We start from the raw sequence: 57,671 nt of genomic DNA on the forward strand, positions 1-57,671 counted from the left end.
AAATCGTCCGAAATTATCGAAATGTTTTTGCAAACGCTCATCAAAGGTTTTAAAATATTGCTGTTCGGTAAATACCCCGATCGGAAAAGTAAATAATCACCATAATAGGTCGTTACGCCTTCACAAACATATCCCAATTTGGAATAATTTTCTTTTGTGTAGTCATAGGGCTGCATCTCAATCGGGCGAATGGTTTTAATGTTCCAGGCATGGAATAACTCATGAGAACAAACACCCAATACATCTTCATACAAATCGCCTTTCATCAAATTGTATCCCGGACCGAGTGCTAAAACGGTGGATGTGGTATGTTCCACTCCATGGTAAGTGCGATAAGGTGTTATCTGAAATAAAAAATGATAGGCATCAAAGGGAGCCTGCTTCATCATTTCCAACTGATGATTGCAAAATTTAATAAAATCGGTATTTAGCTTTGCCCAATCGGGTTTGCATTCTCCCTGAAACCAAAGATTAAATTCTTTCCCCGCACATACAAACTGATTGTGCTGTAAAGATGGAGAAGCGATAAACGGAGAATCGGCCAGTTCATGATAATCTTTTGCAACAAAGCATTTCACTCCTTTATCATTTGAAGGAGATGATGAAAGCCCGCATGCTACTTTGTAATCGGCAGGAAGATTTATTTCCAAATAACATTTTTCATTGGTTTTTTCAGGAATAAAAACACAGCAATTTACCGGATTCATGTATAGTTGTGTTGCATCCAAAAAGGTAGATCCGGCATTTAAATCCAATGCATAATAATTGTATTTCACATGCAATTCGGATATGCCTTTGGTATCTACTTTCCAACAATCTTTTGTAATTTTTCGGAAGTTTAATGAATTTCCTTTTTCATCAAAAGCAGCCCACTTTTGTACATTTTTTGCAAAATTCCCTAATTCATATCTTCCTGGACGCCATGCCGGTAGTTGAATAAGTGTTTCGGGTTGACTTACTTCACTGATGAACTCAATATCAATAAAGTGTTGATGTGGCTTGGTGTAGGATACGCTATATTTCATAATTACGGATAAAAATCGACTGAATTTAAAACGAAATTACTAATTACAAGCGATAAAATAGAAGGATTCGTAAATTCGTAAAGATTCGTTATCTGTACCAGTTTTTTTGTTACTTTCGTATCTTAAGTATCTTTAAAAATTCAATAATTCTAATTTATAATCTCAAAGCTTATGAGTTACGATTTAATAGTAGTAGGAAGCGGTCCCGGTGGTTATGTGGCTGCAATCAGAGCATCACAATTAGGCTTAAAAACAGCCATCATTGAACGCGAAAACCTAGGAGGTATTTGTTTAAATTGGGGATGTATCCCAACCAAAGCCTTATTAAAAAGTGCACAGGTATTTGAATATTTAAATCATGCTTCAGACTACGGAATTACTGTAAAAGGCGGAGAAGCCGATTTCCCTGCGGTTGTAAAACGCAGTAGAGATGTGGCTGACGGAATGAGCAAAGGTGTTCAATTTTTGATGAAAAAGAATAAAATTGATGTCATTACCGGAACTGGAAAAATCAAAGCAGGTAAAAAAGTAGATGTAACTGCCGATGGTAAAACGACTACTTATGAAGCAAAACATATTATTATAGCAACGGGTGCACGTTCACGCGTATTGCCAAACCTTCCGCAAGATGGTAAAAAAATTATTGGATACCGTGAGGCATTAACGTTACCGAAAATGCCAAAATCAATGGTTGTTGTTGGTTCAGGTGCAATTGGAAGTGAGTTTGCATACTTTTATGCGACCATGGGAACGAAAGTTACCTTGGTAGAATTCCTGCCAAGCATTGTTCCTGTTGAAGACGCAGAAGTGTCGAAACAATTGGAGCGTTCATTCAAAAAAATGGGGATTGATGTGATGACGGAAGCAAATGTGGAAAGTGTGGATACAAAAGGAGGAGATTGCAAAGTAAAAATCAAAACAAAAGCTGGCGAAAAAATTGTTGAAGCAGAAATCGTTTTATCTGCCGTAGGAATTCAAGCAAACATTGAAAACTTAGGTTTAGAAGAAACTGGAATTGCAACCGACAAAGGAAAAATTTTAACAAATCCGTTTTACCAAACAAACATCCCCGGATATTATGCCATTGGTGATTGTGTTGGCGGACAAGCCTTGGCACATGTTGCATCAGCAGAAGGAATTATTTGTGTAGAAAAAATTGCTGGACACCATCCAGAACCATTAGATTATAATAACATTCCGGGATGTACCTATTGCCAACCAGAAATTGCATCAGTAGGTATGACCGAAGCAAAAGCAAAAGAAGCAGGCAAAGAAATTAAGATTGGTAAATTCCCATTTTCTGCTAGCGGTAAAGCAAGTGCTGCCGGTGCAAAAGATGGATTTGTGAAGTTAATTTTTGATGCAAAATATGGTGAATTATTAGGAGCGCATATGATTGGTGCGAATGTTACCGAAATGATTGCTGAAATTGTAGCAATCCGTAAATTGGAAACAACCGGTCATGAATTAATCAAAACGGTTCACCCGCATCCAACCATGAGTGAAGCCATTATGGAAGCCGCTGCTGCTGCTTATGGTGAAGTGATTCACATGTAAGTTCACGATAAAAAATCAAATAAAAAGCTCGACAAAATGTCGGGCTTTTTTTATTTTAGATCTGCTATTCTTTTTTGCTCTCGCAACCATTCCAATGCGGCAGGGGCATCCGAAAACAAACGCGTTTTTGCAATCGGTTTATGAAATTTTATGATGAAGTTCCCTACCAGTTTGTTCGCGATCGAATTGACAAGCACCGCTTGTGCCAACATATTTTTTTGCGCCTCAGGAGTTGAGCCCCATTCGCGAGCTTCTTTTGAAACTTCAATATTTACACGTGCGTCAATCATTGCAACAAATGGCTTTCCTTGAGTAAGCGACCACGACATTTGCTGCATATTCTTTGATTCCACAAGATCAATTTCTGTATTTTCAAACAACGTAATATGAATGATTCCATCTTCGATCATTGTAAAAGATGCACATTTTGTTGTTTTTGTTGAAAATTCAGCCATTAGTAGAAATACCTATCATGCAAATATAGAAATATCAATGCAGGATAATCTACTTTCCTTTTTAGAAATTATTTAAATGAAACGGATGAGAGGGGTTATCGTTTAGAAGCAATCTGTGTTCTTAACCATTTTACAGCTTCCTTTTCATTAGAGAAAATACGAGTAGGATAAAGCGGCTTATGTGATTTTATAAAAAAATTACCCACTAATTTATTGGCCAAAGAGTCGGTTAATATTGCTGCAGCAATTCGTTTGGGAGAAACAGCAAAAGCATCACGCGCTTCTTTACTAATTGTACCTGTTTTTGACGCATCAAATACCGTCACATATTCTTTCCCCTTAGCTAATTCGGAAGCCGCAAGAATCATTTCCTGAGCATCCTTCAATTCAATATCAATTCCATCTGTCATGCAAACCTTAATAATTTGCGGCTCAAGCAATTCAAGATAAAATTTAGGGGATGTACTCATATTTTGCTGCAAATTTACAACTTCATCAATGTGCATCAAAGAAATAACGATTATTTTTCTTGGTATGCATCTTATGTTCAATTAACTGCAATGCTTCATCAACTAACAAAGCAGGTATTTCATGTGTCGTGCCATTTTCAACAACCTGTTGCATATAAATCAACGCATTGTTATCCTGGAGATACTCCTTCGCTCTGAATGAAATAAAATTACGGTTACCTGCTAAATAAACCACTACATAAAAAGAGTCTTCCAGATCAAATGCCAATACTGCATCAATATCAAAACGCTGGGGCAAAGCATCTGCTTTTTCTAAAAGCAGATAAATCAAATTATTATCATTTGAAATCTCAATCATTTTTTTTCAGCTTCGCCATATAAAACCCATCAAAACCTTCACTCGGTAGGATCTTTCGATCTTCAATCAACTCGAAATTTTTATTTTTCTCCAAAAAGGTTTCTACTTGTCGCTGATTCTCGCTTGGCAAAATACTACAGGTTGCATAAACCATAACACCACCCGGTTTCAAAAGTTGAGAATAATTTTGAAGAATCTGTTGCTGTGTTTTTGTAATTCCTTCGATAAACTCCAAACTCAACTTCCATTTTGCATCTGGGTTTCTGCGAATCACGCCCAGCCCGGTGCAAGGCACATCTAACAACAACCGATCGGCCGTATTTTTTAATTTTAAAAGCGCTGCATCATTAATTAATTGTGTTTTAATAATACGCACCCCTCCTCTATCTGCACGTTTTTTCAGTTCCAGTAATTTGCGTTCTTCCACATCCATTGAAATGATGTTTCCGGTATTGTTTATCATTGCCGCCATGTGTAAGGATTTCCCTCCCGCTCCTGCACAAGCATCAATCACTGTCATTCCTTCTTTCAAATCCAAAAAAGGAGCGATTAATTGAGAAGAGGCATCTTGAATTTCAAACAAACCTTGTTTGTATTCAGTTAGGTTTTGTAAATTTTGTCGTTTCACCAATACCAATGCATCCGGATAATCGCCAACAGGAAATGTTTCAATAGATTGTTCGGCTAATAAATGTTTTAATTGAACCGAATTTGTTTTTAAGGTGTTTACACGAAGTACAACTTGTGCTTCCTTATTTAATTCATGAATTTCTTTTTCCCAAACAGTTTCCCCTAACTCTCGTGTGGCTACTTCATCCAACCAATCCGGTATAGATTCCCGATATTTTCGCGTTTTTTTTACCTGTTCCGCATTTTTCAGAATATGAGTCTTCTCTATTCCTTTAAACTCTTCCCAATCTGGTAGTTCAACTTCCTTCAATAATTGCCAGGCAGCAAACAATTCATAATAATGTGGGGTATCTGTTCCATCTCCTTTATCAAGCGTGTGCACCAAAAACCGCCACCAACGTACCATTTCGTATACATTTTCGGCAATAAATCGTCTGTCGCGTGAGCCCCAGCGTGAATTTTGTTTGAGTACTTGTTCTACAGCCTTATCCGCATAAACACCCTGTACAAAAATTTGTTGAAGGGTTTCAATGACAGCACTTACAAGCGATTTGTGGAGTTTCATTTTATTAACAAAGTAATTGTGTAAAAATACACAATCGGGAGTAAATTATGCCTATTTATACTCGTCAAAAAATAGTATTTTTGGGACAATGAACTTCTCCTCAAAACTAATCGAAGAAGCTGTAAACGAATTTAGTAAGTTGCCCGGGGTGGGAAAACGTACTGCGTTGCGCTTTGTGTTGCATTTAATGAAACAAGATGCAGCTGAAGTGAACAAATTTGGCGGTGCCTTTATTAAGCTCCGTAACGAACTCCGTTATTGCGAAAAATGCCACAATGTTTCAGACAAACCTTTGTGCGAAGTTTGTGTGAACCCACACAGAGATAACAGCGTTATTTGTGTTGTAGAAGATATCCGCGATGTGATGGCCATTGAGAACACCCAACAATATCGTGGCGTTTATCACGTTTTAGGTGGAATTATTTCTCCAATGGATGGAATTGGTCCAAGTGACTTGAATATCGAAACGCTTGTTAAAAAGGCAACCTCCGGAGAAATCAAAGAAGTGATAATGGCTTTAAGCACAACTATGGAAGGCGATACAACCAATTTTTATATCTATAAACGGTTAAAAGAATTCAATGTAACAGTGTCCACCATTGCCCGTGGAATTTCAATTGGCGATGAATTGGAATATGCAGATGAAGTAACGCTTGGTCGTTCTATTGTCAATCGTACACTCTACGAAAACTCCTTATCATTCAAATGAAGTTAACAGTCGTAATTGTCAATTACAACGTTCAACATTTTTTAGAGCAATGCCTACATTCAGTTCGCAAAGCTTCAAAAAATGTATCGACTGAAATTTTCGTAGTCGACAACAACTCTGTTGACGGCTCCGTGAACATGGTGAAAGAAAAGTTTCCGGAAGTTCAACTAATAGAAAACAAAAAAAACACCGGATTTTCCTTTGCAAACAATCAAGCCATGCGCATTGCAAAAGGTGAATACGTTTTATTATTAAATCCGGATACCGTTGTTGAAGAAGATACATTTGAAAAAGTAGTCGGATTTATGGATACACATCTGGATGCGGGTGGATTAGGTGTAAAAATGCTGGATGGGAAAGGAAATTTCCTACCGGAATCAAAACGCGGACTGCCTACTCCATCGGTTGCCTTTTATAAAATCTTCGGATTTTCTCGTTTATTCCCAAAGTCAAAAACATTCGGAAAATATCACCTCGGCTTTTTAGATAAAGATAAAACGCATGCGGTAGAAATTCTTTCCGGAGCATTTATGCTCATGCGTAAAACCACACTCGATAAAGTTGGTTTATTGGATGAGACCTTTTTTATGTATGGAGAAGATATTGATTTATCCTATCGTATTATTTTAGGCGGATACAAAAACTACTACTTCCCTGAAACCCGCATTATTCACTACAAAGGAGAAAGCACAAAAAAGAGCAGCATCAACTACGTATTTGTATTTTACAAAGCGATGGTCATTTTTGCCAACAAGCATTTTTCACAAAACAATGCAAAACTCTTTTCATTCTTAATCAATATCGCCATCTATTTAAGAGCCGGAGCAGCCATCTTTATCCGTTTTCTTAAATCCATTGCATTACCGGCATTCGACTTTACATTGATAATGACCGGCTTATTATTAATCAAAGATTATTACGAAAAAATATAAAGTTCATCGAAGGAGGTTCCTATTCGGCTGCCCTCACCTCTATTGCTTTTCCGGCATATATCATCATTTGGATGTTCACCGTTTATTTAAGTGGTGGTTACGACAAACCCATTCGTTTGTTTAGAGTGATTCGAGGAATTTTGGTGGGAACAGGAATTATTTTAATTGGTTATTCACTTTTACCGGAAGCCTATCGTTTCTCCCGCGCATTAATTATTTTAGGAATGGGTTGGGTGGTATTGTCGTATTTGATTTCTCGCTTGGCTTTTCACTTTGCCGGATTGAAATCGTTCAGCTTAAATCCTGATAAAAGCAAACGTATTGCAATCATTGGCCAGCAAGAGGAATACGAGCGTGTAAGTCAATTGCTTAAACAAACAAACATCAACACCAGCTTCCTTGTTTTTATTAGTGCGAACGATAAAGGGAATACACATCCTGATTTTGTTGGCAACATTAACCAAATTGAAGAGGTCATTGAAATTTACAAAATCAATGAAGTGATTTTTTGTTCACGCGATATTTCTTCTCAAGGTATTATCGATTATATGCATACCCTCGTATCTGAAAATGTAGATTTTAAGATTGCACCTCCCGAAAGTTTATCCATCATTGGCAGCAATTCCATTGACACTGCAGGCGATTTGTATATCATTGATGTGAATTCCATCGGGAAACCAAAAAACAAACGCAACAAACGACTGTTTGATATCTTGTCTTCCATCCTCATCATTGCCTTTTCACCGCTACTCGTTTTGATTCAAGATAACAAAGCCGGTTTTGTTAAAAACATGTTTGCTGTGTTGTTTGGATTCAAATCCTGGGTAGGTTACGGCAACGACAAACACGATCATCTTCCTAAATTACGTCCATCAGCGCTCTCACCTGCTGATGCGATAAAAAACATCGCCATCAATGCCGACACCCGAAATCGTTTGCATTTAGCGTATTCCAAAGATTATAAAATCGAGAATGATTTGAATATTGTTTGGAAAGGGATTAAAAATTAGGGAACTAAGGCAACCAATCTGCGTTGAAAACGTCATCATTTAGGATGCAGATAATTTCTACTAAAATTTCAAAGCAATTTATTCTAATTTTATGCATGCTCATTGGCTTGCATACTCAAACAAATGCTCAAACTTCTTTCAACACACTCAACATACTTCCAGGGGTAAAAATTGGCTATAATTTTGGATCTGGATTAGACTTTGGAGCTCACCTAGGATTTACATTTTTTAATTACACTGTTTCTGGAACTGAATCAGGAGCTGGTATTGACATCGCTTATGATTATTTTTTTGGTCATACGTATCTCAGAGGAAAAAAAAGAACAACATTCAAAACAATTGGAATTAGTCTTTTGAACAACACAAACAACCAAGTTGTTTCAAAATTAGGCCTTTCGAAAACATCTGTTAAATGGGGATTTGACAATCGCAACAAATCCGAATCAAAAAGCTGGGGCTATAATGCAGATATTAGTTATTCACCACTAAAAAACGGTTTATTTATCGGATATCATGTATTTCAGGTAAATAATGCTTGTATGGGTTTAGGGGTGAATCATTCGAATATTTTTTACGCTGCTTATCGATATCCCGTAAGCTTTATTTTAAAAGACCCAATGGCAGTTAATTTTCCAAATCAAAATAAATAAAACAACTACCGAACAAACTTCCCACTCACCACTTCGCTTCCCACTACTCCTTTTAGAATGTAAACACCTGCTGGAAATCCGTTGAAATCGATCACCGAAATACCTTGTCCGATTTTTTTAGTAAGCAGCAATTTCCCTGTCACATCATAAATGTAAATATCAACTGAATGGAGCGAAGTTGCGCACGTAACTGTTCCATCGTGCATCCAATAGTGAAATTCATTTTTCAAATCGGATACTTCATTTATACCAATAGGAATTGAAAATTCATGTGCACCAATATCGATTGTACCACTTATTAATCTTAAAATTTCATTCGCTGGGTGTGAATATTCTTTGTCAGGTGTTAATGGGAAACCGGAATTCGCAAGTCCAGGATTTGTTCCAGAATTAACAGCTATCGAACTTGGGATAAGATGATAATCATACGAACTTGGACTCACAAAACCCATTGTTACAATGCTGGTTGCGCGAATATTATTCGAACTATCTATAACGGTTGCAGCTCCTGAAAGAGACGTTCCCGGTCCTGCAAAAATATTATTATACGATTTATACAAATCTAAACCCGAAGCAGGCAAAGAAATGAACGTTCCGGAGGAGCGATCATTCACAACTGTATTGTTCACAAAATAAAATTCTTGTGGTCCCGGATTTGTCAATCCTTCCAATCCATAACCTACGATTCCGGAGTTGGTCGAATTAGGTCCTTGCTCAATTACATTCCCAATCACATAACTGGTTCCACCATTCGGAAGATCAATTTCTCTACTGGCATTTCCGGTTGCTTCATTGCTGAGTCGGTTATACATCACATAGTTCACATGCGCTCTGCTTTTCAATTCATGCCCAATGTTACAATGATGTGTATAGTTGTAACGAAAAATCAATGTATCAATATTGTTGATGTACAGATTATGCGTGTAGCCATCACCAAAACCATTGTTACTAAATTCGGTATACTCTACAATAATCTTACTTGGATTTAATGTTCCTGCAAGAATGCCATTTTCATTATCATGAAAATAACAATGACTAACGGTTAGGTTCAGACCTTCTTGTCGGATACCGGCACCATTTTCGGAAGGACAGGCACACAAAGAAAATTCTATCCATTCTACTTTGGTGTTGTTTCCACCAATCACCCAAATTGCCTTTCCACCCCAACTTAATCCGTTTGCTTTTAGATGCGCCATTCCACCCACACCGCGCAGCAACAAATTATTGGCTGTCCAATGCGCTACATCGGAATTATATATTCCTGCATCAATAGAAACCGTATCTCCATTTGCAACTAATGTAGAAACCTGACTTGGTAAGGTATAAAAACGACTAGGCCCCACTAACCAATTGGTTGAATAAGAAGATTGGAGAATGAAAAGAAATAAAAGAATACTACCGATTTTTATCGTTTTCATGATTTCAATTATTAATGAATTAGCAATTTAAAACAATAAATGCTCTTGGGTAAGTTTATTTCACAAATAGTTTTGGATGACTTCCTGATGATTTAACCTGAAGTAGAATATCAAACAACTTCGCAGTAGCTACAGCATCGCCTTCCGCTCTGTGTCTTGCGTTATTCGGGATATTCAATGCATCACATATTTTCCCTAAGCTATATGATTTATGACCGGGAATTAGTTTTCTGCTTAATTGGACAGTACATAACTTCTTTCGTTCGAAATGAAAACCTAAGGAAGCGAATTCTGCTTTGATGAAATTATAATCGAAACTCACATTGTGAGCAACAAAGGTTTTATTGTCGGTGAGTTCGTGAATTTTTTTTGCGACTTGATGAAATTTTGGAGCTCCAACTACCATTTCGTTGGTAATACCGGTAATATCTGTATATAAAGGGGAGATATAACATTCCGGATCAATGAGAGTAGAAAATTTATCGACCACACTTAATCCATCATGAATTAAAATACAGATTTCGGTGATGCGTCCTGTAGGATAATTGAATTTACCTCCGCAGGTTTCTATATCGATGATGGCAAACATTGTTGCAAAGATATGATTTTGACACAGAGACTCGTGTTTTTAGCCACAGATTCACAGATTAAAATTTTCAAATTAGAAATCTCACCAATTATTTTCTAAAACAGAAAATCTGTGAATCTGTGGCTACCCACTATTTTCCCATTTCAACGCGGAATGACTGCAAGAAACGAATCATGCTTTCCAAGTTTAAGTCTTGTGGTTTAAACTCACCAATATTTAAGCTGCATACAAAGCTCCAAACTTCGATGATGTTTTCTGTTTTAACCGGATATGGACTATACACAGGATTATCTGAGTGAAACTGGAATACATCGTTCGATTTTTTATCTTCACGATACAGGCGTTTGTACACCACTCCATCTTCTTTGGTAAGGATGATATAGGTTTGTCCGTCTTTTATTTCTTTCATCGACTCCACATATTTACCCACTACGAATGTTCCATCTTTTAGTAATGGCATAGAATCCCCTTTTATGGAGAATGCACGGTGTTTGCCAACAATTTTAAATGGGAGGTTCATGATTGGCAGATCCTCGATAAATTCAGGATCGGCATACCCATTTAAATAACCGGCAACCGCTTTTGCAGGAACCACTTCTACCAGGTCTTGATTTTGACGATCAACAATCACAGGAAACAGGATTCTGTTTTTCCCGATTTCGAGCAATGACTCCGGATCCGTTTTTGCCAAATCACCTCTCACCAATGCATCAATGGCAATGTGAAAATGATCTGCAATTTTGATTAATAAATCATAAGGAGGCTCAGCTCTTCCTTCTTCATAAGATCCTAATCGAGAGCGGGAAATATCCAATTCATCCGCTAACTGAGTTTGAGATAATTTTTTTAGTGCTCTCAGAACACTAATGTTTTTGGCTATTTTTGACATTGCTAATATATTTAGCACAAATATACTAAATATATTTGCACATTTGCAAATGTAAATCAAAAAATGTTTTGTTTGTGTCCCGATAACTATCGGGATAAGATTTTAAGATTTCGAATCGGGGTGCTGTTTTCAAGAAAAAAATAAACAATGCCATGGTTATTTAAATAATGAAACCACCCCGATTTTTTTTCTCGACTTCGCTCGATAGCTATCGGGACGAAATGGCAAAAGTCAATCTCGAAATGACAATAATAAAATAATCATCGCGAGGCGCGAGGCAATTTCGGAAAAGTAATTGAAAGAGATTGTCTCGCTGCCTTCACAATGAGAGAAGCCACCAAAACTCAAAATACCATATCCTCCTCAATCTAATCCAAGTGGATATAACTTAATTTTTGGGTTTTGTTTTAAAAAACCTCTAACTAAATCATTCGCATCCGGGAAGTAGGTGCATCGTTTCACATAGTTTTTAAAGTCATTGGGCGAATTTATTTCTACTGTTATATCAAAATAACCAACTCCTCTCACAACATTCTCTTCAATAAGAATAACCGATTTCTCTCCAAGCACTTTCCCTTTATCGATAATCACAAAATCCGAATATGGAAGCAGATACTGCTGCATCAGTTCATTTGCGCGCTTATTATAAATGACTACCTCTTCTTCTCCGGCACAAATGCCATTGCATTTTTTTATCTGATGATTAAAACAAATTGAACCGGCTTCCGTTAATCCACAGTACAGCAAACACAAATCATTTTCATCCAATAAGGTTTCTAACTTTTCACGTGCAGCAAAATAGGAATTAAAAGACATCAAGGGCGATTGTGCATCGGCATATTCTACCAATTTAAAATTGATGATCCCTTTGTCATCTTTAAACCAATCAATACTATGTGTAAATGAATCGGATTTTCGCTGGCGATTATATTTGGGTTTATGCTTTTTTATTTCTTCGGCCTCCATAAGCAATGCGATCAATTCACTTCCGGTAGCAACAAAATCAACATTATACAATTCGTTCAACATTTTCCTGCCTTTCTGTTCTTTTGTATTAAAGTGGCTCATGGCTCTGTTGTATGCATTTACACTTTTGCCGATGTATATGATTTGTTGATCTTGATCCAAAAAATAATATACACCACACTCTTCCGGAAGTTTATTTAGAATATATTTTTTAATCTTATCAATTCGTCTTACCATCAATTCGTCAACCCCTTTGGTTTTGTATTGAGGATGATCGCTTTTGATTTGCATTAATCGGTCAAACAATTTTGCTGTTGCAACAGCATCTCCTTCCGCTCTGTGTCGGTCTTCAATTTCGATCCCCAACGATTCACAAAGATTTCCGAGACTATACGACTTCTTACCGGGAATTAATTTCCTGCTCAAACGAACAGTACACAGCGTGTCGCGTTTAAATTTCGCCCCAAATGAATTAAACTCTTCTTTTATAAATCCATAATCAAACCCCACATTGTGTGCTACAAAAATCTTGTTCTCTGTCATCTCCCATATTTTTTTGGCAACTTCAGGAAAGGTTGGCGCATCTTGTACCATTTCATTTGTAATTCCTGAAATACGAGTAAATGTTGGATGAATATAACATTGTGGATTTATCAATGTCGAGAATTTATCTACTACAGTCAACCCATCGTGGATTAAAATACAGATTTCAATTACATGTCCTCTTCTGTATTCAAATTTCCCTCCGCAGGTTTCTATGTCGATGATGGCAAACATTGTTAATATTTTCTTTGGCGCTACAAGCCCTTTAATTAGAAGGATACAAAGGTTACTAAAATACTTGGCACAAAATTACTAAATATATTGGTAATTTCAAATCGAAATTAATTCGCTACTCCAATTCTCAAAAAAATGAATAAGCGCACGATTGTCCATATGGATTTGGATTCTTTTTTTGTATCCGTTGAACGCTTAAACAATAGCAGCCTTAACGGAAAACCCGTAATTATAGGAGGTACATCCGACAGAGGGGTTGTGGCATCTTGCAGTTATGAAGCACGACAATTTGGTGTTCATTCCGCAATGCCGGCAAGAATGGCCAAACAACTCTGCCCACAGGCCATCTTTGTTCAGGGCGACTATGATGAATATTCCAAACACTCCAACATTGTTACAGAAATTATAAATGAACAAAGTCCGATTGTTGAAAAAGCAAGTATAGACGAACACTATCTTGATATTACCGGGATGGAACGCTATGTTAAACCAAGCATGCAATGGACGCATGAGTTAAGAGAACGGATCATCAAACAATCCGGATTACCCATTTCATTTGGTTTATCTGCCAACAAAACTGTTTCTAAAATTGCGACCGGTGAATCCAAACCGAATGGAGAATTAAGCGTTGACCATGGATTAGAAAAACTTTTTCTGAGCCCGCTTTCTATTAGAAAAATTCCGGGAATAGGTGATAAAACGTACATGCTGTTGCGCAACATGGGAATTGAAAGAGTGCAAACCATTCAACAAATGCCCATCGAAATGATGACAAGTGTTCTGGGAGAGAATGGTCAAACTATTTGGAAAAAATCAAACGGAATTGACAATTCTCCTGTTGAACCTTATTCTGAAAGAAAAAGCATTAGCAAGGAAACAACTTTTGATAAAGATACTACAGATATTAAAAAACTAAAGCAGCATATTGTTACAATGGTTTTTGATTTGGCATTTCAACTCCGCAAGGAAAAAAAAGTAACCGGTTGCATTGTACTAAAATTACGTTATACCGATTTCCAAACACATACATTTCAATGTAAAATCGCACATACCTCTTCCGATCATATTCTACTAACGAAAGCAATGGAAGTATTTGAAAAAAATTACTCCCGCAGAGTACTCATCCGTTTAATAGGAATCAAACTAACGAATCTAGCAGCTGGCTACAATCAAATTCATTTATTTGATGATACGGAAGAAATGGTAAAACTATATCAAGCAATGGATAAAATCCGTTTGCGGTATGGAGAAGATGCAATAAAAAGAAGTATCAGCTTAGGTAAAAAACGATAAATGATACTAAATGCGCATACATATTATAGCTTACGATATGGAACACTATCCATTGAGGAAGTAGTGCAAGCTGCGCTTGACAACAACTACGAAGCGATTGCAATTACCGATATTAATAATTCTTCAGGGGTTTTAGAATTTGTAAAGGTTTGTTTTGAAAAATGCATCAAGCCAATTGTTGGCATGGAGTTTCGAAATGGAGACGAACTTCAGTTTATTGCCATCGCTAAAAACAATGATGGATTTAAGGAAATTAATGAATTAATGACAGCATGCAACATTTCATGCACAACAATTCCAAAACGAGCTGAATTGCACAACTGTTATATCATTTATACTTATTCAAAAGCCACAACAGAGGAGTTAAAAGAAAACGAATTTATTGGAATTCGTTCCAATCAAATCAATAAAATACTTTTTGATTCTGAAAAACAAAAAAGTAAATATGTCATCTTGCAATCACTTACCTACGACAATCAAAAAGGGTATGATGTGCACCAAAAATTATGTGCAGTAGGCCACAACTTACTTTTATCACAACTAAAGCCGGAAAATACTGCAGGCAATGACGAACACCCCATACCAAGAAAGCTGTTATTGAAAAAATTTGAAGAGCTACCGCAATTGATTAAAAACACAAAAATAATTGTGGAGAATTGTTGTTTCAACTTCGATTTTAAATCCAATAAAAATAAAAAAACATTTACCGGAAATAAAAACGATGATACGTTACTTCTTCAAAAATTAGCATACGATGGCCTCACATTCAGATATGGAGCAAACAACAAGATAGCCAAACAACGAGTTGATAATGAATTGGCAATTATCAACAATCTTGATTTTTCCGCATATTTTTTAATCACGTGGGATATTGTCCGATATTCCATGTCGAGAGGATACTATCATGTAGGACGAGGAAGCGGTGCAAACAGCGTGGTTGCATATTGCTTAAGAATTACTGACGTTTGCCCGATTGAACTGGATCTCTATTTCGAACGTTTTTTAAATCCAAAAAGAAAGTCGCCTCCGGATTTTGATATTGATTATAGCTGGAAAGAACGAGATGATGTTATTGATTATATTTTTAAACGATACGGCAGAAAACATACCGCCCTGCTAGGCACAATGTCAACCTTTAAAGACCGGTCGATTATTCGCGAATTGGGAAAAATCTATGGATTACCAAAAGAAGACATTGACCGATTAATCAAAGATCCGAATTCGGCACTCAATGAAAATGAAATTTGCAAAACCATTCTCAGTTATTATAGTGAAATAGAAAACTATCCGAATACAAGAAGCATTCATGCAGGTGGAATTTTAATTTCAGAAGAGCCACTCACCGCCTATTGCGCCTTAGACATGCCTCCCAAAGGTTTTCCAACCACGCAATTCGACATGTATTTGGCCGAAGATATTGGTTTAGACAAACTCGATGTTTTAAGCCAGAGAGGCATCGGACATATAAAAGAAGCGGCAGAAATTGTAAAACAAAACAAAGGCATATCGATTGATGTTCACGACATCAATAAATTTAAAACCGATAAAAAAGTTCAAGCACAATTATTGTCGGGCAACACAATTGGTTGTTTTTATGTGGAAAGCCCTGCGATGCGCGGATTACTCAAAAAACTAAATTGTGACAATTACCTTACATTGGTAGCTGCAAGCTCAATCATCCGCCCTGGAGTAGCAAGGAGTGGCATGATGAAAGCATATATTCAACGATCACACAACCCTGAAAGCTTTGAATATCTACATCCGGTTATGAAAGAGCAGCTGAAGGATACATTTGGTGTAATGGTATACCAAGAAGATGTTTTAAAAGTTGGACATTACTTTGGAGGATTGGATTTGGCCGATGCGGATGTACTAAGAAGAATGATGAGTGGAAAATCAAGAAACAAAAAGCATTTAGAAGAAATAGAAGCTAAATTTTTCAACCATTGTAAAGAACAAAAATACCCCGAACACATTTCGAATGAAGTATGGCGGCAAATAGAATCTTTTGCAGGTTACAGCTTTAGCAAAGCGCATTCAGCAAGCTATGCTGTTGAAAGCTACCAAAGTTTATATCTAAAATCCTATTTCCCAATGGAATTTATGGTCGCTGTCATCAACAACTTCGGAGGTTTTTACAATACACGAATCTATGTAAACGAAGCCCAAATGTCAGGTGCTGAAGTACATTTACCTTGTGTTAATAAAAGTACATATACAACCAATATCCATGGGAAAGACATTCACCTTGGATTTATACATTTAAAAAGCTTAGAAGAAAAAATTGGACAAACAATTGAATCTGAACGAAACAAAAATGGGAACTATACATCCTTAGAGGATTTCCTAAAACGTATTCAAATTGGGATTGAACAACTTATTATTCTCATTCGTATTAATGCATTCCGATTTACAAAAAAAAACAAACGACAACTATTGTGGGAAGCACATTTGCTAATGGGACAAAATCAAACAAAACACAGTTCTATGTTATTCGAGCCTCCTAAAAGTGACTTTACGCTACCACCATTGGAATACAACAAAATCGAAGATGCGTATGATGAAATAGAATTACTCGGATTTACAACAACATTAAATCCTTTCGATTTACTTAAAACGGCAAGTCGTGAAAGCCTCAGAGCAAAAGAACTGATACATTTTACAGGAAAACAAATTCGAATCATGGGCAACTATGTAACGTACAAACCAGTAAGAACAATCAATGGGGACCAGATGGCTTTCGGAACATTTTTAGATATGGATGGTTGTTTTTTTGATACCGTTAACTTTCCACCTAGCTTAAAAAAATTCCCATTCACAGGATCCGGTGTATATCTGATTTCGGGAAAAGTAGTTGAGGAATTCGGATTTCCGAGTATTGAAGTAGAAAAAATGGCTCGATTACCAATACAACCTGACCCAAGAAATTAAAAATTAATCCTGTCGGAACAAGACAAACAACACAATAAAAAATAGTATTTATAACCGCAACAGATTTCTATCACAATGGATTAGCACTAAATTCCCTCTCATTTTCAAAAAATCTGCTATATTTACGATAGAATTTATGCATAACAACACTATGAAGAAGTTAATCTTTATTGCACTGACATTATTTTCATTTTCCGAAGGTTTATTTGCTCAGTTTCCTGAATCTAATTTCCAAAGTAGCAGTAATCAATACTATTGGAAAAACCGCAAACCATATGAAGGCTATTGGCAACAAGATGTGCATTATAAAATAAATGCCTCACTGGATGACAAAACCGATATTGTTGAAGCAACAGAAGAATTAACCTATTACAATAATTCTCCGGACGAACTCCCGTTCGTATATTTTCATTTATACAACAATGCTCAAACAAAAGGTTCCTATCTGGAAGACCTTTATAAAAACAACGACATCAAAGTAAAATTCGGTAAATACCAGGAGCAAGGATTAGGAACCGTGGTTTCAAAAATTACTGCAAATGGGGTGGATCTTAAAATGGAATTGGACAATACCGTTTTAAAAGTATACCTCCCTACTCCATTAAAATCAGGAGAAAACATCACTTTCAAATTAAATTTCAAAACGTATTTCGACAATGGCTCCATCCGTAACCGAATGAAAATGTTCAATGCATTCGGCTATAAACATTATGATGTGGTGCATTGGTATCCGCGTATTTCTGTTTATGACCGTAAAGCCGGTTGGGATACCGACCAACACATGGATCATGAATTTTATGGCGATTATGGAACATTTGATGTCGCATTTACTTTTCCCAACAACTATGTTTTGGATGCAACAGGAATGTTGTTAAATAAAAAAGACGTATTGCCGGACGATTTACGCGCTAAATTAGACATCAAGAATTTCGTTAAAAAACCATGGAATGAAAAACCATCGGTAGTGATTGAGCCCAACGGAACAACAAAAACATGGATGTTTCATGCGGAAAATGTGCACGATTTTGCTTTAACGGCTGACCCAACTTATCGTATCAGCGAAACAGAATGGAATGGAATCAAATGTATTGCACTTGTGCAGGAACCCCATGTTGCAGGATGGCTGAATGCCGCTGAATACACGTCAAAAATTATCAAAGTAAATTCCGAAGATTTTGGAATGTATGGCTATAAAAAAATGGTGGTAGCCGATGCACAAGACGGAATGGAATACCCTATGGTAACACTCTGCGGAGGTTTCGACCCCAATTACCGTGATTTATTTGTACATGAAATTAGTCATAATTGGTTTTTCGGAATGGTTGGTTCCAACGAAACCTACCGTCCTTCTTTGGATGAAGGATTTACACAATTCATCACCAACTGGACCTATGAACGCATTGATGGAAAACAACGCATCGCTTATTTGCCAAAATCAAATTATGTAAAACGTTTTACCGAACCGGATTATGTTCGCAACAGTGAAGTATACAATGGCTACATGAATTCTGCTACAAAAGATGTAGAAACATTTATGAATTTACATTCCGACATGTACAATGGCGCTATCCGCCATGGCGGTGGCTATTCACAAGTGTACATGAAAACAGCAACCATGTTGTATAATTTGCAATACACATTAGGCGACTCCCTATTCAAAGCTGCGATTAGTAATTATTTTAATCAATGGAAATTTGCCCATCCACATGTGGAAGACTTTAGAAACTCTGTGATTCAATACAAGCATGTTGATTTGAATTGGTTTTTTGATGAATGGATGGAAACCTCTAAAACAATCGACTATACAGTAAAATCTGTGAAAAAAGGTAAGGGAGATGATGCATACAAAGTAACGTTTGAACGCAAAGGAATGCAAATGCCAATTGATTTTGCGGTTGTCGGGAAAAACGATAGTGTTTACTATTATCACATTCCAAACACCTGGTTTGTTAAACAAACAAAATCGAAAGTGTTACCTCGTTGGATTGGCTGGGACAATGTGCAAAAAACATATACCACAGAGTTAACCATTCCCGGAGGGATAGCCAATGTGATCATTGATCCAAGCACCCGTTTGGCAGATGTAAACATGCTCAACAACAATCAAAAATTTCCAATCAAATACCGATTCGATTCTAAAATTTATAATCCATCCGATTGGACACGCTATGAATTATTTGCCCGCCCGGATGTTTGGTACAACGGGTATGACGGACTGAAAGTAGGACTCAACATGAATGGTAACTACATGGCTTACAAACATATTTTTGATGCAACAGTTTGGTTCAACACAGGTATTGCACACAACTATTTAGATACCGCAACGGAAAACAATGCAAAAGATTTATACGACAATGTTAGTTTCCGAATTAACTATCGCACAGCTACAGATAAATTCATGAAGGGATCGTCTTTCTACTTCTCAGCAAAAGCTTTGGATGGATTGAATGGATATACCGTAGGCTTTGATAGAAAAGACATCAAAGGCAAAAACAAAATTTATTTGTACTTCAAATCAATGTACAGAAAAGGATTGAATGATATTCCATATTTATTATTACCAAAAGAATGGACACCCAACCAATTGAACAATACATTAAATGTGGGACTTGAACATGCTTACAACTATTCAGCTGGTACAGGAAACATCAATTTAGGACTACGCTCTTCTGCAATAATGAGTGATTACGATTTCCAATCGATAAACTTAACAATCAACAATCACACAAAATTATGGCGTTTATTGTTAAACACTCGCGTGTATGGACAATACGGAACAGGAACGAATTGGGCAAATGAATCCTCTTTATTTTTAGCCGGTGCTAACCCGGAAGAAATGATGGAAAATAAATACACGCGTTCACAAGGCTTTTTTGATCCGGCTTGGGCTGAAGTTGGTGCAACAACTAATATTTTTCATCACGGAGGAGGATTAAACTTAAGAGGCTATTCTGGCTACCTTGCTCCACAAATTCAAAGTGATGGAACGGTGGTATATACCTACAAAGGAAATACTGGAGCAGCTGTAAATGCAGAACTTGAGTTTAGTGGAATTGTTAAAGTAAAAAGACAAAACTGGTTTACAAAAACATTTAAACTAACTACTTACTTATTTGGTGACGCAGGTATTATCAATTATAGTGCAGCAACAGACCCTGTTTTAAAAATGTCAGACTTGCGAGCTGATGCAGGAGTTGGAGCAACCTTAACCATCAAAAAATTTGGGCCACTACAAACTGTCAATCCATTAACTATCCGTTTTGACATGCCACTTTTCTTAAATAAAATTCCGGCAACCGATGCTGGATATGTTCAATATCGTTTTGTAATTGGTGTCAACCGAGCATTCTAAAAAAAATAAAAAACATGAAAAAATTAATCACATTCTCTTTTCTAATTTTAACCGGCACAATTGCTGTCGCTCAATCAAACGATGAGCAATATGCAAAGGCACTGAAGTTAAAAACAGAATTAAAATACAAAGAAGCATTTCCAATGTTTCAAGCATTGCTAAAATCGGATTCTAACAATGTCAACTACTTACAGTATGCCAGTTATTGTTATTCGAAATACGGCTACTATTATGTTGCTGCAGAAGCTGAAAAAATGAAGCATTATACAAGTGCAGAATACCTTGCTAAAAAAGCAATCAAAATCAATGAAGCAAGTGCCGATGCACATTATGCATATGCAATGGCGTTAGGACGAATCAATGAAAATGCAAGTTCAAAACAAAAAATTGCCAATGCCAAGCTAATCAAAGCGCAAGCCGACAGAGCCATTGCTCTAAATCCTAAATTAGCAGGAGCGCATCATATTCTTGGTCGCTGGCACAGAACGATTGCTAACTTCAGCGCTATTGAGAAGGCGATGATTAACTCGTTTTTTGGTGGTGTTCCTCCGGGTGGCTCTCACGAAGATGCTATTAAGTCATTTATGACAGCAATTAGTTTGGAGCCTAAATACATGAACCATCAATATGAATTGGCTCAAACCTATTACGATATGGGTAAAAAGGTAGAAGCTAAACTTTGGGCAAAAAAAGCATTAGAAATTACACCTTCCAATGAAGATGACATCAAAGCAAAAAAAGATTGTGAAGCTTTGTTAAAGAAATTGAATTAAGAATTCATTTATAATCTTCCGCTCCGCTCAGAAATACAATTCATTTGTATGATTGGCGGAGCCGAACTATTTTAAGACGTTGCTTTTGCATTTAGTCTCCTTTATGGAAAGGTAAATATTTATGAAATTCAGGAACAATTTTCATTACGTATGCTAGTCCTACATAGGTAACCGTGATAACACTCGTCTTCACTACCATTGCAATAATTCCGGATTCAATAGTTGGCAATAAAAAAGTTATTCCAAAAGACAATCCAATCACCAACAGGATTTTCAAACTGGATAAATCATAGGGCTGCATCTTATAAAAAATCAATATCAATAAAAACTTCGTTACATTATACAATACTGCCAACGCTCCCGTTACCAAAGCGGCTCCAATCATTCCATAAACAGGAATCAGCCAGAGGTTAAAGATTAATGCTAGCACCATCAATACGATTAACAAAACTGTGCCATAAAGATATTTGGGCGAATTAAAAATAATCGAAGTATTTACTCCCGTTGAAACATTTAAAAAGGCCGCACAACAGGATATGATTGTAACAGTAGCACCTTTATGATATTCTTCCGGCAACAAACCTAATAGTTCATGCACATTACTAATTATTCCCACCAACAAAATTCCACTTACCAACATCAAATATTTCACCGATTGATAATAGATTTTTTTTATGCTTTCAAAATCCTCGTTTGCGAATGCTTGCGCAACTTTCGAATGAGAAATACGTTCCAACGAGTTCAAGGGTATTTCAATGATCAATGAAATATATGCTGCTACTGCAAAAACACCTACATACGATAAATCCCAGTACTTGCCGATGATTACCGCATCCAAATGTTTTAAACTCAAGGAGGCAACATTGCTAAGTGTTAAAAACAAACCATACCCAATTAATTTGTTCAATCCTACCCCTCTCAAGTAATGATTATCAATTTTAAGTGATGGTCTATCAATTTTATACAAATATCCACACATCCAGATGGTTTGTAATAAATAGCTAAAAACAAAAAGGTGAATAAACTGAGAAAGCGATAGTAGTTTAAAATAATAAAAGACAATCAAAACAATAAAGAGTACACGTGATAAAATGCCTTCTAAAAATGTAATGATGGTTGTTTTAAAAAGCGATGATGAATATGCATTTAAAGCCATATTTACGCCCATAATGGTGGCAAACGGAAGTATCAAATCAAAATAATAGGTAAACATGGGTGATTGTTCTACATATTGACGAACAATCATGTCCTTAAAAGAATACACCAATACACCACAAACGATTGTCCCAACAAGTGGAAAAAGCATCATAAAACCAAAATAACCGTGGTGTCGTTTGTCTTCGTTTCTAAAAAAAGGAAAATATCGGGTTGTGATACTACTTACTCCTAATGGTAAAATGGTTGCTAATAAACTGGCTGCAGCAACCAAAATTCTTGTTAATCCAAGTTCCTCGGGCTTTAAAAGATTCGGTTGAATAAACATTAAGCTCACAAAGCCAATAACAACACCAATATAGGTAATAAGTGTATTCTGAATTCCTTGCTTTTTAATTGTGCTCAATGTGATTTTTTATTGGTGTAACGATTTTCTGCCGAAAAAATTGCGAATCACGTCATCGACTTTTTCGACAATCTATGAACAGGGAAACGAAATAAAATATACAAATGATTTAGGATTGTCATAAAAAAACCATAGTGTTTCGACATGATATTAAAACGTTCAAAAAGTGCCTTTTTTCTCCGTTTGTTAGACGTACCACCTTCTAAAAATTTAGAAATGTAATTTTTCGTATTTACAATTCGAATTGATTTTTTCAAAATCGAAATCACCCAATCAATATCTGCACTAACGGAATAAGAAGTATCATAGGCCTCACACAAACTTCGTTTAGCAATAAAGGATTGATGAGAGACACACATTCCGTACTTCAAGCTCTTCCAATTCAGCTGCTCCGGGGGACTTAACCTTCTGTCGCCAAGCAGATCTCCTTTTTGATTAACCACAGCAGTATTTCCATAATAAACATCTGCATCACCAAAAGAAAAAACAGACGCAATGGTTTCGTTGGCGAACAACTCATCACCTGCATTTAAAAAAAGAACATAATCACCGGTAGCAACATTTAATCCTTTATTCATTGCATCATAAATCCCATTGTCTTTACCCGAAAGAATTACGGCTATTTTAGACTGATATTTTTCAGCAATTTCGAGCGTACCATCCGAAGATGCACCATCAATAATAATGTACTCTACATTCGCATAGGTTTGATGAATGACACTTTTTATCGTGCGTTCAATCAATGAATGTCCGTTAAAAACAACAGTAATAATGCTTATTTTAGGATTAAATTGCATTTACTTTTTATAAAAAATGCCGTTACATTGTAATACTTTTCCTGTCACATTATCCGTGAAAGCTGGTACAATACTGGTTAATACAAAGCCTTTTTGCTCCATATACTCCAACACTTGAGGTAGCAACCATGTTTGATTTTCATATAACGGCACTAGCGAAATCTCCATTTCAATCCCTTTTGCCAGAGCAATCATTTCTGAAGCTCCTTTTAGCACTTCTTGCTCAAACCCTTGCACATCAATTTTCAAAAAAATGTTTTTTGAAGAACCGATATACGTTTTTGCAATTTCATCCAATGGATAAACAGTCACTTTCTCCTTTCCAATAATCTTGGATTCAGGGGCGCCTTCAATATGTGTGTCCAACATGGTTAGAAGCGTGCTGCTAACCGAATTGGCAGAAATATTAATTTCAATTTCTTCCTTTTTTGAACCAATTGCGCAACGCGGAGCCACTGTCCAATTTGTATGGGATTTACTTGCATTTTCAATAATTGAATGAACAGATGACAAAGGTTCAAACGAAACAATTTTCTGCTGATACCCAACATCCATTATTCCTGTAGCATATTGCCCTTTATTTGCTCCAATATCAAAAACCAAATCAATGCTATAGTGTTCGAATAGTTTAATACGTCTCAAATCTTCACTTGTAGCAGCATTGTACTTGCGTATTAAAATTCCGAAATTTTGAAATATTTTTTTTGTGATTCGTTCAAAGCTATTCATTGCATCAAAAGTATTAGACTGCAATATTAAGGAATTTTGGGATGGTTTGGGAATTTTAAGTCCGCTAAAACCATTAAAAAACAAACCAATAAAGCATAATTTTATTACATTTGTGAAGCATGTCAGCTGAAAAATCATATAAAGAAGTGAGTGGATTTATCACTCAAATTGCAAACACTTGCATTTCTGTTTTAAAGGTATTTGTCCGCTCTAAATTCGGAGTGCATTTACCAACAGCTCAGGAAGAAACATGTATTGTATTGGGAAACGGCCCCTCACTTAAAAAATCATTTGAGAACCATCCCGATTTTTTCACAAAGCATTCATTGATTTGCGTGAACAACTTTTCGCTTACACAATACTATGAAAAATTACAGCCAAAGTATTATGTGATGTTGGATCCAGGATACTGGTTTGGAAACAACCAAACGGTGATTGATACGATTAACTGCATCCAAACAAAAACAACTTGGGAAATGCATTTACTCCTGCCACCTGCTGCAAAAAAATCGGTTTTGCTTCAGCAACTGATTGAAAAAAACAAGAACATCCATCCTACTTATTTTAACTATACAGTTTTTAAAGGGTTCAAAAATATTGCTCATCGTTTTTACAAAAAGAACTTGGCCATGATTCAAAGTCAGAATGTTTTGGTTGCCTCCGTTTTTCTAGGAATAAACATGGGATATAAAAAAGTGTATGTTTTTGGAGCAGATCATACCTGGCATGAAAATTTGCATGTGGATGAGAACAATGTTCTTTGCTTGAAAAATGTGCATTTTTATGAAAACGAAGAGCTAATAAAATACACTCCCTTCTATAAGGGAGTTCATACGAAAGAAACATTCCGTATGGACGAAATTCTAGTGACATGGGGAAAAACCTTTTATGGATATGTGGCATTGAATGAATATGCCGTTTCTCAGAATTGCACAATTTATAACGCAAGTGAAATTTCTTTTATAGACGCTTTTAAACGTATTAAACTGTAAATCATGCTCGCTATTTTTAATAACCCTTCCACACATTGGTTCCGCTGGCTTTTCACAAAATGGAATCTTGAATTCAAATACCGTAAGCAAAAGTTAAAGTTGGAATACATGGTGGAAATAAATAACTGCACCTTTAACAATTATAATACTATATACAAATATTCCCGTTTACGCGACTCTTCCTTTGGTGATTTCAGTTATGCCGCACGCAATTGTCAAATTTATAATACCAAAGTTGGCAAATTCACCTGCATTGGCCCTAATGTAAATACTGGCATGGGTGCTCATCCTTCAGCAGATTTTGTATCCAGCCACCCGCTTTTCTATTCTACATTGGGTCAAAGCTCTGGAATGGTGATTGTAGACAAAAATCTTTTTGATGAATTTCCAGAAACCGCTATTGGCAATGATGTTTGGATAGGAAACAATGTAACAATTAAATACGGTGTAAACATTGGCAATGGAGCCATTATTGGTTCAGGAGCCGTTGTTACGAAGGATGTTGAACCTTACAGTATTGTGGGCGGTGTTCCAGCAAAAGTGATCAAATATCGATTCACAGACGAACAGATTGATTTTTTACAACAGTTCAAATGGTGGGACAAAGATCTTGAATGGTTGAAAGCAAATAAAGATAAGTTCCAAAATATTGGCGAATTTATGGCTCAAAATCCAATAAAATAAGAGCTTTTACTGCTATTCATCCAATCTTCAAAATCTTTGGTATTTCGCTAAACTCTGCTTATTTTTGGGTTTTATTTGAAAACCCTAAAATATGTTAGATTTAAACGGCAAATCAATTTTAATTACCGGAGGTACCGGCTCATTAGGAAAGCATTTAACTAAAAATATTCTCTCCAAATTTCCCAAAGTAAAACGCTTGGTCATCTTCTCCAGAGATGAGCAAAAGCAATTTGAAATGGCACAAGAGTATTCTCACGCAAAATATCCGGCTATTCGTTACTTTATTGGCGATGTCAGAGATTTTGATCGTTTGAAAAAAGCATTTACTGAGATTGATTACGTTATTCATGCTGCTGCCATGAAACATGTTCCCATTGCCGAATACAATCCGATGGAATGCGTAAAAACAAATGTACTGGGAGCAGAAAACGTTATCAATGCATCTATGGAAATGGGAATAAAAAATGTAGTTGCCTTATCTACAGACAAAGCAGCCGCTCCTATTAACTTATACGGTGCTACAAAATTATGTTCAGACAAATTATTTGTAGCAGCAAATAACATCAGAGGAAAAGCAGATATTAAATTTTCTGTTGTGCGTTATGGAAATGTAATGGGTTCTAATGGCTCTGTAATTCCATTCTTTATGAAAAAGAAGAAAGAAGGTGTTTTGCCAATTACAGACCCAAATATGACACGCTTCAACATATCACTTCAAGGTGGGGTAGACATGGTTTTACATGCTATGGAAACAGCCTGGGGTGGAGAAATATTTGTACCTAAAATACCTTCATACAAAATTACCGATGTAGCAAAAGCGATTGCCCCTGATTGCAAACAGGAAGTGATTGGCATCCGCCCTGGAGAAAAAGTGCACGAAGAAATGATTACTTCTTCCGATTCATTTTCAACATACGATTTAGGAAAATATTACGCGATACTACCACAGGTTCCCTGCTTTAAAATTGAAGATTTTACAAAACATTTTAATGCAAAATTAGTTCCGCAAGGATTTCAGTATAACTCAGGTGAAAACACTGAATGGGTGAACGTTGATGAAATAAGAAAATTAATTGTGGAACATGTTGATTCGGAATTCACAGTTTAACCAACTTTTCTATAACAAACCTTAATCTTTACTTATTAATTAAATATAATGCGCTCATATTACAGTCATTTGCAAGCGGTAAAAAGTACAGGAGAAGAAGTACTTATAACTCAAAAGCCGACCTTTAGATCATCGGCTATATTTCCCGTTTTACACAACAATGACTATTCATCAAAAGTTGTTTTTATGGGTTATTGGCTCTTGAAAAGAAACATCAAAGAAATAGGATTGCTTTATACCCTTCGAAGTGCCGAAGGAACAATATTATCTAGAAAATATTTACTTATAGATTCTGCCAAAGCATTTTCAATTCAATTAAGCGAATTCAGCGATAGTATTGATACTAATTTTATTGGTTCATTAGAGCTTGAAATATTTTCAACACAAGATCTTGTTTATCCTTATCCTGCATTTGTTCTGATTTATTTTGGAGATCATTTTTCCACAGCTGTTCATACGGTTGGTCGCATTTATAACGACATGGAGGATCTTGCAAAAAACGAAGAATATAAAGTTCGTGAATCAGGGTTTGATATATACGGCAATGATAATTTATCCCCTTTTGTTGCTTTTACTAATGGGCCAGTCAAAAACGACCAACCACAAATCACTTATGAAATTAATGGTCCTGAACAAAAAACTGTCAAGGGCTCCTTCAATATATCTCAAGTAAAACCATTCGAAACTGTTTTTATAAAACTAAAAGAACATATAGATCTTGCAACTATTTTAAACGGGGAAGCTGGCTCAATCAAAATCGGACATAACCTAGAAGGCTTCTTCCCAAGATTTGCAGTTGGTAATTTTGACGAACATAAAAAATCAGTGAGTATCACACATTCTTACTACGACTGCTCTTCATTATCAGATGAAAAATCTTTTTGGAATCGTAAAGATGAACTAATGAACGACAGTTCTGTTTCCATTCCGCTTTATATAACAGGAAATTTGTATACACGAATTGCTATTTACCCGATTTTTTCACCTTCCGACTTCTCACTTTCATATGCTTTTTATAATGAGAGCGGACAACTTATAAAGTTCTTGGAGCACTATCACTTGATAAAAAGCGATGAAAATGCATACGAACAAATCGACTTCAAATCAATTCTTCAAAAAGAAAAGATTGACCTCGACAAACCAAAAACCGTTAATCTTATCTGTAACTGGCAAGACAAAAACAAGATTCCAACACGTGTCAAATTTGGATTAAATATTGGAAAAGAAAGCGAAACACCTGAACTACCAACTAACATCTGTTTTGCACCTCAATTAGGAAATCCTGCTGTTTTGAAAAAAACAGGAACTTTCCGCTGGGCTCCTTTTATCAATATTGGAAGGTCAGAAGTTGTATTAACCAACTCCTCTTCGCTAAAGCAATATTCAACGCCTGCGAATGTGAAATTAAGTTTTCATAGAGAATGTGATGATCAAAGGATTCATCGGGAAATTAGTATTCCAGGCAATGGAAGTTTAACAATCGATTTGGGAACAGACAAAGAAATATCTTCTTTTTTAAATGAAAAAAGCGGATGGTTAACAGCGGTTTCTGATAATCCATTTTTAAACGGCTACTATTTTGATTTTTTTGAAAGCGGCTCAGTTGGAGCTGATCATATATTTTAATTTTAAACATTCAATCAATGAAAACAAAACAAATTGACTTTTGGAAAAGCGATTTCGGAAAAGAATACACAGATAGATGTTCACGCTCAGCCGAAGAGTGGGATAAATTTTATGTCAATACCTGGGGAAAAACAAAAATAGAAATGAATCAAAGTTTTCTTGGTTCCTTATCAAAAGATATAAAGATATTAGAAGTAGGTTGTAATACTGGAATGCAATTAAACGGATTGCAGCGTATGAACTTTGAAAATATTTATGGAGTAGAACTTCAATCTTATGCTGTTGAAGAAGCAAAAAAATATACAAAGAATATAAATATTATTTGCGGCTCAGGGTTTGACCTTCCTTTTAAAGATAAGTATTTTGATGTAGTTTGCACCAATGGAGTTCTTATACATATTTCACCTGATGATTTACCAAAAATAATGAGCGAGATGTATCGATGCTCAAAAAAATATATTTGGGGTTTTGAATACTTTGCAGAAAATATTACGGAGATAGATTATCGTGGAAACAAAAATTATCTATGGAAAGCCGACTATGCAAGCTTGTTTATGAAACAGTTTCCCGATTTAAAATTGGTTAAACGTGAAAAATATCCATACATAACCAATCCAGAGAATGTTGATCACATGTACCTTTTAGAAAAACAATAAGCCGTGATGACACCAGTTTCTATTAACAATTTTTTTAATGACAAAAACCCTTGGACACTGCGTTTGTTGGGGCATGTCCCTTTCCAGAAAAACAGAGATATTGAACAAGTAGAAAACGAATATAACTTAGACAAATATGCTAAACTTCTTGCATTTGACTTTAAAACGGTTGAAGAATATAAAGCGAAAGAATTTGAATTAGGTGGCATGAATCCAATAACTGGAGAAATGCATATTTCATGTGGCGAAGAGATATTTAAAACAAGTGTAAAAGTTGCCAGAGAAAAATATTACGAACTAATTTTATCAACTTTAAAAAAATACCCATCAAAAAATTATTGTGAACTAGGCTGTGGCTATGGTTACAATCTACATTTAATCGGTAGCAACGCCTACGGAGGTGAGTATTCAATAAACGCAGTAAATCTTGGAAAAAAAATAGGCTTACCTGTAACCGAATTCAATTACTACAACGAAAAAGATTATGATTTTATAATGCCTGACACAACTATTTTTACAGCTCATAGCATTGAACAAATTCCTGATGCTACAATTATCATCAACAATCTGGAAAAACAAAAATCAAAAATAAATTATGTTGTTCACTTCGAACCCACTGTAATAAAAGAGCGAACAAGCCTGCTTGGACTAATGCGGAACAAATACATGGAACTGAATGATTATAACAGAAATCTATTGACCATCTTGCAAGAAAGAAACGACATAGAAATTCTGGAATTAAACAAAGATATTTTCGGATTGGTTCCATTAAATACAACCAACCTGATTGTTTGGAAATTTAAAAAATAACACGTGCCTGCTACTACTCCACATATCGGTATCATTTCACAAGCAAGAATGACGAGTTCCCGTTTACCTGGAAAAATTTTTAAGAAAATCAACAGAAAATCATTGTTACAATACCATATTGAACGGTTACAAAAAACAGGGTTCGACATTGCAATTGCCACTACAACAAATGCAACGGATGATGTTGTTGCTGATTTTGCAGCCAAACAAACCATTGCTTGTCACCGTGGAAGCGAAAACAATGTACTCAGCAGATTTTACCAAACTGCTATAAAATTCAACTATGATATTATTGTAAGGGTAACTTCCGACTGCCCCTTAATAGATCAACATCTTATTCGAAATGCTGTGGAAAAATACATGCAATTCAACAACCCCAATTTATATATTAGCAATAGTATTGAACGGACATTTGCAAGAGGTTTTGATTTTGAAATATTTTCATTTCAATTGTTAGAAGATGCCTTCAAAAATGCGACTGACAAATCAGATCTGGAACATGTTACGCCTTACATTTGGAAAAACAAATCTGGAAAAACTGATTTCTATTTCATAAAACAAACCACTGACAACAGTCACCTCAGAATAACAGTGGATACATCCGAAGATTTTGAATTAATCAAAGTTTTAATTGAAAAACATCAGGCAGATACATTACCTTATTCAGAAATAGAAACTATTCTATTGAAGCACCCTGAACTGGTTGCTTTGAACGCACACATCGAACAGAAAAAAGCTTAACAACATGGCAAAAGAACTCAATATCGACAAAGCAAGTTTTGAAAGAGACGGATATGTTGTGGTGAAAAACGTTTTCACAGCAGAAGAAATTAACACCTTGCGAAAAGAAGCATATCAACAATACGAAATCGACAAAGAGAAAAAGTTGGACTTTCTGGTTACCAACATGAAAACAAAAGCGAAATACACTCGTGGAGATTTATTGAGCAAAGAACTACTGCGTCATGCGTTATTAGACGAACGTATTTTAAAAATTGCAAAAACCATTCTAGGAAAAATGAAATAATCTATTTTGGAGACAGTTCATATCAAATTGGAACGGGAACACGTGGCTTTCACCGCGATTGCATCGACCGCACAAATTTGGATGGACCAGATTGGCAAGGTGAGTATACGTTGGTGCGATTAGGAATTTATTTGCAGGATCATAAAAATTATAGCGGAGGATTAAAAATAAAATTGGGAACCCACAAACAAGCTGACGGAAAACCAGTTTTTGTAGACAGCGAAGTGGGTGATGTTGCAATCTGGAGTTTAAAAACCGTTCACAGTGGAAATGCTGTACGACTAAAATTATTTCCGAATTATTCAATCAACACTTCGGGAAAAGAAAATATAATTCCAGAATTTCTTAAAAAAGATCAGCAGCACGAACGGATTTCTTTATTCATGACGTATGCTTTAAAATCCAGTCATTTAGACCGTTACATCAACGAGTATACATTAAAAAGAAAAGACACAATTGAACATGCGAAAGCATCTAAGTTCGATGATTCGGTAGTTTCATTGGCCAAACAAAGAGGCGTAGAGATTCTGAAACCAATCCCCGAATACGGTGGTTAATTTTTCAACGACATGCAGTTCAAAATGAAACGTAAAATAATATTTCGCGCTGATGGTGGAAAGTCAATCGGAATGGGGCATGTTGTTCGAAGTTGTGCATTGGCAGCAATGTTGAAAGATAATTTCACTATTGTTTTTGCCATCCAACAGCCGATTGAAAGCGTTTTGAAAACAATTCATTCTGTAACAGAAACGATTCTGCACCTTCCGCTTACCGAAGATTTTGATCAGGATGCTGTCAACTTCTCAGAGTTTTTGGAATCAACGGATATTGTTGTTTTGGATGGTTATAACTTTAAAACCGATTACCAAAAAACGATTCAAAAAAAAGGCTGTAAATTACTTGTAATTGATGATCTTCATAGCTGGCATCACTTTGCTGATGCAATTTTAAACCATGCAGACGGAATAAAAGAGTCGGTTTATTCAAAAGAAAATAACAGCAAACTCTATCTTGGTTTAGATTATGTTTTGTTACGCAAACCATTTTTGGAAAATACCTCAGAAACAAGAAAAATAAGTGCTGTTAAAAAAGCATTTATCAGTATGGGAGCTGCGGATATAAATAATCTGACACAGAAATTTACTGAAGGACTTATTCAAATAAAGGAGATTGAAGAAATACATCTCATGCTGGGTTCCATCAATCCAAACCTTACAAGCATTGATACTCTCATTGCAAACAATAAACAAATTAAAATAATCAAACACTTTGAAATTTCGGCTGAACAATTAGCTGACTTGCTAAAAAAGTGCGACATCGCTATTTGTCCTGCCAGCAGCATCTCACTTGAATGCTGTGCAATTGGAATCGGATTGATTTCCGGCTACACTGCCGAAAATCAAAAAGGAATACTTCAGGGATTGGCAAATAAAAATGTCATTCTCAATTTAGGTGATTTTAATGAAATAGCAGTAGCAACAATTACTGCAGAGCTAAAAAGAATCGTTGACACGCCTCAACAATTAAATCAACTAATCGAAAATCAGAAAAAGTTGATTGACGGAAATTCCCCAGCAAGATTGCTAAAAATAGTTAAAGAGCTGATTTCCGAGAAAATACACTTTAGATTTGCAAAGGAAACGGATGTTGATGTTTATTACAAATGGACCAACGACCCTGCTGTGAGAATTAATTCATACAATCAGTCAGAAGTTACGTATGAAAATCATGTAAAATGGTTTCATTCGAAATTAGCTTCTCAGAATTGTTTTATGTATTATTTTTTAAACGAAGAAAACATTCCTATCGGGCAAATACGCATTGAGAAAGGTGAAAAAGAGACGGTAATCGGAATATCAATCGACTCGACACAGCGTGGAAAAGGCCTTGCAAGTAGAATGCTTAAAATGGCTTCTGAAGATTACTTAAAAAAGCATACCTTAGAAGTGATTACTGCATACATTAAAGTAGAAAACACATCCTCCTATCAGAGTTTTATTAAAGCTGGTTACGGGAACGAAGAGCTGGTTACCGAGCAAGGAAGTAAGAGTTATAAATTAATAAAAAAATCAGTTTAGAATGACTGACATAAAAATTGGAAACTACATCATAGGAAATGGCCACAAGCCATTTATCATTGCTGAAATGAGCGGCAACCATAATCAATCGCTTGACCGAGCATTGGAATTGGTAGATGCGGCAGCCGAAGCAGGTGCTCATGCATTAAAACTTCAAACGTACACTGCAGATACAATCACAATGAAAGGTGCAATGACCATTGACGATAAAAATTCTTTGTGGAATGGAAAGGAGCTACACGATCTTTACAAAATGGCTTATACTCCATGGGAATGGCACAAAGCAATATTTGACCGGGCAAAAGAAAAAGGAATGATTGCATTCAGCTCTCCCTTCGATGAGACTGCAGTAGATTTTTTAGAATCGCTGAATGTTCCCCTCTATAAAATCGCATCGTTTGAAAACACACATCACCCTTTATTGAAAAAAGTCGCTGCCACCGGAAAACCTGTTATCATTTCAAGTGGCGTAACAACTCGTGAAGACATTACAGAAAGTATCGAAGTATTGAGAAAAGCAGGTTGCAAAAACATTATTTTATTAAAATGCACCAGTACATATCCTGCAACTCCCGAAAACACAAATCTTTTAACGATTCCTGATTTCATAAATTCATTCAACTGTATTGTGGGATTATCCGATCACACCATGGGAGTTGGTGCGTCTGTTGCAGCTGTTGCATTGGGAGCAAGAGTAATAGAGAAACATTTTACGCTCAGAAGAGCTGACGGAGGTGTTGACAGTGCTTTTTCATTAGAACCGGAAGAATTGAAATCCTTGGTTGTTGAAACTGAACGAGCTTTTTTATCATTAGGAGAAATTCAAAAAGGAATTTTACCTGCTGAGGAAAAAAGCGTACAATTCAAGCGCTCCATCTTTGTTTCTAAAGACGTAAAAAAGGGAGAAATCTTATCTGCAGAAAATTTAAAAATTATTCGCCCAGCAAAAGGCTTAACACCAAAGCATTGGGATGAAGTGGTTGGAAAAACCGCAAAAGCAGATATAAAAGCTGGAACGCCTTTAAGCTGGGACTGCATCTAAAATTTAGGAATAAGGATTATTAAATAATTAAAGTAAATCCTAATTCTAAAAATCCTTAATCCGGAATTTCAAATGGGAATAATAGAAAAACAAGCTACAAAAAATGCCATCTACTCTTATTTAGGAGCAGGCTTAGGCTTTTTTACAGTTATGTGGATGGCGCACCTTTTAACTCCTGCCGAAAATGGCGCCAGAGGCTTGTTAATTTCCTACTCCGCTTTGTTTGCTCAATTTGCTAACCTAGGTTTTACTTCTGTGACCAATCGTTTTTTTCCTTATTTCAGAAATAAAGAAAAAGGACATCATGGATTTTTATTTTATGCCCTCATCATTACTCTCATTGGCTTTTTATTATGCTATATTGTTTTCATTTTTCTTCAACCACAACTCATTGAAAAAAGCCAGGAAAAATCTCCCCTATTTATTACATTTTTGTATTACCTAATGCCATTAACTTTTTTCACTGTATTCTTTAATATATTCGATAGTTACTTAAGAGCATGTTATAGCTCTGTTATTGGATCCTTTAGTAAGGATTTTTTACAAAGAGTGCTAATTCTCATTGTGCTGACGTTCTATTTTTTAAAACTAATCGACTTCAAAGTTTTTATTCTACTTTACATTGTTGTCACATGCTTATCAACTATCATATTGCTAGTTTATATCATTTTGCAAAAAGAATGGCATGTAAGACCTGTCCGCGGTTTTATGAGTAAGGAACTGAGAACAGAAATGGTGAAGCTGGGCACCTACTCCATCCTTGCGGGTGGCGCAGGAGCAGTAGTTCTTAACATTGATGCCATAATGGTTAATTCTATATTGGGTGAAGAAAAAACAGGAATCTATTCCATTGCTTTTCAAATCGGTACCATCATTTTAATTCCCGCGCGCTCGTTGTATCGTATCATGACCAGTATAGTAGCAGAAGCATTCAAAAAAGACGATATCAAAGAAGTTGCAGCACTTTACAGAAAGTCATGTAATAGTCAATTAGCTATTGGAATATTATTGTTTATCGGAGTGTTTGTGAATATTGACAATATTATGCAGTTAATACCAGCAGAATATGCATCCGGGAAAAACGTAATTTTAATTTTGAGTTTAGGTTATTTAATAGAAATGGCAACCGGCATCAATCAAGTGATTATCGCAAATTCAAAATACTATAAGTACGATACATTTTTCGTATTCTTGATGGTAGGGGTTGTTATCATTGCCAACCTCATCTTTATTCCTATTTATGGGATCATGGGGTCAGCAATTGCAACAGCGCTTACTGTTTCCGCAAACAATTTTTTACGCTTCTTATTTTTAAAAATAAAATACAACATGCAACCTTATGATCTCAATTCACTAAAAATTATTCTGATTGCAGTGGTGTCTATCCTTCCAAGTTTGTTCATTCCCGCACTCAACAAATACGTTGATATCGTTTTAAGGAGTGGAATTGTAGGTGGTATATTTATTTTATTAATGCTAAAAACAGAAGCAACACCGGAATTGAATAATAAAATCCGAAAAAATCTGAAACGGTTTTTATGACTTTTATCTTATTAAACTTACAAAACCAGTAAGTGCTTCGACATCATCTCCACGTTCTTTAACGCTCAGAATATAATAGTAAAGACCCGCATTTGCCATTACATTATCTTTATCACCACCATTCCATACAACACTTTCTGGATCATTTGTTTCAAACACCAATTGTCCCCATCGATTAAATATTAGCAATTCATAAACATAACAATTTGAAAAATAGTTAATCCTGAATTCATCATTTATTCCATCTCCATTTGGAGTAAATACATTGGGAATTTGGATAGAAGATTCAACAATAGAAGCAACTGTTACAACTTGCTGAATTGAATCAGAACATTGAAAACCAGGATTAGTAGTAAAAACAACATTATAAACTCCATCTGAATAATTATTTATAGGGTTTTCTAGCGTACTATAAACGCCATTACCAAAATCCCAGAAATAAGATTGAGCTCCTACAGACAAATTTTGAAACAAAATTTGGTGTTCACATTCATCATATGAAAACGAAAATAAAGCTGGAACATAATCAGCAACAGTAACAATAACTGTATCTATATCATCCAAACAAAAAACTCCCGAAGCAGAAACAAAGTATACAGATGTTGACGAAGGCGTAACTGTAATGGATGGAGCACTTGCTGAACTGGCTCCAGACCAAATGTAGGTTGAAGCACCAGAAGCTGTTAAAGTAACACTTTGACCTGAACAAATGCTCGTTAATCCTGAAACAGATATATTAGGCTGGGGTTCAACAAAAACCAATACGGTGTCCGTATCATTGCCACAGGCATTTGTTAACCCTGTTACATAATAAGTTGTTGTTAAAGTTGGGGAAACAAGAACACTTGAACCGATCGAACTAATTCCTCCTGACCAAACATAAGCTGTGCTACCTGAACTACTTAATGTTAAAGATTGTCCTGAACAAATACTATCAGAAGCAGAAGTTGAAATATTCACTAACTCATCAACAACTACTGTAATTGTATCCAACAAAATACCACAACTAGATGTATCGCCTATAACATAATATGTCGTAGTTACCAAAGGGGAAACAATAATAGTACTTGAGGTTGAACTATCACCTCCAGCCCATTGATAAATAGAGCTACCTGTTGCTGTTAACGTTGTACTTTGACCTAAACATATTTCATTTATTCCAGTAATATTTATGTTTGGCGAAGTAGTAACTTTTATCATAAAATTAGGAATCCCGGCTAAACTCATCTTTCCAGAAAGTGAAAGAGTTGAACTAGAATAACCACAAGCTAAGCCTAAAACATTTGGGTTATTAATAACATCAAGATTAGTAGGACCAGTTGAGCCAGTTGTGGTTTTCGCAACATAAATTTTGCCATCAACTCCAAGTTGCATAGCGCATAAATAATCTATACCCGTTCCAACCAAAACAGAAGAAGCTATAACTGCAGCCGGAGAACCTGCTAATAAATTGAATTGAAACACCTGCTTTGAAAGAGCACTACTACAATAAAGTACATTTCCATTTGGGGAGAATTCAACTCCAGAACAGATATTGAAAGTAGGAGAACTAATTGAAATAGGATTAGAAAGTATACCTAAATTAATATCAAAATCAAAAACTTCAAATTTCTTATAATCACCCATCGCCAAAGCAACTTTATGACCTTGTTGAGAAAACTTCATTGACCCGATTGAATTCAAAGTTGATCCAGAATGAATACTACCTACACTGCTAATAACGCTTGGACTAATACCTGATGTGGTTATCCGATCAGCAAAAAAATTACTTGTTCCCCACTCATGTGATAACAACCAAATGTTTCCATCACATCCTTGTATGGCAGTTTGTTTTTCAGATACAATACTATGCAATAAAACATTCTTTGCGGAGGAAACAACATCTCCAAAACCTGAATTTAAAGTCATATCAACGATTGAATACTTCATTGCTCCTCCAAGTTCATAAATGGTGAAAATATAATATTTATTTACATCCCCTGGAATGGGAACAATTAATGCCGACTGCGTAGTGGAGATATGACCTGACAAACCTGTTCCGTTGGGCATCACACTATGACTTCGATCCCAAACAGTTATACCATCAGTATAGAAAAGTAAATTACCAAGATTATCACTTATTGTAGAACACCCCTCTTGAGTATTAAGCATACCATCTGTTAAAGCAACTGGAGACCCGGAATTAAAATCCAAACCAGCGTGATTACCGAAATACCAAATATTTTTTTCTCCTTGAGCGCACAACTCACCGGTTATAAATGGTAAATACAAGCATAGGATAAAAAATTTTAATCGGCTCATAGAACAAGAATCAATACTAACAAATTAAATATAACCACTTATTCTTTCTTTCTCCAAGCCAAAAACAAGGCAATTCCGGCAAAAACAAACAAGGACAAACAACTTACCAGCGCAATTTTTTCGCCTGTGTAATATTTTTGTGGCTCAAATTTAAATTCAACAGTATGCTTACCTGCAGGAACGCGCATTGCACGCAATACCCAATCGCCACAAAAAAACGTTTTCTTTTCTCCATCCACGTAGGCAACCCAATCCTTATAATAAATCTCAGAAAACACCGTCAATTGTTCTGAAGTTGAATTATAGGCATATGTCAAATGATTCGGTTTATAGTCCGTTAATGTTATCGTAGCCGAAGGATCTGCCTTCGGAGTAAACCCTTCTAATTCTGATTTGTAGCGCTCATCCACCACAATTGTTGTTGCAGGATTAATTTCTCCGACCGCTTTCAACTCTTCATCTGCATTTTTCACCATCTTTACCTCATTCACAAACCATGCATTACCTAAAGCATATCTATTTTGAATGGGCTGAGCTGAAGGGTTGTAAATCAAATAACGCATGTTCAACATATTTAAAACACCTTGCTGCGCAAAAGTTGCTCGTAATGATGAATCAGTTGGATTCGAATTTAAGGTTCCGATAATGTTGGAAATATTATTTCCAATATGCGCTTCTATTAATTCTTGATATCGTCTCAACTTTGCTGCATGATAACCGCCAATTGATTTATGATAAAAAGAAGCTCGTGCTGTATTAAACGGGCCATTTTGTGTATCAGTAATGTCCAACACACGATAATTAGGATCTTTATCCTGCAACACCATTTTATCCGCTTCCGTCATTGGGAAAGGATTCGTAACTTCTTTCTTGCTTGAAAAATTCTTATCATTCAAAAAAGTTTTATCTACCAACGCCAGATCAAACAATATTAAAACACCCATTACCGGAATCAAAATTGCTTTACTAAGTTTCGATTTCACAAATAGCCATACCAGAATTGCACCTATCGAAATAAACAAAAAGCTACGGATCGCTTCCGATTTAAATATTGCGACACGTGCTGCTTCTATATTATCAAATATCTTATCTGCGATTTCTGCTCCGTTTGTTTTTGCATAGTTATTATAAATATCCGCATCTCTGATCCATGTAAAATCAGACAACACCGTTGGCATCAGATAATACATGAGCGACAACCCACCCGTAAGTGCAAAAGAGATAATGAATGCATTTTGAAATGTAATTTCTTTTTGACTAAATGCCAATTTGATTTTTTGTTTGAAGATATCTGGGTTCTTTAATATTTTATCCAATGCTAATACAGCAAGAATCGGAATCGCTAACTCCGCAAGCACCAAAATCATTGAAACCGCTCTAAACTTATTATATCCAGGGAAATAATCTAAAAAGAAACTGGTTAACCACATCATATTTTTCCCCCAAGCCAATGTGATAGAGAAAATTGTAATAGTCAACAAGGCCCATTTCATTCGCCCTTCTACAATAAACAGTCCGAGCACAAATAAGAAAACAACAATCGCTCCCGCATAAGGGGAAGATGTGGTTGGTTGCGCACCCCAATATTGTGGGAAATTAGAAACAACTTCTCTCATTTGAGGATCTAAATCCTTTAATGCCGACTTATTTTCTCCAATCAACATTCCATCGGTTCTTCCTTTAAATCCGGGAATCATCAAGGTCATGGTTTCGGCTTTACCTAAACTCCATTGAGTGGCATAATCCTTATCCAAACCGGAAGTTTTATTGGTTTTGTCTGTCGACAATTCTGATGGACCGCGGATAGTTGATTTTGCATAATCATAGGTATTCCACAAGTTAGATATATTACAGCCAATCGCCAATACACCTGCAATAACAAACACCAATAACCCTTTCAAAATATCCATGTATTGCTTTTGTCTGAAACGTGCTATCCACTCAAAAACAACATAAATCATACAACCCAATGCTAAATAATAAGCAATTTGGGGATGGTTGCACACCAATTCCAAAGCAAAAAACAATCCGGTTAATGCACCTCCTAATAAATATTGCCCTCTGCAAACCAAAATAACACCAGCAAAAACAGGTGCCATATAAGCAATTGCTAATGCCTGTGTATTATGCCCTGCATCAATAATCAAAAAGAAAAAGGCGGAGAAGCCAAAAGCTATCGCACCAACAATACTCAACCATTTATCCACTTTAAGCACCAACAATAAAATGAAAAAACCCATCATATAGGAAAACACCATATTGGCAGGTGTCGGGAATCCCAACATAAACGCATTTCTTAAGGGTGTAATTAAATTGGATGGATAGGTTATTGAAATCTGAAACGTTGGCATCCCTCCAAACATTGAATTCGTCCACAATGCCTCTTCGTTATATTTTTCACGGTGATCAACCACCTCTTTTGACATACCACGGTTTTGAACCATATCACTTTGAACAATTGCTTTCCCTTTCAATAAAGGAGTAAAATAACCGAACGTCAGCACAATAAAAATTACAATTCCTGTAATAATTGGCAAAAGTGATTTCAAATTAATGTTCTTCATAGATAGAATGCTTGTTTATTTTTTCAATGCCCACAAATATAAGCTAAAAAGCCTTTTGTAAAACCGAATAAACTACTCCAGAATTTGTTAAAAATCCCTTTTTTTACCATTAAATAGGTAAGAATGGTCTCTAATATTTCCGTATTTTTGTGCTCGAAATCCTTCAAAAGAAATGAAAAACTTAATTAATTCCGCTTATTTAAGCGAAGAAAAAATAAAAGAAATTCGTGCCCAATTCGAATCTGCTGTTCCCTGCAAACACATTGCATTGCCCAATTTCCTTTTGGACGATGTTGCCAATACCCTTTACGAAAACTTCCCAAAACTGGAAGCCTTGAACGTAAAACGTAAAAGCATCAATGAAAACAAATCGGAGGAATACCATCTTGACAGATACCATCCGCAATTTAATGAGTTGCGCGACTTTCTAAACTCTCCTGAAATGTATGCTTGGATGAGTAAAGTGACCGGCACAGAAGGATTAAGCTCCACCTACGACTCATTGGGCTCAGGCGTTCATCAAGGTGGCCCAGGAAGTTTTGTGGATATCCATGTAGATGTGAACTCCAATACCGCAGCGAAATTGCACAGACGCTACAACCTATTGATTTATTTAAACAAACATTGGAAAGACGAATACGGTGGAGCCTTAGAATTTTGGGATAAGGATGTAAAAAATTGCATGTCGAAAGTGATGCCGTATTTTAATCAAGCAGCGATTATGGTTACGGACGAAACTTCCTACCATGGTTATGCAAAAATCAATATCCCGGAAGGAGAAAGTCGAAAGTCATTCTATTGCTATTACTACACTCCTGTTGGAAAAGATTTTGTTTACCGCGACTCTCGCTTCAAAACTCGTCCGGATGAAAGTATGACGAAAACAGCAATCACCGAAATAAAAGAAACCATAAAAATTAATGCGAAGAAATTTTTAAAATTCTTAGGTGTTACTTCTTTAGATTTTCAAGATAAAAACAAAAAATAATTGGAATTAAACGGAAAAATAGTTTGGATTACTGGAGCTTCATCAGGAATTGGTGAAGCTCTTGCATATACTGCTGCCAAAGAAGGCGCAAAACTTGTTTTATCCGCTCGTAGAGAAGAAGAACTGAAACGAGTTGCCGCAAATTGTTCCACAGGAATCCATTCGGATAAGATTGAAGAACAAAATTATTTTGTACTTCCGCTTGATTTAGAACATACCGATAACATCGAAGAGCAAGTCAATTTGGTGATTCAAAAATTCGGACGAATTGATGTGCTCATCAATAACAGCGGCATGGGACACCGCACCAAAGTGGTGAACACACCCACTGCCATCGACCGAAGAGTGATGGAAGTTAACTTTTTTGGCACCATCAACCTCACCAAAGCGGTTGCCAAAAGAATGCAACATCAAAAAAGCGGCAAACTGGTAGTTGTAACCAGTATTATGGGGAAATACGGGCTCCCACTCTATGCAACTTATTCCGCTTCCAAACATGCTTTATTTGGTTTTTTTGAATCATTGCGACAAGAACTCTACAACGACAACGTAAGTGTGCTCATCGCCACTCCCGGCTTTATCAATACTGATGTAAGCACCAAACTGCTAAAAGAAGACGGAACACCTTATGGTATCAAAAGCGATGCACAAGAAAAAGGGATGTCCGCATTGGATTGTGCAAAAGGAATTGTAAAAGCTATCAAAAACGACCGTGATCATAAATACATCGGTAAGTATGAAATTTTTTCAGTGTATGTAAAACAGTATTTCCCAAAATTGTTTTATAAGTTGATGCGAAAAATGACCAAAGACTAATCAATATTAGTTTTCCTACTGACGAATATCATCTTTTTTATTCCCGATACTCCCTACCCTTGCAGCTGAATTGATTCAGTATGCTGGGATTACAAGTAAACTCATTTGAAGTAAAGAACTTTTTTGTCCAAAAAATTGGTAAAAGCACCTTCGTTTGGCGCATCGTTGAATTCCTGCAAGGACTTTCCTTTACACTTAACTATTGGATACACTACCAATTCAAGCTTTCTTCCAAAACCTCCATTACCGAAATCAACATCGAATTTGTAAGCTATTGCAACCTCAGATGCATCCTCTGCTCACTCGATCACGAGAAAACAAAAGTGAGGATGAATCCGGAAACCTTAAAACACTTCTTCGAAGACTTTCTAAGCGACAAACGCTTTCGAAGCGTCAAAACCATTCATCTTTATAATGCCGGGGAAGTTTTGTTACATCCAAAATTAGAAGAAATGCTTGCCATTATCAAACAATACAAAGAGCAAGCAACTTCGAAAAGAATACATTTTCCAAAAATTGCTTTGCTCACCAATGCAACAATATTGGACAAGGAAAATTCCACAATATTGATTGAATCGGGAGTGCTTGACAATATCCGATTCAGCATGGATGGCGGGAACAAGGAAAAATTTGAAGAAATGCGCCTACGAGCAAAGTGGGATGTATTTGTAAAAAACATTACCACCTTTTGTGAGCTCAATCATCAACAACCAAAACCTATCCCTACCGGAATTATAACTCTTGTTGAATATGAAAACAAACTAAACACCAAATGGATGAGTGATGAATTTAAAAAACTACTCCAAATGGTGGATGGCTATGAACTTCGATATGCGCACAACTGGGGCGGAGAAGTTGAAATTGAAGAACTAAAAAATAAAACTAAAAAAGAGTATAAAATTGGGTGCAGCTTGCTCATGCATCAATTAGTATTATTACCCAATGGCGACATTACCGTATGTTGTGCAGATTTAAATTCAAAAGGTGTAATTGGGAATATTTTAAAAGAAAAACTAGTTGATATCTATTCAAAACCTTTACGCTTAGAGATGCTTCAAAAATTCATGAATGGCAAAAAGAAAGAAATTGACTTGTGTAAAGACTGTGAAACGTTTTAATACAAACCAAAACACTAATCTGACAGAAGTCAGATTATAGTATCCAATCCTCTGACCAGCATCATTTATTCAACTAAACAAACCGTCTAATTTTGCTCGAGTGAATATTACTCTTTCAAATAAACAACTAAAATAAATTATCATGAAAAAAATTACTCTTTTAGCGACTCTGATAGGATTATTTATTTCAACAACGAATTTGATTGCACAAATTCCAAACGGAACTTTTGAAAGTTGGGCAGTTGATATTTATGGCGACAACAATCCTGTTAGCTGGACAACTACGAATAGTGATCCCGACATTAGTGTTACACCTTATTCACCCGCTTATGCCGGAACATATTCGATGAAAGTAAGCACATTTGATCCCGGCTTTATGGCAATTCCTGGTATTGCGGATGTTTCTTTCCCATACAGTCAACGCCCGACTCAGATTAATGCATGTTTTAAAGCGAACATCTTACCGGGCGACAAAGCCTATATCATTGTTGCATTATATCAAGGCGATTCAATTGTTGCTGCACCGGGAGATTGTTCATTTGTAATCGACACCACAATCAGTACATTCACTTGTATGAGCTTTCCAATCACATACCAATCCGCATTAATACCTGACTCTGCTTACATCATGATTGTAGCAGGTTCAAGTTTTGCGCAATTGGGCACAAACATAATTGTAGATAATTTAACATTTAGCTTACCCGCGGATATCGCTACGTATAGTAACAATCAAAATAAAATTACCAGCTATCCAAATCCAACAAGCGCTGAAACATATATTGACCTGAATCTAAATTCCAAAAACAACATCGTTATTTCGGTGTGGGATGCAAAAGGAGCTCTCGTAAATACCATAAACGTGGGTGCAATTGCAGCAGGGAAGGAACAAATCACGTTAAACACAAACACATTAGAGAATGGAATTTACACGTATCATGTAAAAGGAGAAGACATTTCTTATTACGGTAAATTAATCGTTAATAAATAATTGGGAATTTGATTTCTAAAAAATAACCCCGAGACATTCGGGATTTTTTTTACTTTATTTCTTCGAAATCAACATATTCTCCTTCATCATCTCCTACCGATTTCTTTTGAGGAGGCACATAATTCACAGTCGTTTCACCCTCTTTGCGAGAAGTATCTGATGATTGCTTTGCATTTTTTGAGCGGTAAGAATTTACACTGTTCAATATCCTCCAAACAATCCAAACAACTAATATGGTGTAAAAAAATGTCTTTCATTTTATGAATACAAATTTACGTTTTATTAATTATATGAATACATTTGTTCACATAAATATCTTTCTACATGCGATTAACATTAGCATTTATTGGTTCTATGTGGGTGCTTGCATCCTGTGCACCAACACGATTTGTAAAGCCACTGGCAAAAAAACAACATGCGGCCAACGTTTCATTGGGCGGCCCATTAATCAAATATGGAACAGCCACTGTCCCGATTCCCTTCCTTACCGCCAATTATGGTTACGGAATTGATAGCACGTTTACAGGATTTGCTTCTGTAAATATAACCTCCGCACTTTACGGAAATTTCCAATTGGAACTTGGAGCCACCAAACAAGTGCTCCAGCAGAAACAATACTTTCCGGGATTAAGCATTACACCTATCGCAAACATCATCTACAAGAACAAAGATGCCAGAAAACTATATCCGCAATTAGCCATCAATGCATTTTGGGAATACGGCAAACGAAAAAACATTGTGTATGTGGGTGTCGACAATTGGTTTGAACTGGCTTCTAAACGCCAATATGAAATCAAACAAAAAAATCATTGGATGTTTATGCCGATGATTGGACATAGTTTCACCGGTAAAAAATGGAATTTCAACATCGAAGCAAAAGTAATTGCACCCAATTTATCCAACGAAAAATTGGTTGTAGATTATGTAACACCTTTAAATACAAAAGGTGCTTTTGGAGTATACTTAGGAATCACAAGAAAATTTTAAAAACAATCTCTGCGTTCTCTGCGCCTTCTCAGCGGACTCAGCGGTAAAAATTTCACAAATGAAAAAACTATTTTATTTATCATCCATACTTTTATTATCAAGCTGCTTAACACTTGACGAAAATTTATTCAACAATTCTAAATTAGAATCTTACAAACTGGATAATTATACCGGAGAAGTAGATTTTATACTCGACAACTCCTATCACATTCCGGATAGCCTCATTCACCTATTCACATTGCCCTCCAAAGCATCTGGCGAATCAAGCGCTACGACCATTTATGCCATTTACATTGGCGACATTGCACAAATTGCAACGGATACCGTAATCATGTATTGCCATGGTAACAAAGACCACATGGATTTTTATTGGCAGCGCGCAAAATTATTGGCCAATACAAAAAATAAAAATCGTTTTGGAGTATTGATGATAGACTACCGCGGTTACGGCATGTCGGAAGGTGAACCAACAGAAGCTGGTTTATATGCCGATGTGGATGCAGCATTAAACTGGCTAACAACAAAAGGTCTTTCCAACGAACGCTTAGTAATGTATGGATTTAGTATGGGCTCTGCTCCTGCAACAAAATTAAGCGCTGAAAACTGGAGCTTAAAACCTCAAAAATTAATTTTAGAAGCTCCTTTTGCATCTGCCGAAACAATGGTGCAAGATGGCTCCGGATTGGCCATGCCGGGCGACTTTTTCACAACACTCGAAATTAACAACGGAGAAAAAATCAAATCCGTTTCTCAACCTTTCTTTTGGGTACACGGTGAAGCAGATGATTTTTTAAATATTGATACGCATGGTGCACTAGTGTATAGCAACTACCAAGGAAGCTACAAAGAAGCACATCGAATTGCAGGAGCTGGTCATAGCACGGTTCCGCAAACTATGGGTTTTATAAATTACATGAATGCTTTGGGGGATTTTATTGTGTCACAGTAATTTTTGATTATATTTATAGTGATGAAACATTTACTCACTATTTTGTTATTAATTCTAGGATTAGGCTTAAAAGCTCAAACATCAGTATATCATCCTTTCCCCCAGATTAATTCATACTGGAACATTAACAAAAGTTTTTATTGCTGGATTGGAATTCCAGAGTATATAACACAATCCTATTCTGTCATTGTTTCGAATGATACGACAATTGGATCAGAAACATATCACAAACTATTTATACCCTATTTAAGAAGTGATTCAACAGGTTGCACTAGTAATTCTGTTACTCAAGGTATTTATAAAGGGTGTATTCGAGAAGATATTTCAGCAAAAAAAGTATACTATGTTAAACCGTCTTTCAGCACAGAAAAGCTCTTATATGATTTTAATTTACAAGTAGGAGATACAATTTTCGGAGAACTTGAAGCACCGACAAAAGACACAGTTATTTCAATTGACTCAATAGAAACATGGGGCTCTGGTGGAGGCTGGGTTAAACGATGGTTAATTAATTCATGTTACAATATTTACATTATAGAAGGAGTTGGTTCTACTTATGGTCTTATTGAGCCATCTCCGGGTTGTGCACCTGATAATATGGAAAGAGATATCATGTGCATGGTTTGCACCCTCCCTACTACTGGCTATTATTATCCTGCTATCACTGATTGTGATATGATAACTTCTGTCAATTCAATTGCAAAGGATTACAATGTTGAAATTTTTCCAAATCCCTCAAATAACTCATTTCAAATCGACTTCAAAAATCATTTATTTCAGGAACTTACTATTTCTAATTTACTTGGCGACATTGTTTTGAAAGAAAATATTCGTTCGCTAAATAAGTTATTTATTAAAGATCTCGACAACGGCATTTATATTCTTACTCTTGTAGATAAAGACGGTAAAAAACAAACAGAAAGATCATTTGCAGCAAAAAAAAAGACTGAAATCTCTTTCAGTCTTTTTGTTAAATATTAATCCGAGTATATCTGTGCTCTCGATAGCTATCGGGACTGTGGTGAGAACCTATTTACTCAAGTACAAATTTCTCTCACTATAAATCGTGTGAAAGAATTCATCTGTCAAGTCATCAATGAAGTATATCGCCTCTCCAGTTGATTTCATTTCCGGTCCAAGTTCTTTGGTTACTTCCGGGAACTTTTCATAGGAGAACACCGGAATTTTAATTGCGTATCCTTTTTTTCGAGGAGTGAATTTAAAGTCCTTCACTTTGGCGCCCAACATTACTTTTGTTGCATAGTTAACGTATGGCTCGTCATACGCTTTGGCGATAAACGGAACCGTACGCGATGCGCGTGGGTTTGCTTCAATGATATATACTACCTCATCCTTAATCGCGAACTGAATGTTCAACAACCCAACTGTTTTTAAAGCGATGGCAATTTTCTTGGTATGGTCTTCCATTTGCTTAATCACATTCTCACTTAAATCAAATGGTGGAAGAACAGCGTACGAATCACCGGAGTGAATTCCTGCAGGCTCAATGTGTTCCATCATTCCAATAATGTAATTATCTGTTCCATCACAAATCGAATCACTCTCCGCTTCTATTGCTCCTTCTAAAAAGTGGTCCAACAATACTTGATTGCCCGGATGGTCTTTTAATAAATTCACAACATGTTGCTCCAACTCTTGCTCGTTGATCACAATCTTCATGTTTTGTCCACCCAATACATAACTCGGGCGCACCAACAATGGGAATCCTAATTCTTTTGATAATTCAACTGCTTGTTCTGCATCTTCAATTACTCCGAATTTCGGATATGGAATACCATTCTCTTTTAGCAAGTTCGAGAAACTTCCTCTGTCTTCCGCCAAATCCAATGATTTATAATCGGTACCGATAATCTTAATTCCGTAGCGCTCTAACTTTTCTGCCAACTTCAATGCTGTTTGTCCGCCTAACTGCACAATCACACCTTCCGGTTTTTCATTTAAGATAATGTCGTAAATATGCTCCCAGAAAACCGGTTCGAAATATAATTTATCCGCTACATTAAAATCGGTTGAAACTGTTTCAGGATTACAGTTAATCATAATCGTTTCGTAACCACATTCTTTGGCAGCTAATACTCCATGCACACAGCTATAGTCAAATTCAATCCCTTGTCCGATACGATTCGGACCGCTTCCCAACACTACAATTTTTTTCTTGTCGGATGCAATGGATTCATTTTCATCTTCGAATGTACTGTAGTAATAAGGTGTTTTCGCTTCAAACTCAGCAGCACAGGTATCTACCAATTTGTAAACACGATTAATTTTCAAATCTCTTCGTTGGTTAAACACTTCACTCTCCAAACATTTCAATAAGTGAGCAATTTGTCTATCAGCATATCCTTTTTGTTTTGCTTCGTATAAAAGTTCACGCGGCAAATCTTTCAATGAATATTTCGAAATTTCATTCTCTAATAAAATCAACTCTTCAATTTGGTTTAAGAACCAAGGATCGATGCGGGTTAATTTTTGAATGGTTTTGATGGAAATCCCTAATTTGATTGCATCATAGATGTGGAATAAACGATTCCAGCTCGGACGCTCCAAGCTTTTTAATAACTCATCTTGATTTTTTACTTCTTTACCATCTGCACCTAAACCATTGCGTTTGATTTCTAAACTCTGACATGCTTTTTGCAAAGCTTCCTGGAAGCAACGTCCAATGCCCATTACTTCACCCACCGATTTCATCTGAAATCCTAATTCACGATTCGCGCCTTTGAATTTATCAAAGTTCCAACGTGGAATTTTCACAATGACATAATCCAATGTCGGCTCAAAAAAGGCCGAAGTAGATTTGGTAATTTGATTTTGTAATTCATCCAAATTAAATCCAATCGCCAGTTTAGCTGCAATTTTTGCAATCGGGTAACCGGTAGCTTTACTTGCTAATGCGGAAGAACGGGACACACGCGGATTGATTTCAATCGCGATAATATCTTCTGAATCATCCGGGTTCACCGCAAACTGCACATTACATCCACCCGCAAAATTCCCGATGCTGCGCATCATTTTTATCGCCATGGTACGCATCTTCTGAAACGTACTATCGGACAAGGTCATTGCCGGTGCAACTGTGATACTATCTCCGGTATGAACACCCATTGGATCGAAATTTTCAATCGAACAAATGATTACGACATTATCATTACTATCACGCAACAATTCCAACTCATATTCTTTCCAGCCCATAACGGCTTTATCAATCAATACTTCGTGGATTGGTGAAGTATGTAAACCTCTATCAATTGCTTTATCAAAATCTTCTTTTACGTATACTACTGAACCGCCACTTCCACCAAGGGTAAATGATGGACGAATTACCAATGGAAAACCAAACTCTTGAGCAATTTCTTTCCCTTCTAAAAACGAACGACAGATTTTAGATGGCGCCATGCTCACTCCTATCGATTCCATGCGAGCACGGAACTTATCTCTATCTTCTGTAACTTCAATCGCTTCAATATCTACCCCAATCATTCGAACACCATACTTTTTCCAGATGCCCATCTCATCGCACTTCATCGCAAGGTTCAATGCAGTTTGTCCGCCTACTGATGGCAAAACCGCATCAATATCTTTGTTCTCTTCTAAAATCTTTACAATCGACTTCACTTCCATTGGCAACAGGTAAACATTCTCTGCTGTTACTTTATCGGTCATGATGGTAGCCGGATTCGAATTAATCAACGTTACTTTCACTCCTTCTTCGCGTAACGAACGAGCGGCTTGCGAACCGGAATAATCAAATTCACATGCTTGTCCGATTACAATTGGACCGCTCCCGATGATTAAAACTGACTTTATGGAATTATCTCTTGGCATAACTGATTGTTGGTTCTTAGTTGTTTGTTGCTAGTAAGCTTGTTAGAACTGTCATTTCGTCCCGATAGCTATCGGGAGGAGTAGAAAAATCTTTTCTGCATAAATACTCACCTCATTATCGCTCACGAAATTACTTATAAAACCGCCTTTTCTTTAAAAATTCTATTAACAAGTTTTCAAGAAAAAAGGGCATAAAAAAAGCCTTTCCAATAACGGAAAGGCTTTTATATTGATAGAAGTGAATCACTTTCTATTTATGTGTTTTTTCGTCAGAAACTGTTAATTTTTTTCTTCCTTTAGCTCTACGAGAAGCTAATACTCTGCGACCATTTGCAGATGCCATTCTCTCACGGAAACCGTGTTTGTTTTTTCTTTTTTTAGTGGATGGCTGGTAAGTACGTAATGCTTTCATTATTTCTGTTATTGTTATGCTCTTCTTATTTTGAAGAACTATTAATTATTGTTCTTTTTCTAAATTCGGACTGCAAAGATAGAAGTTTTTTCTTTTCTACAAACTTTTTAATGAAATTGATGTTATTAAACAGAAAATTCGCCTTTTTTAAGGTATTTCAGCTGCCCATCCGTCTTAGAAAAAGGGCAGAATTAACAGTAAAACACAAGCTCAGCGACAAAAAATCATACATTTGCACCACAATTTTTGAATAAATGGCCAGAAAAGCGAAAGAAACAGACGATTTACCGAAAGCAAAAGTCAATAAAACCTCCTTAAAAAAGGCATTGCGTATATTCCAATATACCGGTAAACACAAGTGGAAGCTTTATTTAGGAATGGTCTTTTTGCTTTTGACAGGAGGTACTGCCTTACTTTTCCCAATGATGTTGGGAAATTTGATTAAAACAATCGAACAGAAGGATTTTACTACCATTAACGACATTGGTATCTATTTGATAATTGTGTTGAGTTTACAATCGGTTTTCTCCTATTATCGAATTTACCTTTTTGTTAATTATACAGAAAACACCTTGGCCTCCCTTCGTCAAGCCGTTTATGCCCATTTGATTCAATTGCCAATGAGCTTTTTTGTGCAGCAGCGCGTTGGCGACTTAAACAGCCGTATGTCGGCTGATATTTCGCAAATTCAGGATACATTAACCACCACCATCGCAGAGTTTTTACGCCAGTTTATGCTGGTTGTGGGCGGAATCGCTTTATTACTATATATTTCCCCAAAACTGACCTTAATGATGCTTGCCATTGTTCCGGTTGTTGCTGTTGCCGCAGTTATTTTCGGACGATTCATAAGAAAAACGTCTAAAAATGTACAGGAAAAAATTGCTGAATCCAATACGGTGATTGAAGAAACCCTTCAGGGAATTACCAATGTAAAAGCGTTCGCAAATGAGTTTTTTGAAAATGCACGTTACAAGAAAAGCACTGAAGAAATTGTAAAAAATGCCATTAAAGGTGGCACCTACCGCGGTGGATTCGCTTCCTTTATCATTTTCTGTTTGTTTGGCTCCATCGTAGCTGTTATCTGGTATGGAGTATATCTGGCATCACAAAATCAATTGTTAATTGGCGACCTTATCTCCTTTATTCTTTATTCAGCATTTGTAGGTGCCTCTTTTGGTGGTATTGCCGAATTGTATGCACAAATTCAAAAAGCAATCGGTTCGGTTGAACGCGTTTTCGATATCTTAGATGAACATCCGGAAGCACTGGATATCAGCGGATCAAATACAAACATTAAACGTGTTGAAGGAAATGTTCGTTTTGATGAAGTGGCGTTTACCTACCCTTCCCGAAAAGAAATTCAAGTATTAAAAAACATTACACTTACAGCAAAAAAAGGCGAAACCATCGCAATTGTCGGACCAAGTGGCTCCGGAAAATCTACCTTAATCGGATTATTATTGCGCTTTTATGATCCTGAAAAAGGAACCTTATACATTGATGAAAAAGATGCCAAAAGTTACTCTTTAACTGAATTGCGTAATAACATGGCCATTGTACCTCAAGATGTTTTATTGTTTGGTGGAACCATCAAAGAAAACATCGCTTATGGTAAACCGAATGCGACCATCGCAGAAATAGTCGAAGCAGCCCGAAAAGCAAATGCATTGGAATTTATTGACACCTTCCCGGAGAAATTCGAAACGGTTGTAGGCGAACGAGGAATAAAACTTTCGGGTGGACAGCGTCAACGCATTGCGATTGCACGTGCTGTGTTAAAAGACCCAAGTATCTTAATCTTAGATGAAGCCACCAGCTCCCTCGATTCGGAATCGGAAAGAGTGGTACAGGAAGCATTGGATAAATTAATGGTTGGACGCACTTCCTTTGTGATTGCGCATCGTTTATCGACCATCCGCAAGGCAGATAAGATTGTGGTTATCGACAAAGGTGCGGTACGTGAAGTGGGAACGCATGAAGAATTAATGCATCTGGATAATGGAATGTATCGTAGCTTGAGCAATTTGCAAATGCAATTGACTTAAGGCATTGGTAAGAAAACAACCTTCTTTGTTTCAAAAAATTCTTCCGTAAAATAATAGTGTAGGTTGTAGTAAGTGATGCGTTTTTCAAAGTCTTTCATCTCTTCTTTCAAATCGCCACCTTTCAAATACAAAATCCCGTTGGGTAAATTATTAAATTGATTTTTTGATACCTTATTCTGCACCCATCTGTAGAATGTAGGAAATTCAGTAACTGCACGACTAACAATAAACTCAAATTTTTCTTTCACCTCCTCGGCACGCTTATGCTCTGCTCTTACATTTTTTAAACCTAGTGCTTGTGCAATCTCATTCACTACTTTTATTTTTTTACCAATCTAATCGACTAAATAGAAATTCGTCTCCGGAAATAAAATCGCTAATGGAATTCCAGGGAATCCACCTCCACAGCCAACATCCATCACATTTGTTTTCGGCTTAAATTGCATCACTTTCGCGATTCCCAAAGAGTGCAAAACGTGACGTTCATACAGCAAATCGATGTCTTTTCGGGAAATAACATTGATTTGTGCATTCCACTCTTCATACAAGCTTTGCAATTTTGCAAACTGCTCTTGTTGAGTGGCTGTAATATCCGGGAAGTATTTGAGAATAATTGAAATCAAAGTGAATAGGTAACTAGGTGATTAGGTGACTAAGTGAATAGGTAACGTGTATATTATATTTTAGTAAAGGATAAATCAAAACAAAAGTGATTGGGTGAGCACACTATACTTAATCACATAGTTACTTAGTCACCTAGTCACTTTCTAAATTTTTCCATCGCTGTTCTTCAAAATATTTGCTAAAAACTCTCTTGCTCTAAACAACTGTGCTTTCACTGTTCCTAAAGGCAAATCTAATTTTTCAGCTATTTCTTCGTACGACAATTCATCAAAATAACGCATCTCCACTAAAATACGGTAACGTGGTTTTAACTTCTCTACCACCTCACGCATGTGCTTCACCTTTTGCTTCTTCACCATGTTCTCCTCCGGGTTCAAGCCTTCTGCCTTAATATCCATACTCATCTCCCCTCCTTCATCATTTTCAAATGTGCGGTCGATGGAGAAAGTTGTCATCTTTTTTCTTCTGATAAAATCAATACAGTTATTGGATGCGATCTTAAATAACCATGTACTGAATGCATAATTTGGTGTATACTGGCTTAAACGTTTAAACGCTTTACCAAACGCTTCAATGGTCAAATCATCCGCATCATCTTTGTTATTCACCATTTTTAGCAACATAAAATAAACCGAATCGCGGTAACGGCCCATCAATTCAGCATACGCTTTTTGATCGCCTTTATCCAAAGCTGCACGAATCAAATGATAATCGTGCACTGCTTTTACTGAAAGATTCGGGTCAAATTCTAATTCATCCATAATAAACTCAACAAATTATTTTATGTTTTATTTCCACTTATTCTTTTTCATCAACATATTCGATAAGGTAATCATCGGATAGATGAACAACAATAGCACTTCAATGATTGGCGCTAACAACAACAAATCCTTTTCTGCCAATTGCTTCATCGACTTGTTAAAGATAATCAATTGTATTAACAAACGCAAAGCAAAAAGCGACAATACGATAATCGGTTGAAATTGCAATACCAAGGCTGTTGCAAACGAGATAAAGAATAAATACTGACTACCACTCACCATCATCAAACGAAATTTACTCCCTCCATTATAAAACTTAAACGTGGTCACATGTCTGCGCTTTTGACGGAACCACGATTTAAACGTTTTCTTTACGCGGGAAATGGTATGACTTTCAACACTTACCTCTATTTTTGAATTACGTTTGGTTGCTGCTTCGTTTACAAACAAATCGTCATCCCCGGATTCAATATGGTAATGAGATGCAAACCCTTTCATCTTAAAAAACAACGACTTCTTATACGCTAAATTTCGCCCTGTTCCCATATAGGTTTTGCCCGCAAGCGCAAACGACAAAAACTGAATAGCAATCATAAACGTATCGTAACGGATAATTTTATTCAAAAAACCTTTTTGCTTTTCATAACCGCCATAGCCCAACACAATCTCCGTTTCATCCCTAAAGTGCTGCATCATATCTCGCAACCAATATTTGCTATTCGGGCGGCAATCAGCATCCGTTAAAAGCATGTGTTCATTGTTTGCGCCTTTAATTCCCATCATCAATGCCACCTTTTTACCATGCGAATAGGTATCATCTTCTTTGATGGTCACTATTTTTAAATTGGAATGCTTTTTCGCAAACTCCTTTAAAAAATCTGCTGTATTGTCCCACGAACAATCATTCACCACCACAACCTCAAAATTGGGATAATCCTGATCGAATATTAATGGTAAAAACTCAGCAAGGTTATCATCCTCATTTTTAGCACAAATAACAATGGAAGCAGGAGGCGTATTCGTTGGCAGCTCTTTCTTTTTATAAAATGCCAACCTGCTAAAAAAGCCTAAATAATACCACAACTGCACCAACAGCGCCAATGCAAACACTCCAAATGCTAACAACCCCAATGAAAAGACTGTAAATACTGAAAAATCCATGTTTTATATCCTATCCTTTATTAAACCCTATAGTCACACAAAAATAGATTTAAGGTTCTTTAGTATTCTCTTATCTTTGCGATGATTTAAACAAAGTAATTAACAATGGGATGTATAATGTATGAGGGGAAATGGAAAAGGGAGGATTTGCTTTACATTTTACATCTTCCATCATACATCATCCATATTTAATGAAGTTCACAATCTCCCATAAAGACAAAAACAGTAAAGCCAGAGCCGGAGAGCTTGTTACCGACCATGGCACTATACAAACACCTATTTTTATGCCGGTTGGAACAGCCGGTACCGTTAAAGGCGTTCATCAGCATGAACTAAAAGAAGACATTAAAGCGCAAATCATTTTGGGGAATACCTACCATTTGTATTTACGTCCGGGTTTAGAAATAATCGAACAAGCCGGTGGTTTGCATAAATTCAACGGCTGGGACAAACCACTCCTGACCGACAGTGGTGGCTATCAAGTATATTCTTTGTCCAATTCACGCAAATTAACGGAAGAAGGTGCTAAGTTTACCTCTCACATTGATGGTAGTAAACATATTTTTACCCCTGAAAATGTAATGGACATTCAACGTATCATTGGTGCCGATATCATTATGGCATTTGATGAATGTACACCCTACCCATGCGAATACGATTACGCGAAAAAATCGCTTGACATGACCCACCGCTGGTTAAAACGCTGTTGCACCCGATTTGATGAAACTGAGGGGAAGTACGGCTTTTCACAAACGCTTTTCCCTATTGTTCAAGGCAGTGTATACCCTGATTTACGTAAAAAATCAGCGGAGTTCATTGCTGAACAAAACCGCGAAGGAAATGCCATTGGCGGCTTATCCGTTGGCGAACCGGCCGAAGATATGTATGCCATGACCGAAGTGGTATGCGACATTTTACCGGTTGACAAACCCCGTTACCTCATGGGCGTTGGAACCCCAATTAATATTTTAGAATCCATTGATTTAGGAATTGACATGTTTGATTGTGTTATGCCGACACGCAACGCTCGACATGGTTTGCTATATACCCAAAACGGAATCATGAACATGAAAAACGAAAAATGGAAAAATGATTTTTCTGTGTTGGATGAAACCGGAACCTCCTATGTGGATAAGGTATACACCAAAGCCTATGTTCGCCATTTGGTTCATTCACAAGAATTATTAGCAGCTCAAATCTGTAGCATTCATAATTTGGCGTTTTATTTGTGGTTGGTAGGCGAAGCACGCAATCAAATTGTGGCTGGAACGTTTAGGGAATGGAAAAATAAAATGGTGCAACAATTAGGAACAAGATTATAATTGAAATTATTAGATCGTTATATCATTCGTAAATTCCTGGGGACGTTCTTCTTCTCCATGGCACTCATCATCTTAATTGTGGTGGTGTTTGACATTTCCGAAAAAATTGATGATTTCATTAGCAAAGAAGCACCACTCGAAGCCATCATTTTCGACTACTATTTTAACTTCATCCCGTTCTTTTTAAATTTATTCAGTCCGCTCTTCACCTTCATTGCCGTTATCTTTTTTACATCTCAAATGGCAACCCGTACCGAAATTGTAGCCATTCTCAGCAGTGGGATTAGTTATACACGTTTGCTGTATCCGTATTTATTATCTGCAACTGTTATTTCATTGCTCTCCCTTTACCTCAATCATTTTGTGATTCCCCATGCAACAAAAAAACAAATTGAGTTTGAAGACATTTACATTCGTAATCAATTTCACAATCACGATCGGAACATCCACAAACAAATATCACCGGGCAACTATATTTACATCGAACGATACAGCACCGAAGAAAATACCGGATATAAATTCTCAATCGAAAAATTCAACAAAGGAAAACTATATTATAAATTGATGTCGGAGAGCATTAAGTGGGACAGCATCAAAAGCAATTGGACCATCAACAACTATTATGTGCGTTACATTAACGGCATGGAAGAATTTGTGACCAAAGGAGTAAAACTCGACACCACCCTTAGTTTTACACCAAAAGAATTTGGCAGAAAAGACAATACGGTGGGCACCATGGATTATTATGAACTGAACGATTACATCGAAGAAGAAAAATTAAAGGG

General features: G+C 36.4%; 51 protein-coding genes and 1 pseudogene (3 of these 52 only partly in view). 31 read left to right on the forward strand and 21 right to left on the reverse strand.

Annotated elements, in window-relative coordinates:
• Positions 1-33 carry the 5' portion of a hypothetical protein gene (locus tag IPP64_10090; GenBank protein MBL0329745.1) on the reverse strand. 726 nt of this gene lie to the left of the window's left edge, so the window shows 33 of its 759 coding nt (coding positions 1-33); the start codon lies at positions 31-33; its stop codon lies beyond the left edge, outside the window.
• A protein-coding gene (locus tag IPP64_10095; protein MBL0329746.1) for a hypothetical protein crosses the window boundary here: on the reverse strand, positions 1-1,025 show its 5' portion. 40 nt of this gene lie to the left of the window's left edge; only the first 1,025 of its 1,065 coding nucleotides appear in the window; the start codon lies at positions 1,023-1,025; the stop codon falls past the left edge of the window. Before IPP64_10095 ends, IPP64_10090 begins: the two co-directional genes overlap by 73 nt.
• 171 nt (positions 1,026-1,196) lie before the next feature.
• On the opposite strand from IPP64_10095, the gene lpdA reads away from it, so the two are divergent.
• The gene (gene lpdA, locus IPP64_10100; protein MBL0329747.1) at positions 1,197-2,582 is read left to right on the forward strand and encodes a dihydrolipoyl dehydrogenase; all 1,386 of its coding nucleotides are present in this window, start codon (positions 1,197-1,199) and stop codon (positions 2,580-2,582) included.
• Between the two features lie 50 nt (positions 2,583-2,632).
• Here lpdA and IPP64_10105 read toward each other — a convergent pair whose 3' ends face one another.
• The 4 genes from IPP64_10105 to IPP64_10120 all read right to left on the reverse strand — a co-directional run bounded on the left by IPP64_10105 (position 2,633) and on the right by IPP64_10120 (position 5,060).
• Positions 2,633-3,037, reverse strand: coding sequence for a hypothetical protein (locus IPP64_10105; GenBank protein ID MBL0329748.1), 405 nt, complete (start codon positions 3,035-3,037; stop codon positions 2,633-2,635).
• A 95-nt stretch (positions 3,038-3,132) separates the two neighbouring features.
• Positions 3,133-3,507, reverse strand: a complete 375-nt coding sequence (locus IPP64_10110) for a hypothetical protein (GenBank protein ID MBL0329749.1) — start codon at positions 3,505-3,507, stop codon at positions 3,133-3,135.
• 25 nt (positions 3,508-3,532) lie between these two features.
• Entirely contained in the window at positions 3,533-3,865 is a 333-nt protein-coding gene (locus tag IPP64_10115) for a hypothetical protein (protein MBL0329750.1), read from the reverse strand.
• Positions 3,858-5,060, reverse strand: a complete 1,203-nt coding sequence (locus IPP64_10120) for a methyltransferase domain-containing protein (protein MBL0329751.1) — start codon at positions 5,058-5,060, stop codon at positions 3,858-3,860. The genes IPP64_10115 and IPP64_10120 overlap by 8 nt, the downstream gene beginning before the upstream one ends.
• Positions 5,061-5,148: 88 nt before the next feature.
• Between IPP64_10120 and recR the strand changes: the two genes are divergently transcribed.
• The 4 genes from recR (at position 5,149) to IPP64_10140 (ending at position 8,361) form a co-directional block, all read left to right on the forward strand.
• Entirely contained in the window at positions 5,149-5,769 is a 621-nt protein-coding gene (gene recR, locus IPP64_10125) for a recombination protein RecR (GenBank protein ID MBL0329752.1), read from the forward strand.
• Positions 5,766-6,701 (forward strand): glycosyltransferase family 2 protein, encoded by a 936-nt coding sequence (locus tag IPP64_10130; protein MBL0329753.1) that lies wholly within the window; start codon positions 5,766-5,768, stop codon positions 6,699-6,701. Before recR ends, IPP64_10130 begins: the two co-directional genes overlap by 4 nt.
• A 71-nt stretch (positions 6,702-6,772) precedes the next feature.
• Positions 6,773-7,711: a hypothetical protein gene (locus tag IPP64_10135; protein MBL0329754.1), complete on the forward strand. Its 939-nt coding sequence runs from the start codon at positions 6,773-6,775 to the stop codon at positions 7,709-7,711.
• Positions 7,712-7,755: 44 nt separating this feature from the next.
• A complete protein-coding gene (locus IPP64_10140; protein ID MBL0329755.1) occupies positions 7,756-8,361 on the forward strand; it encodes a hypothetical protein in 606 nt (201 codons plus the stop codon).
• Between the two features lie 5 nt (positions 8,362-8,366).
• Here IPP64_10140 and IPP64_10145 read toward each other — a convergent pair whose 3' ends face one another.
• The 4 genes from IPP64_10145 to IPP64_10160 all read right to left on the reverse strand — a co-directional run bounded on the left by IPP64_10145 (position 8,367) and on the right by IPP64_10160 (position 13,000).
• Positions 8,367-9,779, reverse strand: coding sequence for a T9SS type A sorting domain-containing protein (locus IPP64_10145; protein ID MBL0329756.1), 1,413 nt, complete (start codon positions 9,777-9,779; stop codon positions 8,367-8,369).
• A 55-nt stretch (positions 9,780-9,834) separates the two neighbouring features.
• Positions 9,835-10,368, reverse strand: a complete 534-nt coding sequence (locus IPP64_10150; protein MBL0329757.1) for a 3'-5' exonuclease — start codon at positions 10,366-10,368, stop codon at positions 9,835-9,837.
• 130 nt (positions 10,369-10,498) lie between these two features.
• Positions 10,499-11,257 (reverse strand): LexA family transcriptional regulator, encoded by a 759-nt coding sequence (locus IPP64_10155; protein MBL0329758.1) that lies wholly within the window; start codon positions 11,255-11,257, stop codon positions 10,499-10,501.
• Between the two features lie 363 nt (positions 11,258-11,620).
• Positions 11,621-13,000 carry a GIY-YIG nuclease family protein gene (locus IPP64_10160; GenBank protein ID MBL0329759.1) on the reverse strand — a complete coding sequence of 460 codons (1,380 nt, stop codon included), beginning with the start codon at positions 12,998-13,000 and terminating at the stop codon, positions 11,621-11,623.
• A 135-nt stretch (positions 13,001-13,135) separates the two neighbouring features.
• On the opposite strand from IPP64_10160, the gene dinB reads away from it, so the two are divergent.
• The 4 genes from dinB to IPP64_10180 all read left to right on the forward strand — a co-directional run bounded on the left by dinB (position 13,136) and on the right by IPP64_10180 (position 21,349).
• Complete coding sequence (gene dinB / locus IPP64_10165) at positions 13,136-14,293, forward strand: DNA polymerase IV (protein MBL0329760.1); 1,158 nt, start codon at positions 13,136-13,138, stop codon at positions 14,291-14,293.
• Positions 14,294-17,224, forward strand: a complete 2,931-nt coding sequence (locus IPP64_10170) for a DNA polymerase III subunit alpha (GenBank protein ID MBL0329761.1) — start codon at positions 14,294-14,296, stop codon at positions 17,222-17,224.
• A 151-nt stretch (positions 17,225-17,375) separates the two neighbouring features.
• Positions 17,376-20,576 carry a M1 family metallopeptidase gene (locus IPP64_10175; protein MBL0329762.1) on the forward strand — a complete coding sequence of 1,067 codons (3,201 nt, stop codon included), beginning with the start codon at positions 17,376-17,378 and terminating at the stop codon, positions 20,574-20,576.
• Positions 20,577-20,590: 14 nt separating this feature from the next.
• Positions 20,591-21,349 carry a hypothetical protein gene (locus IPP64_10180; GenBank protein ID MBL0329763.1) on the forward strand — a complete coding sequence of 253 codons (759 nt, stop codon included), beginning with the start codon at positions 20,591-20,593 and terminating at the stop codon, positions 21,347-21,349.
• A gap of 91 nt (positions 21,350-21,440) precedes the next feature.
• Here the strand turns inward: IPP64_10180 and IPP64_10185 are convergent, their stop codons facing one another.
• Genes IPP64_10185 through IPP64_10195 form a run of 3 tightly spaced genes read right to left on the reverse strand, consistent with a single transcriptional unit; the run spans position 21,441 to position 24,460 of the window.
• Positions 21,441-22,910 (reverse strand): oligosaccharide flippase family protein, encoded by a 1,470-nt coding sequence (locus tag IPP64_10185; GenBank protein ID MBL0329764.1) that lies wholly within the window; start codon positions 22,908-22,910, stop codon positions 21,441-21,443.
• A 47-nt stretch (positions 22,911-22,957) separates the two neighbouring features.
• On the reverse strand, positions 22,958-23,707 hold the full coding sequence (locus IPP64_10190; protein MBL0329765.1) for a glycosyltransferase: 750 nt from the start codon (positions 23,705-23,707) through the stop codon (positions 22,958-22,960).
• Complete coding sequence (locus IPP64_10195) at positions 23,708-24,460, reverse strand: FkbM family methyltransferase (protein ID MBL0329766.1); 753 nt, start codon at positions 24,458-24,460, stop codon at positions 23,708-23,710. It lies immediately after the preceding gene.
• A 95-nt stretch (positions 24,461-24,555) separates the two neighbouring features.
• Here IPP64_10195 and IPP64_10200 point away from each other — a divergent pair, with 95 nt between their 5' ends.
• From IPP64_10200 to IPP64_10255, 12 genes are all read left to right on the forward strand, one after another.
• Positions 24,556-25,428, forward strand: a complete 873-nt coding sequence (locus IPP64_10200) for a DUF115 domain-containing protein (protein ID MBL0329767.1) — start codon at positions 24,556-24,558, stop codon at positions 25,426-25,428.
• Positions 25,429-25,431: 3 nt separating this feature from the next.
• Complete coding sequence (locus IPP64_10205; GenBank protein MBL0329768.1) at positions 25,432-26,112, forward strand: CatB-related O-acetyltransferase; 681 nt, start codon at positions 25,432-25,434, stop codon at positions 26,110-26,112.
• Positions 26,113-26,203: 91 nt separating this feature from the next.
• Entirely contained in the window at positions 26,204-27,220 is a 1,017-nt protein-coding gene (gene pseB / locus IPP64_10210) for a UDP-N-acetylglucosamine 4,6-dehydratase (inverting) (protein ID MBL0329769.1), read from the forward strand.
• Positions 27,221-27,268: 48 nt separating this feature from the next.
• Entirely contained in the window at positions 27,269-28,846 is a 1,578-nt protein-coding gene (locus tag IPP64_10215; GenBank protein MBL0329770.1) for a hypothetical protein, read from the forward strand.
• Positions 28,847-28,863: 17 nt separating this feature from the next.
• Positions 28,864-29,502: a methyltransferase domain-containing protein gene (locus IPP64_10220; protein MBL0329771.1), complete on the forward strand. Its 639-nt coding sequence runs from the start codon at positions 28,864-28,866 to the stop codon at positions 29,500-29,502.
• A 6-nt stretch (positions 29,503-29,508) separates the two neighbouring features.
• Entirely contained in the window at positions 29,509-30,312 is an 804-nt protein-coding gene (locus tag IPP64_10225; GenBank protein ID MBL0329772.1) for a hypothetical protein, read from the forward strand.
• A gap of 48 nt (positions 30,313-30,360) precedes the next feature.
• Positions 30,361-31,053: a glycosyltransferase family protein gene (locus tag IPP64_10230; protein MBL0329773.1), complete on the forward strand. Its 693-nt coding sequence runs from the start codon at positions 30,361-30,363 to the stop codon at positions 31,051-31,053.
• A 4-nt stretch (positions 31,054-31,057) separates the two neighbouring features.
• Positions 31,058-31,339: a phytanoyl-CoA dioxygenase family protein gene (locus IPP64_10235; GenBank protein ID MBL0329774.1), complete on the forward strand. Its 282-nt coding sequence runs from the start codon at positions 31,058-31,060 to the stop codon at positions 31,337-31,339.
• Between the two features lie 77 nt (positions 31,340-31,416).
• Positions 31,417-31,896, forward strand: coding sequence for a hypothetical protein (locus tag IPP64_10240; GenBank protein ID MBL0329775.1), 480 nt, complete (start codon positions 31,417-31,419; stop codon positions 31,894-31,896).
• Positions 31,897-31,920: 24 nt separating this feature from the next.
• Entirely contained in the window at positions 31,921-33,417 is a 1,497-nt protein-coding gene (pseG, locus tag IPP64_10245; GenBank protein ID MBL0329776.1) for a UDP-2,4-diacetamido-2,4,6-trideoxy-beta-L-altropyranose hydrolase, read from the forward strand.
• A gap of 1 nt (position 33,418) precedes the next feature.
• The gene (gene pseI, locus IPP64_10250; protein ID MBL0329777.1) at positions 33,419-34,459 is read left to right on the forward strand and encodes a pseudaminic acid synthase; all 1,041 of its coding nucleotides are present in this window, start codon (positions 33,419-33,421) and stop codon (positions 34,457-34,459) included.
• Between the two features lie 72 nt (positions 34,460-34,531).
• Positions 34,532-36,001, forward strand: coding sequence for an oligosaccharide flippase family protein (locus tag IPP64_10255; GenBank protein MBL0329778.1), 1,470 nt, complete (start codon positions 34,532-34,534; stop codon positions 35,999-36,001).
• A gap of 3 nt (positions 36,002-36,004) precedes the next feature.
• Here IPP64_10255 and IPP64_10260 read toward each other — a convergent pair whose 3' ends face one another.
• Both IPP64_10260 and IPP64_10265 read right to left on the reverse strand, forming a co-directional pair.
• Positions 36,005-38,302 carry a gliding motility-associated C-terminal domain-containing protein gene (locus IPP64_10260; GenBank protein ID MBL0329779.1) on the reverse strand — a complete coding sequence of 766 codons (2,298 nt, stop codon included), beginning with the start codon at positions 38,300-38,302 and terminating at the stop codon, positions 36,005-36,007.
• 38 nt (positions 38,303-38,340) lie between these two features.
• On the reverse strand, positions 38,341-40,866 hold the full coding sequence (locus tag IPP64_10265) for a hypothetical protein (GenBank protein MBL0329780.1): 2,526 nt from the start codon (positions 40,864-40,866) through the stop codon (positions 38,341-38,343).
• Between the two features lie 172 nt (positions 40,867-41,038).
• On the opposite strand from IPP64_10265, the gene IPP64_10270 reads away from it, so the two are divergent.
• The 4 genes from IPP64_10270 (at position 41,039) to IPP64_10285 (ending at position 44,776) form a co-directional block, all read left to right on the forward strand.
• Positions 41,039-41,854 carry a 2OG-Fe(II) oxygenase gene (locus IPP64_10270; protein MBL0329781.1) on the forward strand — a complete coding sequence of 272 codons (816 nt, stop codon included), beginning with the start codon at positions 41,039-41,041 and terminating at the stop codon, positions 41,852-41,854.
• Complete coding sequence (locus IPP64_10275) at positions 41,855-42,670, forward strand: SDR family oxidoreductase (protein ID MBL0329782.1); 816 nt, start codon at positions 41,855-41,857, stop codon at positions 42,668-42,670.
• Positions 42,671-42,750: 80 nt separating this feature from the next.
• On the forward strand, positions 42,751-43,788 hold the full coding sequence (locus IPP64_10280; protein MBL0329783.1) for a radical SAM protein: 1,038 nt from the start codon (positions 42,751-42,753) through the stop codon (positions 43,786-43,788).
• A 142-nt stretch (positions 43,789-43,930) separates the two neighbouring features.
• Positions 43,931-44,776, forward strand: a complete 846-nt coding sequence (locus IPP64_10285; GenBank protein MBL0329784.1) for a T9SS type A sorting domain-containing protein — start codon at positions 43,931-43,933, stop codon at positions 44,774-44,776.
• A gap of 49 nt (positions 44,777-44,825) precedes the next feature.
• On the opposite strand, the gene IPP64_10290 is transcribed toward IPP64_10285, so the two are convergent.
• A complete protein-coding gene (locus IPP64_10290; GenBank protein MBL0329785.1) occupies positions 44,826-44,981 on the reverse strand; it encodes a DUF4834 family protein in 156 nt (51 codons plus the stop codon).
• 119 nt (positions 44,982-45,100) lie between these two features.
• Here IPP64_10290 and IPP64_10295 point away from each other — a divergent pair, with 119 nt between their 5' ends.
• Genes IPP64_10295 through IPP64_10305 form a run of 3 tightly spaced genes read left to right on the forward strand, consistent with a single transcriptional unit; the run spans position 45,101 to position 47,693 of the window.
• Positions 45,101-45,763: a hypothetical protein gene (locus IPP64_10295; GenBank protein ID MBL0329786.1), complete on the forward strand. Its 663-nt coding sequence runs from the start codon at positions 45,101-45,103 to the stop codon at positions 45,761-45,763.
• A gap of 58 nt (positions 45,764-45,821) precedes the next feature.
• Positions 45,822-46,712, forward strand: coding sequence for an alpha/beta hydrolase (locus tag IPP64_10300; GenBank protein MBL0329787.1), 891 nt, complete (start codon positions 45,822-45,824; stop codon positions 46,710-46,712).
• 21 nt (positions 46,713-46,733) lie between these two features.
• Complete coding sequence (locus tag IPP64_10305; protein ID MBL0329788.1) at positions 46,734-47,693, forward strand: T9SS type A sorting domain-containing protein; 960 nt, start codon at positions 46,734-46,736, stop codon at positions 47,691-47,693.
• Positions 47,694-47,741: 48 nt separating this feature from the next.
• Here IPP64_10305 and carB read toward each other — a convergent pair whose 3' ends face one another.
• Complete coding sequence (carB, locus tag IPP64_10310) at positions 47,742-50,558, reverse strand: carbamoyl-phosphate synthase large subunit (GenBank protein MBL0329789.1); 2,817 nt, start codon at positions 50,556-50,558, stop codon at positions 47,742-47,744.
• A gap of 250 nt (positions 50,559-50,808) precedes the next feature.
• Positions 50,809-50,970, reverse strand: coding sequence for a 50S ribosomal protein L34 (gene rpmH / locus IPP64_10315; protein MBL0329790.1), 162 nt, complete (start codon positions 50,968-50,970; stop codon positions 50,809-50,811).
• A 254-nt stretch (positions 50,971-51,224) separates the two neighbouring features.
• Here rpmH and IPP64_10320 point away from each other — a divergent pair, with 254 nt between their 5' ends.
• Positions 51,225-53,018 (forward strand): ABC transporter ATP-binding protein, encoded by a 1,794-nt coding sequence (locus tag IPP64_10320; protein MBL0329791.1) that lies wholly within the window; start codon positions 51,225-51,227, stop codon positions 53,016-53,018.
• Here IPP64_10320 and rsmG read toward each other — a convergent pair.
• The 3 genes and pseudogenes from rsmG to IPP64_10335 all read right to left on the reverse strand — a co-directional run bounded on the left by rsmG (position 53,015) and on the right by IPP64_10335 (position 55,564).
• Positions 53,015-53,638: pseudogene (rsmG, locus tag IPP64_10325) on the reverse strand (16S rRNA (guanine(527)-N(7))-methyltransferase RsmG). The gene IPP64_10320 and the pseudogene rsmG overlap by 4 nt on opposite strands.
• A 147-nt stretch (positions 53,639-53,785) precedes the next feature.
• Positions 53,786-54,403: a sigma-70 family RNA polymerase sigma factor gene (locus IPP64_10330; GenBank protein ID MBL0329792.1), complete on the reverse strand. Its 618-nt coding sequence runs from the start codon at positions 54,401-54,403 to the stop codon at positions 53,786-53,788.
• Positions 54,404-54,430: 27 nt separating this feature from the next.
• Positions 54,431-55,564, reverse strand: a complete 1,134-nt coding sequence (locus tag IPP64_10335; protein MBL0329793.1) for a glycosyltransferase — start codon at positions 55,562-55,564, stop codon at positions 54,431-54,433.
• A 191-nt stretch (positions 55,565-55,755) separates the two neighbouring features.
• Between IPP64_10335 and tgt the strand changes: the two genes are divergently transcribed.
• A complete protein-coding gene (gene tgt / locus IPP64_10340; protein MBL0329794.1) occupies positions 55,756-56,886 on the forward strand; it encodes a tRNA guanosine(34) transglycosylase Tgt in 1,131 nt (376 codons plus the stop codon).
• Positions 56,887-57,671: the 5' portion of an LptF/LptG family permease gene (locus IPP64_10345; protein ID MBL0329795.1), read on the forward strand. The gene runs 292 nt beyond the window's last position; only the first 785 of its 1,077 coding nucleotides appear in the window; its start codon is at positions 56,887-56,889; the stop codon falls past the right edge of the window.

It is taken from the genome of Bacteroidota bacterium (assembly GCA_016722565.1).
In the GTDB taxonomy this organism is placed as follows: domain Bacteria; phylum Bacteroidota; class Bacteroidia; order 2-12-FULL-35-15; family 2-12-FULL-35-15; genus 2-12-FULL-35-15.

What these genes read in the sequence shown, in the direction of transcription:
- lpdA (MBL0329747.1), top strand. Translation starts at nt 1,197, where the DNA reads ATGAGTTACGATTTAATAGTAGTAGGAAGCGGTCCCGGTGGTTATGTG.
- IPP64_10105 (MBL0329748.1), bottom strand. Translation starts at nt 3,037, where the DNA reads ATGGCTGAATTTTCAACAAAAACAACAAAATGTGCATCTTTTACAATG.
- IPP64_10110 (MBL0329749.1), bottom strand. Translation starts at nt 3,507, where the DNA reads ATGAGTACATCCCCTAAATTTTATCTTGAATTGCTTGAGCCGCAAATT.
- IPP64_10115 (MBL0329750.1), bottom strand. Translation starts at nt 3,865, where the DNA reads ATGATTGAGATTTCAAATGATAATAATTTGATTTATCTGCTTTTAGAA.
- IPP64_10120 (MBL0329751.1), bottom strand. Translation starts at nt 5,060, where the DNA reads ATGAAACTCCACAAATCGCTTGTAAGTGCTGTCATTGAAACCCTTCAA.
- recR (MBL0329752.1), top strand. Translation starts at nt 5,149, where the DNA reads ATGAACTTCTCCTCAAAACTAATCGAAGAAGCTGTAAACGAATTTAGT.
- IPP64_10130 (MBL0329753.1), top strand. Translation starts at nt 5,766, where the DNA reads ATGAAGTTAACAGTCGTAATTGTCAATTACAACGTTCAACATTTTTTA.
- IPP64_10135 (MBL0329754.1), top strand. Translation starts at nt 6,773, where the DNA reads ATGTTCACCGTTTATTTAAGTGGTGGTTACGACAAACCCATTCGTTTG.
- IPP64_10140 (MBL0329755.1), top strand. Translation starts at nt 7,756, where the DNA reads ATGCAGATAATTTCTACTAAAATTTCAAAGCAATTTATTCTAATTTTA.
- IPP64_10145 (MBL0329756.1), bottom strand. Translation starts at nt 9,779, where the DNA reads ATGAAAACGATAAAAATCGGTAGTATTCTTTTATTTCTTTTCATTCTC.
- IPP64_10150 (MBL0329757.1), bottom strand. Translation starts at nt 10,368, where the DNA reads ATGTTTGCCATCATCGATATAGAAACCTGCGGAGGTAAATTCAATTAT.
- IPP64_10155 (MBL0329758.1), bottom strand. Translation starts at nt 11,257, where the DNA reads ATGTCAAAAATAGCCAAAAACATTAGTGTTCTGAGAGCACTAAAAAAA.
- IPP64_10160 (MBL0329759.1), bottom strand. Translation starts at nt 13,000, where the DNA reads ATGTTTGCCATCATCGACATAGAAACCTGCGGAGGGAAATTTGAATAC.
- dinB (MBL0329760.1), top strand. Translation starts at nt 13,136, where the DNA reads ATGAATAAGCGCACGATTGTCCATATGGATTTGGATTCTTTTTTTGTA.
- IPP64_10170 (MBL0329761.1), top strand. Translation starts at nt 14,294, where the DNA reads ATGATACTAAATGCGCATACATATTATAGCTTACGATATGGAACACTA.
- IPP64_10175 (MBL0329762.1), top strand. Translation starts at nt 17,376, where the DNA reads ATGAAGAAGTTAATCTTTATTGCACTGACATTATTTTCATTTTCCGAA.
- IPP64_10180 (MBL0329763.1), top strand. Translation starts at nt 20,591, where the DNA reads ATGAAAAAATTAATCACATTCTCTTTTCTAATTTTAACCGGCACAATT.
- IPP64_10190 (MBL0329765.1), bottom strand. Translation starts at nt 23,707, where the DNA reads ATGCAATTTAATCCTAAAATAAGCATTATTACTGTTGTTTTTAACGGA.
- IPP64_10200 (MBL0329767.1), top strand. Translation starts at nt 24,556, where the DNA reads ATGTCAGCTGAAAAATCATATAAAGAAGTGAGTGGATTTATCACTCAA.
- IPP64_10205 (MBL0329768.1), top strand. Translation starts at nt 25,432, where the DNA reads ATGCTCGCTATTTTTAATAACCCTTCCACACATTGGTTCCGCTGGCTT.
- pseB (MBL0329769.1), top strand. Translation starts at nt 26,204, where the DNA reads ATGTTAGATTTAAACGGCAAATCAATTTTAATTACCGGAGGTACCGGC.
- IPP64_10215 (MBL0329770.1), top strand. Translation starts at nt 27,269, where the DNA reads ATGCGCTCATATTACAGTCATTTGCAAGCGGTAAAAAGTACAGGAGAA.
- IPP64_10220 (MBL0329771.1), top strand. Translation starts at nt 28,864, where the DNA reads ATGAAAACAAAACAAATTGACTTTTGGAAAAGCGATTTCGGAAAAGAA.
- IPP64_10225 (MBL0329772.1), top strand. Translation starts at nt 29,509, where the DNA reads ATGACACCAGTTTCTATTAACAATTTTTTTAATGACAAAAACCCTTGG.
- IPP64_10230 (MBL0329773.1), top strand. Translation starts at nt 30,361, where the DNA reads ATGACGAGTTCCCGTTTACCTGGAAAAATTTTTAAGAAAATCAACAGA.
- IPP64_10235 (MBL0329774.1), top strand. Translation starts at nt 31,058, where the DNA reads ATGGCAAAAGAACTCAATATCGACAAAGCAAGTTTTGAAAGAGACGGA.
- pseG (MBL0329776.1), top strand. Translation starts at nt 31,921, where the DNA reads ATGAAACGTAAAATAATATTTCGCGCTGATGGTGGAAAGTCAATCGGA.
- pseI (MBL0329777.1), top strand. Translation starts at nt 33,419, where the DNA reads ATGACTGACATAAAAATTGGAAACTACATCATAGGAAATGGCCACAAG.
- IPP64_10255 (MBL0329778.1), top strand. Translation starts at nt 34,532, where the DNA reads ATGGGAATAATAGAAAAACAAGCTACAAAAAATGCCATCTACTCTTAT.
- IPP64_10260 (MBL0329779.1), bottom strand. Translation starts at nt 38,302, where the DNA reads ATGAGCCGATTAAAATTTTTTATCCTATGCTTGTATTTACCATTTATA.
- IPP64_10265 (MBL0329780.1), bottom strand. Translation starts at nt 40,866, where the DNA reads ATGAAGAACATTAATTTGAAATCACTTTTGCCAATTATTACAGGAATT.
- IPP64_10270 (MBL0329781.1), top strand. Translation starts at nt 41,039, where the DNA reads ATGAAAAACTTAATTAATTCCGCTTATTTAAGCGAAGAAAAAATAAAA.
- IPP64_10280 (MBL0329783.1), top strand. Translation starts at nt 42,751, where the DNA reads ATGCTGGGATTACAAGTAAACTCATTTGAAGTAAAGAACTTTTTTGTC.
- IPP64_10285 (MBL0329784.1), top strand. Translation starts at nt 43,931, where the DNA reads ATGAAAAAAATTACTCTTTTAGCGACTCTGATAGGATTATTTATTTCA.
- IPP64_10295 (MBL0329786.1), top strand. Translation starts at nt 45,101, where the DNA reads ATGCGATTAACATTAGCATTTATTGGTTCTATGTGGGTGCTTGCATCC.
- IPP64_10300 (MBL0329787.1), top strand. Translation starts at nt 45,822, where the DNA reads ATGAAAAAACTATTTTATTTATCATCCATACTTTTATTATCAAGCTGC.
- IPP64_10305 (MBL0329788.1), top strand. Translation starts at nt 46,734, where the DNA reads ATGAAACATTTACTCACTATTTTGTTATTAATTCTAGGATTAGGCTTA.
- carB (MBL0329789.1), bottom strand. Translation starts at nt 50,558, where the DNA reads ATGCCAAGAGATAATTCCATAAAGTCAGTTTTAATCATCGGGAGCGGT.
- rpmH (MBL0329790.1), bottom strand. Translation starts at nt 50,970, where the DNA reads ATGAAAGCATTACGTACTTACCAGCCATCCACTAAAAAAAGAAAAAAC.
- IPP64_10320 (MBL0329791.1), top strand. Translation starts at nt 51,225, where the DNA reads ATGGCCAGAAAAGCGAAAGAAACAGACGATTTACCGAAAGCAAAAGTC.
- IPP64_10330 (MBL0329792.1), bottom strand. Translation starts at nt 54,403, where the DNA reads ATGGATGAATTAGAATTTGACCCGAATCTTTCAGTAAAAGCAGTGCAC.
- IPP64_10335 (MBL0329793.1), bottom strand. Translation starts at nt 55,564, where the DNA reads ATGGATTTTTCAGTATTTACAGTCTTTTCATTGGGGTTGTTAGCATTT.
- tgt (MBL0329794.1), top strand. Translation starts at nt 55,756, where the DNA reads ATGAAGTTCACAATCTCCCATAAAGACAAAAACAGTAAAGCCAGAGCC.